The sequence below is a fragment of the Pandoraea nosoerga genome (genome assembly GCF_902459585.1).
GTDB classification, from domain to species: Bacteria; Pseudomonadota; Gammaproteobacteria; order Burkholderiales; family Burkholderiaceae; genus Pandoraea; species Pandoraea nosoerga.
In genome coordinates, this window is record NZ_CABPSC010000009.1 from 1 (window position 1) to 56,058 (window position 56,058).

The 56,058-nt window shown below is 63.8% G+C and carries 58 protein-coding genes and 1 pseudogene (1 of these 59 only partly in view); 20 read left to right on the forward strand and 39 right to left on the reverse strand.

Annotation, left to right across the window (positions count from 1 at the left end):
- Positions 1-169: 169 nt before the first annotated feature.
- The 10 genes from uraD to PNO31109_RS12545 all read right to left on the reverse strand — a co-directional run bounded on the left by uraD (position 170) and on the right by PNO31109_RS12545 (position 9,654).
- On the reverse strand, positions 170-703 hold the full coding sequence (uraD, locus tag PNO31109_RS12500; protein ID WP_370750191.1) for a 2-oxo-4-hydroxy-4-carboxy-5-ureidoimidazoline decarboxylase: 534 nt from the start codon (positions 701-703) through the stop codon (positions 170-172).
- Between the two features lie 128 nt (positions 704-831).
- Positions 832-1,776 (reverse strand): allantoinase PuuE, encoded by a 945-nt coding sequence (puuE, locus tag PNO31109_RS12505; protein WP_150555843.1) that lies wholly within the window; start codon positions 1,774-1,776, stop codon positions 832-834.
- Between the two features lie 460 nt (positions 1,777-2,236).
- Positions 2,237-3,169 (reverse strand): muramoyltetrapeptide carboxypeptidase, encoded by a 933-nt coding sequence (gene ldcA, locus PNO31109_RS12510; protein WP_150555844.1) that lies wholly within the window; start codon positions 3,167-3,169, stop codon positions 2,237-2,239.
- Complete coding sequence (tadA, locus tag PNO31109_RS12515; RefSeq protein WP_150556006.1) at positions 3,166-3,711, reverse strand: tRNA adenosine(34) deaminase TadA; 546 nt, start codon at positions 3,709-3,711, stop codon at positions 3,166-3,168. The genes ldcA and tadA overlap by 4 nt, the downstream gene beginning before the upstream one ends.
- Before the next feature lie 116 nt (positions 3,712-3,827).
- A complete protein-coding gene (locus PNO31109_RS12520) occupies positions 3,828-5,147 on the reverse strand; it encodes an MFS transporter (RefSeq protein ID WP_150555845.1) in 1,320 nt (439 codons plus the stop codon).
- A gap of 102 nt (positions 5,148-5,249) precedes the next feature.
- The gene (gene dkgB / locus PNO31109_RS12525) at positions 5,250-6,053 is read right to left on the reverse strand and encodes a 2,5-didehydrogluconate reductase DkgB (RefSeq protein WP_150555846.1); all 804 of its coding nucleotides are present in this window, start codon (positions 6,051-6,053) and stop codon (positions 5,250-5,252) included.
- Between the two features lie 192 nt (positions 6,054-6,245).
- Positions 6,246-6,917: a GntR family transcriptional regulator gene (locus PNO31109_RS12530; RefSeq protein WP_174966374.1), complete on the reverse strand. Its 672-nt coding sequence runs from the start codon at positions 6,915-6,917 to the stop codon at positions 6,246-6,248.
- A gap of 36 nt (positions 6,918-6,953) precedes the next feature.
- Entirely contained in the window at positions 6,954-7,826 is an 873-nt protein-coding gene (locus PNO31109_RS12535) for a ParB N-terminal domain-containing protein (protein WP_150555847.1), read from the reverse strand.
- 255 nt (positions 7,827-8,081) lie between these two features.
- Positions 8,082-8,696 carry an LON peptidase substrate-binding domain-containing protein gene (locus tag PNO31109_RS12540; protein WP_150555848.1) on the reverse strand — a complete coding sequence of 205 codons (615 nt, stop codon included), beginning with the start codon at positions 8,694-8,696 and terminating at the stop codon, positions 8,082-8,084.
- Positions 8,697-8,715: 19 nt separating this feature from the next.
- Positions 8,716-9,654: a LysR family transcriptional regulator gene (locus PNO31109_RS12545; protein WP_150555849.1), complete on the reverse strand. Its 939-nt coding sequence runs from the start codon at positions 9,652-9,654 to the stop codon at positions 8,716-8,718.
- A 216-nt stretch (positions 9,655-9,870) separates the two neighbouring features.
- Between PNO31109_RS12545 and PNO31109_RS12550 the strand changes: the two genes are divergently transcribed.
- Positions 9,871-11,022, forward strand: coding sequence for an MFS transporter (locus tag PNO31109_RS12550; RefSeq protein WP_150555850.1), 1,152 nt, complete (start codon positions 9,871-9,873; stop codon positions 11,020-11,022).
- Between the two features lie 7 nt (positions 11,023-11,029).
- Here the strand turns inward: PNO31109_RS12550 and gcvA are convergent, their stop codons facing one another.
- Positions 11,030-11,959: a transcriptional regulator GcvA gene (gene gcvA / locus PNO31109_RS12555; protein WP_174966375.1), complete on the reverse strand. Its 930-nt coding sequence runs from the start codon at positions 11,957-11,959 to the stop codon at positions 11,030-11,032.
- Between the two features lie 157 nt (positions 11,960-12,116).
- Between gcvA and PNO31109_RS12560 the strand changes: the two genes are divergently transcribed.
- Both PNO31109_RS12560 and PNO31109_RS12565 read left to right on the forward strand, forming a co-directional pair.
- Positions 12,117-12,821: an SDR family oxidoreductase gene (locus tag PNO31109_RS12560; protein WP_150555851.1), complete on the forward strand. Its 705-nt coding sequence runs from the start codon at positions 12,117-12,119 to the stop codon at positions 12,819-12,821.
- A gap of 269 nt (positions 12,822-13,090) precedes the next feature.
- Positions 13,091-13,705, forward strand: a complete 615-nt coding sequence (locus tag PNO31109_RS12565) for a 3'-5' exonuclease (RefSeq protein ID WP_150555852.1) — start codon at positions 13,091-13,093, stop codon at positions 13,703-13,705.
- 106 nt (positions 13,706-13,811) lie between these two features.
- On the opposite strand, the gene PNO31109_RS12570 is transcribed toward PNO31109_RS12565, so the two are convergent.
- Complete coding sequence (locus tag PNO31109_RS12570) at positions 13,812-14,687, reverse strand: SDR family oxidoreductase (protein ID WP_150555853.1); 876 nt, start codon at positions 14,685-14,687, stop codon at positions 13,812-13,814.
- Between the two features lie 99 nt (positions 14,688-14,786).
- Here PNO31109_RS12570 and PNO31109_RS12575 point away from each other — a divergent pair, with 99 nt between their 5' ends.
- The 4 genes from PNO31109_RS12575 to PNO31109_RS12590 all read left to right on the forward strand — a co-directional run bounded on the left by PNO31109_RS12575 (position 14,787) and on the right by PNO31109_RS12590 (position 18,277).
- Positions 14,787-15,674 (forward strand): helix-turn-helix transcriptional regulator, encoded by an 888-nt coding sequence (locus tag PNO31109_RS12575; RefSeq protein ID WP_150555854.1) that lies wholly within the window; start codon positions 14,787-14,789, stop codon positions 15,672-15,674.
- A gap of 429 nt (positions 15,675-16,103) precedes the next feature.
- Positions 16,104-16,571: a helix-turn-helix domain-containing protein gene (locus PNO31109_RS12580; protein WP_150555855.1), complete on the forward strand. Its 468-nt coding sequence runs from the start codon at positions 16,104-16,106 to the stop codon at positions 16,569-16,571.
- On the forward strand, positions 16,568-17,143 hold the full coding sequence (locus PNO31109_RS12585; protein WP_150555856.1) for a PIN domain-containing protein: 576 nt from the start codon (positions 16,568-16,570) through the stop codon (positions 17,141-17,143). The genes PNO31109_RS12580 and PNO31109_RS12585 overlap by 4 nt, the downstream gene beginning before the upstream one ends.
- A 78-nt stretch (positions 17,144-17,221) precedes the next feature.
- The gene (locus PNO31109_RS12590; RefSeq protein WP_150555857.1) at positions 17,222-18,277 is read left to right on the forward strand and encodes an FRG domain-containing protein; all 1,056 of its coding nucleotides are present in this window, start codon (positions 17,222-17,224) and stop codon (positions 18,275-18,277) included.
- Positions 18,278-18,811: 534 nt separating this feature from the next.
- Here the strand turns inward: PNO31109_RS12590 and PNO31109_RS12595 are convergent.
- Positions 18,812-19,720, reverse strand: a complete 909-nt coding sequence (locus tag PNO31109_RS12595) for a LysR family transcriptional regulator (RefSeq protein WP_142098515.1) — start codon at positions 19,718-19,720, stop codon at positions 18,812-18,814.
- Between the two features lie 424 nt (positions 19,721-20,144).
- On the opposite strand from PNO31109_RS12595, the gene PNO31109_RS12600 reads away from it, so the two are divergent.
- From PNO31109_RS12600 to PNO31109_RS12630, 8 genes are all read left to right on the forward strand, one after another.
- Positions 20,145-21,131, forward strand: coding sequence for an aldo/keto reductase (locus PNO31109_RS12600; RefSeq protein ID WP_150555858.1), 987 nt, complete (start codon positions 20,145-20,147; stop codon positions 21,129-21,131).
- A gap of 253 nt (positions 21,132-21,384) precedes the next feature.
- Complete coding sequence (locus PNO31109_RS22040; protein WP_206111302.1) at positions 21,385-21,726, forward strand: twin-arginine translocation signal domain-containing protein; 342 nt, start codon at positions 21,385-21,387, stop codon at positions 21,724-21,726.
- Complete coding sequence (locus PNO31109_RS22045) at positions 21,687-21,995, forward strand: NAD(P)H-dependent oxidoreductase (RefSeq protein ID WP_241013948.1); 309 nt, start codon at positions 21,687-21,689, stop codon at positions 21,993-21,995. Before PNO31109_RS22040 ends, PNO31109_RS22045 begins: the two co-directional genes overlap by 40 nt.
- Before the next feature lie 248 nt (positions 21,996-22,243).
- On the forward strand, positions 22,244-23,233 hold the full coding sequence (locus tag PNO31109_RS12610) for an aldo/keto reductase (protein WP_206111308.1): 990 nt from the start codon (positions 22,244-22,246) through the stop codon (positions 23,231-23,233).
- Positions 23,234-23,322: 89 nt separating this feature from the next.
- Positions 23,323-24,099 (forward strand): carboxymuconolactone decarboxylase family protein, encoded by a 777-nt coding sequence (locus PNO31109_RS12615; protein ID WP_150555860.1) that lies wholly within the window; start codon positions 23,323-23,325, stop codon positions 24,097-24,099.
- 290 nt (positions 24,100-24,389) lie between these two features.
- The gene (locus PNO31109_RS12620; protein WP_142098529.1) at positions 24,390-24,746 is read left to right on the forward strand and encodes a cyclophilin-like fold protein; all 357 of its coding nucleotides are present in this window, start codon (positions 24,390-24,392) and stop codon (positions 24,744-24,746) included.
- A gap of 32 nt (positions 24,747-24,778) precedes the next feature.
- The gene (locus PNO31109_RS12625) at positions 24,779-25,153 is read left to right on the forward strand and encodes a DUF2255 family protein (RefSeq protein ID WP_142098532.1); all 375 of its coding nucleotides are present in this window, start codon (positions 24,779-24,781) and stop codon (positions 25,151-25,153) included.
- Positions 25,154-25,164: 11 nt separating this feature from the next.
- The gene (locus tag PNO31109_RS12630; RefSeq protein ID WP_150555861.1) at positions 25,165-26,154 is read left to right on the forward strand and encodes an aldo/keto reductase; all 990 of its coding nucleotides are present in this window, start codon (positions 25,165-25,167) and stop codon (positions 26,152-26,154) included.
- Between the two features lie 266 nt (positions 26,155-26,420).
- On the opposite strand, the gene PNO31109_RS12635 is transcribed toward PNO31109_RS12630, so the two are convergent.
- From PNO31109_RS12635 to guaB, 4 genes are all read right to left on the reverse strand, one after another.
- A complete protein-coding gene (locus PNO31109_RS12635; protein ID WP_206111307.1) occupies positions 26,421-26,741 on the reverse strand; it encodes a helix-turn-helix domain-containing protein in 321 nt (106 codons plus the stop codon).
- 214 nt (positions 26,742-26,955) lie between these two features.
- Complete coding sequence (guaA, locus tag PNO31109_RS12640) at positions 26,956-28,539, reverse strand: glutamine-hydrolyzing GMP synthase (protein ID WP_150555862.1); 1,584 nt, start codon at positions 28,537-28,539, stop codon at positions 26,956-26,958.
- Entirely contained in the window at positions 28,514-29,230 is a 717-nt protein-coding gene (locus PNO31109_RS12645; RefSeq protein WP_150555863.1) for a hypothetical protein, read from the reverse strand. Before PNO31109_RS12645 ends, guaA begins: the two co-directional genes overlap by 26 nt.
- 6 nt (positions 29,231-29,236) lie before the next feature.
- The gene (guaB, locus tag PNO31109_RS12650; RefSeq protein WP_150555864.1) at positions 29,237-30,697 is read right to left on the reverse strand and encodes an IMP dehydrogenase; all 1,461 of its coding nucleotides are present in this window, start codon (positions 30,695-30,697) and stop codon (positions 29,237-29,239) included.
- 344 nt (positions 30,698-31,041) lie between these two features.
- Between guaB and PNO31109_RS12655 the strand changes: the two genes are divergently transcribed.
- Positions 31,042-31,968 carry a DMT family transporter gene (locus tag PNO31109_RS12655; protein ID WP_150555865.1) on the forward strand — a complete coding sequence of 309 codons (927 nt, stop codon included), beginning with the start codon at positions 31,042-31,044 and terminating at the stop codon, positions 31,966-31,968.
- Between the two features lie 132 nt (positions 31,969-32,100).
- Here PNO31109_RS12655 and PNO31109_RS12660 read toward each other — a convergent pair whose 3' ends face one another.
- Positions 32,101-32,436, reverse strand: coding sequence for an RnfH family protein (locus tag PNO31109_RS12660; RefSeq protein ID WP_150555866.1), 336 nt, complete (start codon positions 32,434-32,436; stop codon positions 32,101-32,103).
- Complete coding sequence (locus PNO31109_RS12665; protein WP_150555867.1) at positions 32,426-32,860, reverse strand: type II toxin-antitoxin system RatA family toxin; 435 nt, start codon at positions 32,858-32,860, stop codon at positions 32,426-32,428. The genes PNO31109_RS12660 and PNO31109_RS12665 overlap by 11 nt, the downstream gene beginning before the upstream one ends.
- Positions 32,861-33,028: 168 nt before the next feature.
- Between PNO31109_RS12665 and smpB the strand changes: the two are divergent.
- Positions 33,029-33,478: pseudogene (gene smpB / locus PNO31109_RS12670) on the forward strand (SsrA-binding protein SmpB); the annotation flags it as partial.
- Between the two features lie 214 nt (positions 33,479-33,692).
- On the opposite strand, the gene PNO31109_RS12675 reads toward smpB, so the two are convergent.
- The 3 genes from PNO31109_RS12675 to ppsA form a co-directional block, all read right to left on the reverse strand.
- Positions 33,693-34,673, reverse strand: a complete 981-nt coding sequence (locus tag PNO31109_RS12675) for an SPFH domain-containing protein (protein ID WP_150555869.1) — start codon at positions 34,671-34,673, stop codon at positions 33,693-33,695.
- A 133-nt stretch (positions 34,674-34,806) separates the two neighbouring features.
- Positions 34,807-35,241, reverse strand: a complete 435-nt coding sequence (locus tag PNO31109_RS12680) for an NfeD family protein (protein ID WP_150555870.1) — start codon at positions 35,239-35,241, stop codon at positions 34,807-34,809.
- Positions 35,242-35,455: 214 nt separating this feature from the next.
- Entirely contained in the window at positions 35,456-37,846 is a 2,391-nt protein-coding gene (ppsA, locus tag PNO31109_RS12685; RefSeq protein ID WP_150555871.1) for a phosphoenolpyruvate synthase, read from the reverse strand.
- Positions 37,847-38,117: 271 nt separating this feature from the next.
- On the opposite strand from ppsA, the gene ppsR reads away from it, so the two are divergent.
- A complete protein-coding gene (gene ppsR / locus PNO31109_RS12690; RefSeq protein ID WP_150555872.1) occupies positions 38,118-39,008 on the forward strand; it encodes a posphoenolpyruvate synthetase regulatory kinase/phosphorylase PpsR in 891 nt (296 codons plus the stop codon).
- 30 nt (positions 39,009-39,038) lie between these two features.
- On the opposite strand, the gene PNO31109_RS12695 is transcribed toward ppsR, so the two are convergent.
- From PNO31109_RS12695 to PNO31109_RS12775, 17 genes are all read right to left on the reverse strand, one after another.
- A complete protein-coding gene (locus PNO31109_RS12695; RefSeq protein WP_150555873.1) occupies positions 39,039-39,818 on the reverse strand; it encodes a TrmH family RNA methyltransferase in 780 nt (259 codons plus the stop codon).
- Complete coding sequence (gene rnhB / locus PNO31109_RS12700) at positions 39,815-40,543, reverse strand: ribonuclease HII (protein WP_370750241.1); 729 nt, start codon at positions 40,541-40,543, stop codon at positions 39,815-39,817. The genes PNO31109_RS12695 and rnhB overlap by 4 nt, the downstream gene beginning before the upstream one ends.
- Positions 40,544-40,557: 14 nt before the next feature.
- Positions 40,558-41,733: a lipid-A-disaccharide synthase gene (gene lpxB, locus PNO31109_RS12705; protein ID WP_174966376.1), complete on the reverse strand. Its 1,176-nt coding sequence runs from the start codon at positions 41,731-41,733 to the stop codon at positions 40,558-40,560.
- Positions 41,734-41,736: 3 nt separating this feature from the next.
- A complete protein-coding gene (gene lpxA, locus PNO31109_RS12710; RefSeq protein WP_150555875.1) occupies positions 41,737-42,528 on the reverse strand; it encodes an acyl-ACP--UDP-N-acetylglucosamine O-acyltransferase in 792 nt (263 codons plus the stop codon).
- A 17-nt stretch (positions 42,529-42,545) separates the two neighbouring features.
- A complete protein-coding gene (gene fabZ / locus PNO31109_RS12715; protein WP_150555876.1) occupies positions 42,546-43,004 on the reverse strand; it encodes a 3-hydroxyacyl-ACP dehydratase FabZ in 459 nt (152 codons plus the stop codon).
- Positions 43,001-44,071: a UDP-3-O-(3-hydroxymyristoyl)glucosamine N-acyltransferase gene (lpxD, locus tag PNO31109_RS12720; protein WP_150555877.1), complete on the reverse strand. Its 1,071-nt coding sequence runs from the start codon at positions 44,069-44,071 to the stop codon at positions 43,001-43,003. The genes fabZ and lpxD overlap by 4 nt, the downstream gene beginning before the upstream one ends.
- Positions 44,072-44,085: 14 nt before the next feature.
- Positions 44,086-44,604, reverse strand: a complete 519-nt coding sequence (locus tag PNO31109_RS12725) for an OmpH/Skp family outer membrane protein (protein WP_244958170.1) — start codon at positions 44,602-44,604, stop codon at positions 44,086-44,088.
- 61 nt (positions 44,605-44,665) lie between these two features.
- Positions 44,666-46,969 (reverse strand): outer membrane protein assembly factor BamA, encoded by a 2,304-nt coding sequence (gene bamA / locus PNO31109_RS12730; RefSeq protein WP_174966377.1) that lies wholly within the window; start codon positions 46,967-46,969, stop codon positions 44,666-44,668.
- A 72-nt stretch (positions 46,970-47,041) separates the two neighbouring features.
- Positions 47,042-48,451, reverse strand: coding sequence for an RIP metalloprotease RseP (rseP, locus tag PNO31109_RS12735; RefSeq protein ID WP_150555880.1), 1,410 nt, complete (start codon positions 48,449-48,451; stop codon positions 47,042-47,044).
- Between the two features lie 44 nt (positions 48,452-48,495).
- A complete protein-coding gene (gene ispC, locus PNO31109_RS12740; protein ID WP_150555881.1) occupies positions 48,496-49,695 on the reverse strand; it encodes a 1-deoxy-D-xylulose-5-phosphate reductoisomerase in 1,200 nt (399 codons plus the stop codon).
- A 2-nt stretch (positions 49,696-49,697) separates the two neighbouring features.
- On the reverse strand, positions 49,698-50,507 hold the full coding sequence (locus PNO31109_RS12745) for a phosphatidate cytidylyltransferase (RefSeq protein WP_150555882.1): 810 nt from the start codon (positions 50,505-50,507) through the stop codon (positions 49,698-49,700).
- Positions 50,507-51,289, reverse strand: a complete 783-nt coding sequence (uppS, locus tag PNO31109_RS12750; RefSeq protein WP_150555883.1) for a polyprenyl diphosphate synthase — start codon at positions 51,287-51,289, stop codon at positions 50,507-50,509. Before uppS ends, PNO31109_RS12745 begins: the two co-directional genes overlap by 1 nt.
- Before the next feature lie 62 nt (positions 51,290-51,351).
- The gene (gene frr / locus PNO31109_RS12755) at positions 51,352-51,912 is read right to left on the reverse strand and encodes a ribosome recycling factor (RefSeq protein ID WP_150555884.1); all 561 of its coding nucleotides are present in this window, start codon (positions 51,910-51,912) and stop codon (positions 51,352-51,354) included.
- Between the two features lie 85 nt (positions 51,913-51,997).
- Positions 51,998-52,711, reverse strand: coding sequence for a UMP kinase (gene pyrH, locus PNO31109_RS12760; RefSeq protein WP_150555885.1), 714 nt, complete (start codon positions 52,709-52,711; stop codon positions 51,998-52,000).
- A 97-nt stretch (positions 52,712-52,808) separates the two neighbouring features.
- Positions 52,809-53,690, reverse strand: coding sequence for a translation elongation factor Ts (gene tsf / locus PNO31109_RS12765; protein ID WP_150555886.1), 882 nt, complete (start codon positions 53,688-53,690; stop codon positions 52,809-52,811).
- A 153-nt stretch (positions 53,691-53,843) separates the two neighbouring features.
- Positions 53,844-54,593 carry a 30S ribosomal protein S2 gene (rpsB, locus tag PNO31109_RS12770; protein ID WP_023596248.1) on the reverse strand — a complete coding sequence of 250 codons (750 nt, stop codon included), beginning with the start codon at positions 54,591-54,593 and terminating at the stop codon, positions 53,844-53,846.
- A 24-nt stretch (positions 54,594-54,617) separates the two neighbouring features.
- On the reverse strand, positions 54,618-55,109 hold the full coding sequence (locus PNO31109_RS12775) for a hypothetical protein (RefSeq protein ID WP_150555887.1): 492 nt from the start codon (positions 55,107-55,109) through the stop codon (positions 54,618-54,620).
- Between PNO31109_RS12775 and map the strand changes: the two genes are divergently transcribed.
- Positions 55,109-55,936, forward strand: coding sequence for a type I methionyl aminopeptidase (gene map / locus PNO31109_RS12780; protein WP_150555888.1), 828 nt, complete (start codon positions 55,109-55,111; stop codon positions 55,934-55,936). The genes PNO31109_RS12775 and map overlap by 1 nt on opposite strands.
- Before the next feature lie 91 nt (positions 55,937-56,027).
- Positions 56,028-56,058 carry the 5' portion of a [protein-PII] uridylyltransferase gene (locus PNO31109_RS12785; RefSeq protein ID WP_150555889.1) on the forward strand. Its footprint extends 2,534 nt past the window's final position, so 31 of the gene's 2,565 nt are visible here — the first part of the coding sequence; it begins with the start codon at positions 56,028-56,030; the stop codon falls past the right edge of the window.

Sequence of the window (56,058 nt, forward strand, 5' to 3'; positions counted from 1 at the left end):
CCAGACGCGGATCGGCCAGATTGACGTAACGGCGCACGAATTCCGGTGCGTTCGGATCTTGCGGGGCGAGGGCCATGCCAACTCCTTGATGCTCGGTAATGTCCTGAAACTGAACTTCGATTCTCTTGAAAACAATCCGGGCGACGTCTCGCCGCCCGATGGCAAGCGCTCAGTCGCTCACCAGGTCCTGCAACCGGAAACTCGCGATCCGGAAAATCTGGCGCAGGCACTCCTCGATTTCGTCGGCCCGGCTGTTCTCTAGCCGCTTCGCGAAGTTCTCGATGATGCTGCTGCGCGTATGCCCACGCACTGCCAGAATGTACGGAAAACCGAACTTGGCCTTGTACGCGTCGTTGAGCTCGGTGAGCCGCGCAAATTCCTCCGTGCTGCACTGGTCGAGACCCGCCCCCGCCTGCTCGCGCGTCGATTCGGCCGTCAGCTCGCCGCGCACCGCGGCCTTGCCGGCCAACTCGGGGTGCGCGCGAATGAGGTCGAGCTGCGGCCCCTCGCCCACGTTGATGACGGCCTGGCACATGGCGTCGTGCAATGCCGCCACCGTGGCGAACGGTCGGTCCTCCCAAGCCGCTTCGGCCACCCACGGGGAGTGCTCGAAAATGCCGTCGAGCGCGGCCACGAACTCGGCACGCGGCAACGCCGAAAGCTCGGCAACGGTACGTCGGGTCATAGGCAACGGGGCGTTCATTGACTGCTCTCCTGCAGAACATGGTGGCGCCCCGCCGCACGTACTCGCGCAGCCCGATGACGCCTGTCGGATTCAATCTGCTTTGACCGCCCGCCGTTTTCCCGGACGCGGCAGTCGCTCTCAACATCTCAGGCCGCCACGAACGGGTGGCGCTCCTGCCAGTGGCGCGCCACGTCGATCCGACGGCACACCCACACACGATCGTGCTTCTCGATGTGATCGAGAAAGCGCTGCAACGCCGCGAATCGGCCCGGACGGCCCAGCAGCCGGCAATGCATTCCGATCGACAACATCTTCGGCGCCTCGTCGCCCTCGGCATACAAGACGTCAAACGCATCACGCAGATAGTGGAAAAAGTGATCCGCCGTGTTGAAACCCTGCGGCGCGGCAAAGCGCATGTCGTTGGAATCGAGCGTATAGGGCACGACCAGATGCGGCTTCACTTCGCCTCGGCTCGTCTGCACCTGCGTCCAGAACGGCAGGTCGTCGCCATAGTTGTCGGAGTCGTACACGAAGCCGCCGTGCTCGACCACCAGCCGGCGCGTATTGGGACTGTCCCGGCCCGTGTACCAGCCCAGCGGCGCGCTGCCCGTCATCTCCTTGAAGATGTCGATGGCAATGCGCATGTGCTCGCGCTCGGTCGCCTCGTCGATGTTCTGGTAGTGAATCCAGCGCCAGCCATGACACGCGATCTCATGTCCGAGCTCCTGGAACGCGGCCGTCACCTCGGGATGACGCTGCATCGCCATCGCCACGCCGAACACGGTCAGCGGCAGACCACGACGCTCGAACTCGCGCAGGATTCGCCACACGCCGGCACGCGACCCATACTCGTAGATCGACTCCATGCTCATGTGACGCGCCTCATACGCTGCCGCGCCAATGATCTCGGACAGGAACTGCTCGGACGCCCGGTCGCCATGCAACACGCAGTTCTCGCCGCCCTCTTCGTAGTTCAATACGAACTGCACAGCAATGCGCGCACGCCCCGGCCAGTCGGCAAACGGTACGTGGCGGCCATAACCGACGAGGTCACGGGGATAGTCCTTGGCACTTCCGATGTTGCTGGCCATGATGTCCTGGCATCCTTCTGGTAGCGAAACGATCGATGAAGTTTAGCCAAATCCCCGAGCGCTAAACATAGCCATAATCAGATAGTCAGGCTGCGGCCAGACGTATAGTCACTTGCGCAATGCACCATTTTTCGTCGCATTCGCTGCATTCCGCTGCATTCCGTCCGCATGTCGCCCGCCCGGCCGCCCCTCACCGCGCCTTCACCGCCCCTCACCGCCCCTCACCGCCCCCCACCGCTCTGTCGCCAGCCCCTCGCCCGTGGTGTTCAGCGACGGCATTGCGCACCGCCACGTCCGCCACATGGACGCGTTCGAGCGCTCAAACCCGGGCAAAGGCCGCCCCCCGACGGCAAATTTCGACGAAAACCGCGCCCCGTAAAAAAGCACGCCGGGCCGTCGACTCGGCCCGGCGTGCCCCGGCATGGCAATGCGCTCGGTTTCCCGGCCTTCGGCCGGCCGCTCAGCTCGCGATATAGGGATATCCCGTGAGCGTGAGCGTGACCTGGGCTCCCGCCGTCTGCAGCCTCGCCTGTCCGCCGACCGGCAAGGTCAGCTTGTCGCGACAGTGGCCGAACGGCATATCGGTCACGATCGGGATGCCAACGACTCGCCGGACGTTCTCGATCATGGCCGCCATGTCGTAACCGTTGTCGTAGTCGCTCACGCGGTATTCGGAGAAGTCTCCCAGCACCAGGGCGCGCTGGCGCGCCAGAATTCCCGTCTGGTGCAACTGGTAAATCATCCGCTCCACCCGGTAAGGCGGCTCGTTGACGTCTTCGACGAACAGCACGCCGCCCTCGACCCTCGGCAAGTACCGCGTGCCGATGAGGCTGCACACCATTGCCAGGTTGCCGCCCCACAAGGGGCCCGCCACGTCGATGTCGCCGCTCGCCCCGTCGCCCGTCCATCCGACACTATGGCTGGGCGCGCTCAACACCGACCGGAACTGGCCGAGCGTAAAGTCGCTCGGCGTCTCGGCACCGAAGTCGGCCAGCAACATGGGCCCGGCGAACGTGGTGAGGTGCGCCTGCGACAGCAACGCGAGTTGCAGGGCCGTGAAGTCGCTATGGCCCACGATCGCTACCGGCGTTCCCGATAGCCGACGATGCAACCCCTCGTAGTCGAGGTGATCGAGCAGATGCACCGCCCCATAGCCGCCGCGCACGGCCAGCACGATGTCGGGCAACGGACGGTCGCCCCGCGCCAGTTGATTGATCTCGGCCACGCGCTCCGCGTCGGTGCCGGCAAAGCGCAAATAGCGACGCGCGAGCGCCTCGCGATTGCTGACGTTGTAGCCGAGCCGCTCGAGCATCTGCACGCCCCGCTCGGCCACTTCGGCGTTGGGCGCGTAGCCCGAAGGGGCAATCAGTTCGACAAGCCTGTTTTGCATCAGTTGGGGGATTCCGGAGTTGGGATTGCACCGGCGCCACCCGACTCGGACGCCGCCGGCGAGCGGCGCGCCTTCGCCGCCGCGCGCCGCTCACTGAAGAATTGTTGAAGCACGCCAACGCACTCATCGCGCATGAGGCCGCCGACGACTTCGGCATGATGGTTCAGACGGGGTTCCGCAAACAGGTCGACCACGCTGCCGCACGCGCCCGTCTTGGGATCGGCCGCCCCATAGACGACCCGCCTGATACGCGCGTGCATGATCGCGCCCGCGCACATGACGCACGGCTCGAGCGTCACGTACAACTCGCATTCGGGAAGCCGGTAGTTGCCCAAGGCCTGTGCCGCCGCGCGAAGTGCCTGCATCTCGGCGTGCGCAGACGGGTCATGGCCGCCCACCGGACAGTTGTGGCCCACGGCCACCACCCGCCCGTCGCACACCACCACGGCGCCGACCGGCACCTCGCCCTTTGCCATCGCGGCGCGCGCCTGCGCCAGCGCTAAGCCCATGTAGGTCTCGTCGGTCGGAGGTAAATCTCGATTCATGAAACGTTGACGAAAAGCCGCCGTCCGCAGCCATCCCCGCAGGGCCGGCAACGCACGGCGCAATTGGCCGCTGTCGGCAATGCGTTATTCTCGCACGGCAGCCGTTACCGTTCACTTCATGACGCCATGGCCGCATCCGCGTCCGGCATGCCGCGCTTGCGGTACAGCACGAGCGTGGCAATCAGCCCGCACACGGCCGCGAAGGTCATCCACCAGCCGGGCGCCGCCTTGTTGCCCGTGAGCCCGATCAGGCCTGTCGCCACCGCCGGCGTGAAGCCACCGAACAATGCCGTCGCCAGGCTGTACGCCAGCGAAAAGCCCGCGGTGCGCACGTCGACCGGCATAATCTCGGTCAGCGCCACGACCATCGCGCCGTTGTAGCTGGCGTAGAGGAACGACAGCCACAACTCGACCAGCAGCATCTTGCCGAAGTTCGGCTGCACCACGAGCCATGCCATCGCGGGGTAAGCCGTCAGGATGGTCAGCACGGTAAACGCGATCAGCAATGGCCGGCGGCCGACTCGGTCGGACAACGCTCCCATCACCGGCAGCCAGAAGAAGTTCGACACGCCGACGCAAAAGGTAACGACGAGCGCATCGGTCGTGGAGAGCTTCAGCACGGACTTGCCGAAGGTCGGCGTATATACGGTGATGAGGTAGAACGACACGGTGGTCATGGCCACGAGCATCATGCCCGCAATGACGAGCCCCCAGTTTTGCACCATCGACCGGAATATCTCGCCCGTTCCCGGACGGTGCTTGCGCGCCAGAAACGCCTCTGTCTCCTGCAACGAACGCCGGATCATGAACAGCACCGGCACGATCATGCAGCCGATGAAGAACGGCACGCGCCAGCCCCAATCGGCCACCTGCGCCGGCGTGAGCCACTTGTTGAGCCAGTACCCGAGCAGCGCTGCCACGATGATCGCCACCTGCTGGCTGCCCGACTGCCAGCTCACGTAAAAGCCCTTGCGGCCCGGCGTCGCCATCTCGGATAGGTAGACCGACACCCCGCCCAGCTCCACGCCCGCCGAGAACCCCTGCAACAGCCGGCCGACAAGCACGAGAAACGGCGCCGCGTATCCGATAGTCGCGAAGCCTGGCACGAAGGCGATCAGGATGGTGCCCATCGCCATGATCGACAGCGTGACGATGAGCCCCTTGCGCCGGCCGATCCGGTCCACATACGCGCCAAGGATGATCGCGCCCAAGGGCCGCATCAGGAAGCCCGCGCCGAACGTCATGAAGGTGAGCATGAGCGACGCGAACTCGTCGCCCGACGGGAAGAACGTGGCGGAAATGTAGGTGGCGTAAAAGCCGAACAGGAAGAAGTCGAACATCTCCATGAAGTTGCCGCTGGTGACGCGAATCACCGTGGCAATCTTGGAGGGAGACGAATGCGGTACCGACGCGGGATTTGCGGGGCTGGCAGCCATGGTGCGTTCACCTCACCGGACGTGATGCCGCCCACGATAGCACCTGAGGTAAGGCGCGCGCATCAACTTTTCGCCAACGCCCGCCCGCCGCCGCTGGCTCGCTCAGTCCCAGGCCGGGGCGAGCGACGCCGGATTGGCCTGCCGGTCGTTGCGATCGAGCGTGGCGATCCGCGCCATCTCGTCGTCGCTCAGGCGCAACTCGCGCGCCTTCATGTTGCTCGCCAGATGCTCGCGCTTGGTCGACGACGGAATCACGGCATAGCCCTGCTGCATCGCCCACGCCAGCGCGACCTGCGCCGTGGTCGCACCATGCGCCTGGGCAATTCCGGCGAGCACCGGATCGCCCAGCACCTTGCCATAGGCGAGCGTCATGTAGGACGTCAGCGCAATATCCTGCGCGCGGGCAAACTCGGCAAGCTTGCGGTTCTGCAAATACGGGCTCAACTCGACCTGGTTGGTGGCGAGCTCGCCCGGCCCGACGATGCCCATAGCCTGCTGCAACAACGCAATCGTGAAGTTGGACACGCCGATGGCACGCGTCAGGCCCTGCTCGCGCGCCTCGCGCAATGCACCCAGATATTCGGCCATCGGCACGGCGTTGCCCGGCGACGGCCAGTGAATGAGCGTCAGGTCGACATGATCGGTGCCCAGCCTGGACAGGCTCTCCTTGAGGCTCGGAATCAGCTTGTCCTGCGCGAAATTGTCCACCCAGATCTTGGTCGTGAGGAACAGCTCGTCACGCTTGACGTTCGATACGGCCAGCGCTCGGCCGATGTCGGCTTCATTTTCATAGATCTGCGCCGTGTCGATGGCGCGGTACCCAAGCGCCAATGCGTTGGTGACGGCGTCGAAAACGGTCTGGCCCTTCAGGCGAAACGTGCCCAGGCCGAAGGCGGGAAGATTCATGGCTACCACTCCTGTCGAAAACGTCGCACAAGCCGCTCAACGTCGGTTGAACGGTGCGACCCAAAACCACAGTGTGTCGAATTCCCACGAGCGGCAGAAGTCCCCACAAACGCACAATATTCGTGCCGTGAATTCACAAATGGAATGAACTTGATACACCCACGGAGCCAATCCGCGGTGAGGCGAACGCGCTCAGAGCGTGGCGCGGGAAAGGAAGCTGCTGTCCAGTCGTGCCAGCGCCTTGATTTCGTTGCGCGTGGCGAGGATGTGGGCTTCGAGCAGCGAAACGACCGCGCCGACGTCGCGACGCCGGCATGCCGCCAGGATCTCGTAGTGGTCGTGCTGCGGCTTCTCCTTGCCGGTGGCCTGCGACATCGCGAGGTGCGAGTACCGATCGGTGTTCAGGCAATACTCCTCGATGAGCATGCGCAAACGCCGGTTGTTCGCGGGCGCCGAGAGCGCCAGGTGGAAGCGCCGGTTGTATTCGGCCCACGCCGACACGACTTCCGAGGCCGAGTAGTCGGCCAGGATCTGTTCCATTAGCTGGAAGTCGCGTTCGGCCATGTTCGGCACCGCCAGCTTTGCCGCGTGGCATTCGAGCGCCACGCGGATGTCGAGCAATTCGCACAACTGCTCGAGGTTCATGCTCGCCACGGTTGCGCCGCGGTTCAGGTGATGCGTGACCAGCCCCTCGGCTTCGAGCTGCCGCAAGGCTTCGCGCACGGGAACGCGGCTGGCCTGGAAACGCTCGGCCAGCGCTTCCTGACGCAGTTGATACCCACCCGGGAGCACGCCGCTCAAGATCTCGTCTCGGAGCGTGTCGCGGATGGCCTGATGGCGGGCTTGGGGTCCGGGAGTTCGCATGGCGCGATTAGAGCACACTTCGCGGCGGCACGCGCCTTACCTGCCGGCCCGCGCCTCGGCCAGCGCAATGCTCAGGTGCGCGACCTTTTTCTTGAGCGCGTCGCGCTCCGCGCTCACCGCCTTGAGCTCGCGAGCCAGACGGGCAAGCTCCTGCGCGGGATCGGCGCTCGTGTCCCACGGCGGCATGCCGTCGTCCTCTTCCGGCTCGACCGCTTCCTTTGCCTTGCGCGGCTTGGCGGGACGCGCCTCGCGGACCTGGCGCGCCAGCTCGCGCAGTTCCTGCTTGCCGGCCGCGACGGCCGCGACCTGCGCCGCTTGCGGCAACGTCGACACGGCAGCCGCTGCGTTGATCGACACGTCGCCGCGCTTGACCGCCTCCACCAGTTCGGGCGCGGCGGCGTTATGGATCCGCTCGATCTGTCCGAGCGTGTTGCTCGACAGGCGGGCCGCACGGGCAAGCGCCGCCCGCGTGAGCGCCATGGTGTGCGCCGTGGCAGCCTTCGCGCTGTCCTTCGGGGCGTGCGCGTCGGTCGATGCGACCTCCCCGGCGGCCGGCGGCGCCGTGGCAATCGCGGCCGTGCGCGCTTCCAGGATGGTCTTCTTGCGCAGCGCCAGGACCCCGCGCTGGTAATCCGACACGCTGCGACGCCCGAGGTGATTGTCGATCATCCACAGATGGACGTCCTCCATCGAGCGGAATGTCGTGTTCTGCACCGTCCGGAATTCGATGCCGTGCTTGCGGCAGATTTCGTAACGGTTGTGCCCGTCGACGAGTACGTCGCCCCAGAGGACCAGGGCGTCACGGCACCCTTCGGCCAACAGACTTTGCTCGAGTGCGGCGTATTCGTCAGGCGTGAGCGGGTCGATGTACGCCTTGAGTTCTTCGTTGATCTGGACTTGGACTGTCATGGTGTTCTGTGACGATGCTGCCGTGCGGCGACGCTGCACGCAGCGTGCCCGGTGAGGGCAGCAGAGAAACCGTTGCAGGCGGCATTATCGCCTGAGTTGTTGTCGCCGCGTTTTCGCCTGAGCCGTTGTCGCCCGAGTTGGCGAACCGGGGCGCCGAAGCGCCCATGCAAGACGCGATGTCGCGCGGGCGGGAATGCGTTCGGGCCTTGCGCGAGGGCCGCGAGCGGTTGCCGACGCGTGCGGCGGCGCAAGCCCTCACGACAACACGCCGTGATCGGTGAGGAACGCCTGAATGCGTGCGAGGCGCGCGACGGGATCGGCCATGCCGAGCAACGTTTCCTTCTCGTGCGCGGGCAGCGGCAGCAGTTCGGCCCACCGGTCGGCGACCCAGCCGCACTCGTCGAGGCGGTAAGGCGGCGCCAGCGGCAACTTCGCAGCGCGTGCGGGATCGCGCTGCAGCCCCGCGATCAACTTGCCGAGCGTGTCGGCACTAATCTGCAGGCCGTCCGGGATCTCGACGGGCGCGTCGTCGGGCAGCATCTCGGCCTCGCCCATCCATAGCCCGTATTTACCCGGCTGCGCGCATGAAAGCCGGAACTTGGTCGTGCCGCGGCACACCAGTTCGAGCAGCGCGGGCATCGGCGCGCGCCAGTCGTCGATGCGCGCCATCGTGCCGACCATCGCCGGCTCCTCGACGCTATCGGGCAGCCTCACCTCGCTGCCCTGGCGCAAGACGACGACACCGAATTCGGTGCCGTCGGCAAGGCATCGCTTGATCATGTCGAGATAGCGCACCTCGAAGATGCGCAGATGCAACACCCCGGCGGGAAACAGGGCGTTGCCAAGCGGGAAGAGCGGGATCTGGGCCATGCCGTATCATGACACGAAGTCAAACCCCACACGCGCCGATATCGGGCCACCCGGCCGATTCCCGGGCGAACCGTTCGATCAGGAAGTCGAGCAGCGCCCGCACCCGCGGCACCATGTAGCGCGTGCGATGGCGCACGGCATACACTCCCGGCTCCTTCGCGATGTAGTCCGAGAGCAGTATCTTCAGCCGGCCGGCACGGACGTCGTGCGCCGCATCCCAGAGCGTCTTGCGCACGATGCCGCGTCCGTCGAGCGCCCATCGGCGCGCAAGCGTCCCGTCATTCGTCTCCCAGGCCTGCGCCATCGGCACGGTAAACGCCCACGTCGCCTCGCCCTTGCGGAAGTGAAATTCATTGAGCGGCCCCGCCGACGTCACCAGCACGATGAACTGATGCGCCGACAAGGCCTCCGGCGTGTGCGGCTCGCCATGCCGCGCGAGATAGTCCGGCGACGCGCACAGCACCCGGCACATCGGCGCGAGGCGCCGCGCCACGAGCGTGCCGTCGTCCGGCTCGCTGAAGCGGATGGCGAGATCGACGTCGTCCTGCACCAGATTGGACAGCGAATCGGTCAGCGTGAGCGACAGGCGCACGTCCGGATGACGCGCGATGAACTCGTCGAGCCACGGTGACAGCGTGTGCAGCCCGAAGTCGGTCGACGCCGATAGCCGGATCTTGCCGCGAATCGCCGCACAGCCCGCCTGCAGCGCCGCCTCGCCATCATCGATGGCCTGCAGGGCCACCAGGCAATGCGCGAGGTAGACCCGCCCCTCGTCGGTGAGACGCAATGCGCGCGTCGTTCGCACGAAAAGACGCGTCTGCAGCGACGCTTCGAGCTTGGCCAGACGCGCGCTCGCCGCCGCCGGCGAAAGGCCAAGCCTGCGCCCGGCGGCCGACAGGCTGCCCAGTGTTGCCGCACTCGTGAAAAGCCGCATGTCGCCCAGTCTGTCAGTGGCCATTTTCTATCTGGATTTGAAAGTCATTCAATCTCACGACGGATTATCAAATATAGCGCGCGTTGGCAGACTACGTCACGTCGCCCCGGCCCGGGGCTTTCATTGGCAATCATGACCATGTCTTCTCCCTGCTCTCGCGCTACCTGCGTCGCGTCATCACAACGCGCCAACGCTGCCCGGACTGTCCCGGCTGCCGGCCCGGACGCGGGCAGCGAGGCCATGCCATGGGCTTCGCTCGTCGCGCTCATGCTCGCCACCTTCTGCGCCGCTGCCAACGAGACCGTGCCCGCCGGCTTGCTCCCGCAACTGGCCGACGGCTTTGCCGTCTCCGAATCGTGGGCGGGCCAACTCGTCACGCTGTGCGCGCTGGGCGCCGGCCTCGGCGCCGTGCCGCTCACCGCGCTGCTGCAACGCTGGTCGCGGCGCACGGTGCTCATCGCCGCCCTGCTCGGCTTCACCGCGTGCAATCTCGTCACCGCGTTCTCGACGCATTTCGCGATCACGCTCGCCGCGCGCTTCGTCGTCGGTCTCGCGACGGGCCTCGCCTGGAGCGAGATCGCGACGTATGCGCGTCGCCTCGTGAGTCCGGCGCGGCAAGGACGTGCGCTGGCTGTCGCGATGCTCGGCGTGCCGCTCGCGTTGGCGCTGGGTGTACCGATGGCCGCCCTGCTGGGCCACATGATCGGTTGGCGTTGGGTGTTCGGCGGGCTCGGCGCCTTTGCGCTCGTCCTCGCTGGCTGGATGCGATGGATCGTGCCCGACGTGCCGGGCGCCGCGCCAGGCACACGCGCCCCGGTTGGCGACGTGCTGCGGCTGCCGGGCGTGCGTGCGGTCCTCGCGGTCGTGATGCTGTGGGTGGTCGCGCATTACACCCTCTACACGTACATCGCACCGTTTCTCGCGTCGGCCGGCATGGGCGAGCGGCTTGCCACGGTGCTCTCGACGTTTGGCGTGTTCACGCTCGTCGGCTTGTGGGGAATCGGGCTGTGGGTGGACCGTTGGCTGCGGCGGCTCGTGCTGCTGGCGCTCGCGGCGTTCGTTGCCGTGATCGTCGCCTTCGGGGCGTGGCCCACGTGCCGGGTCGTGCTTGTCGCCGGGGCCGTGCTGTGGGGGCTGAGCTTCAGCGGCGCGCCAACGTTACTCCAGACGGCGCTCGGCAACGCGGCCGGCGCGCACGAGAACGTCGCGCAATCGATGCTCGTCACCGTGTTCAACCTGTCGTTCGCCGGCAGCGGCGTTCTCGGCGGCGCCGTGCTCTCGACCCTGGGGGCGGCTGCGCTGCCGCACGTACTGCTGCTCCTCGCGATCGCCGCATGGGGCGTCGCCTACCTTGCGCGCCGGCACGGGTTTGTACAGCGCGCCGGGCATTGACCGGTTCTCACCGCGCGCGCCCGCTTGCGCCCGCTTGCGTCCGCCGGTTCGCGGCGCGCGCCTGCCGCAGGAGCCAGCCCTGGATGTTCGCAATCTGTGCCGCATGGCGCGTGCGGCGCGGATACACGAGGTAGAAGCCAGCACCGGTGCGCAACGCCGTGTCGAAGAGTCGGATGAGGTGCCCCGCCGCGATGTCGGCAGCCACGAAATCCTGGTGCGCAAGCGCGAGCCCCTGGCCGGCAAGCGCTGCGTCGATCGCCAGCGCCGTCTGGTTGAAGCGGATGTTCTTGGCCGCATGCAGCGGGGCGTCGGGCATGGCGCGCTGGAGAAATTGCGGCCAGGCGTTGTGCGCATCGTGCAGCAACGCGTGCCCGTGCAGGCCGGCCTGTCCGGGATGTCCCGACGCGGCAATGACCTGCGGCGACGCCACGGCGATCTGCACCTCGTCGAACAGCGGCTCGACGACCAGACCGGCACCGAACGGCGGCCGCCCATAACGCACGGCGAGGTCCACGGCATCGGCCTGGAAATGCGAGAGCCGGTCGGTGGCGAGAATGCGCAGATCGATATCCGGATGCGTGTCGAGAAACGCCGGCAAACGCGGGACCAACCACTTGGCGGCAAACGTGGGCGTCACGCTGATCGTCAGCCGCAGCGGCTCGGGACGCAGCGCCTGCGTCGCCTCCGTGAGCAGTTCGAAGGCGCGTCGCACGCCCCCGGCATAACGGCGCCCGTTCTCGGTCAGGGACAGCGCACGCGGATGCCGCTCGAACAGTTTCATGCCGAGCTCGGCTTCGAGCGCGCGGATTTGCTGCGCGACCGCGCCTTGCGTCACGCCAAGCGCCTCGGCGGCAAGCCGGAAGTTCAGATGTCGGCTCGCCGCCTCGAAGGCGCGCAGTGCGTTGAGCGAGGGCAGTCGGCCGATGGTTTCCGTCATGGTGCGATCACGGTGTAGTTTTTCTACTGGATGATGTGTCGAAATCTGGTGCCCGTGGGGTGCGCTGCGATGTTACGCTGCTGCCCATGGATTTCTCATTGACGACAAGCGCCGGCGCGCCTGTGAGCGGATGCCGGCTTTCCCGGAGGATAGCAGCATGACAGTAGAAAAAGTCGCGTTGATTACGGCAGGCGGCAGCGGAATGGGCGCGGCAGCGGCACGGCGTCTGGCCGCCGACGGCTTCAAGGTCGGCATTCTGTCGTCGTCAGGCAAGGGCGAAGCCCTGGCCAACGCATTGGGCGGCGTGGGCGTGACGGGCTCGAACCAGTCCGGCGAGGCGCTGGCCAGGCTCGTCGACGCCGCTATGGCCCGCTGGGGACGCATCGACGTGCTGGTCAACAGCGCCGGGCACGGTCCGCGCGCACCGATCCTCGACATCACCGACGAGGACTGGCACCGCGGCATGGACACGTATCTGATGAACGTGATTCGTCCGACGCGGCTCGTCACGCCGATCATGCAGAAGCAGCGCGCGGGCGTGATCGTCAACATCTCGACGGCGTGGGCGTTCGAGCCGAGCGAGATGTTCCCGACGTCGGCGGTGTTCCGCGCCGGATTGGCCTCGTTCACGAAGCTGTTCGCGGACAAGTATGCGCCCGAGAACGTTCGCATGAACAACATCCTGCCGGGCTGGATCGACAGCCTGCCGCAGCAGGAAGCGCGCCGCGAGCGCGTGCCGATGCAGCGCTACGGCAAGGCCGAGGAGATCGCGGCGACAGTGGCGTTTCTCGCTTCGGACGGCGCTGGTTACATCACCGGCCAGAACATTCGGGTCGACGGCGGACTGACGCGCTCGGTTTGAGCGACAGCACGGGGCCGAGCGTGACAGGTCCTGGCTGGCGCGGCGTGCGTCTCGAGTCCGATGGCGCCCGGGCCGGGCGTGTGGCGGCCCTGACCCGCGCGGCGCCTCGAAACGAGGCGGATATGGGCGCACCACAGGCCGGGATGTCACGGAATATCGGACCGGGCTCAGAGGGTCTGTAGAATCATGCATCGATTCGCATTGACCCATGTCGCGATCGCGTGGCGCGAATGCTTGCACACCGATCGCCGACGAACCCCGACCCCTGCATGCAGACCGTAGCAATCCTCGACTTCGAAACCACGGGCCTGTCGCCCGCCCAAGGCGAGCGCGCAACCGAGATTGCCGTCATCCTTTGGCGCGACGGCGAGATCGTCGATCGCTATCAAAGCCTGATGAATGCCGGCCGGCGGATTCCGTCGGACGTCGCGGCGCTGACGGGCATCACGAATGACATGATCGCAGCGGCGCCGCCCGCATCGAAAGTGATGCGAGAAGCCGCGGCGTTTGTCGGCGCGTGCCCGGTCGTCGCGCACAACGCCGGCTTCGACAAACGGTTCTGGCAAGCTGAATTGGCTTTACTCGGCATGAGGGCCGATCACGCGTTTGCATGCACCATGCTCACGTCGCGCCGCATCTACCCGCACGCGCGCAATCACCGGCTCTCCAGCCTTGCGCAGATGCTGTGCCTGCCGCAAACCGGACGCGCCCACCGGGCAATGGTCGACGCGGAAATGACGACACACCTCTGGCACCGTTTGCAGAACGACATCGGGCGCACGTATGGGCTCGCATACGTGGACCATGCGCTGATCTCGCGCGTGCAGATAACGAGCAAGGACAAGGTGCCCGCCATGCTGCGGGCGTTGGCGCAGTGCTGCTAACGTCTCTCTCGTCTGTCACGCCTGTCACGTCGGTTACGTCTGTCGGCCGGTTGACAACGGGGACAGCGCGGCGTCCATGCAAAGCGGCGCACGGGCTTTGCGCGCCTTACGCGTCAACCCGTTCGAGATCGGCAATCAGACCCGGCCCCGTGGGGTTCCAACCCAGCGTTTTCCGCGTCTTCTCGCTCGAGGCCACGAGATCGAGGCCGGCGAATGTCGCCAACCAGCCGAAATGCGCCGGCGCCTCCTGCGCGGATATGGATCTGACGGGTACGTTTAACGCGCGGCCGATGGCATCGGCAATATCGAACATCCGCACCCCTTCTTCGGCCACCGCGTGATATTTCGCGCCCGCTTCGTTCTTCTCCAGCGCGAGCCGGTAAAGACGAGCGACGTCGGAGATGTGCGCCGCTGCCCAGCGGTTGCGTCCTTCTCCGACATAGGCGGACACGCCCTTCTCCCGCGCCACGGCAACGGCATAGGTCAGAAGCCCTTGCCGCGCCGTATCGTGAACTTGAGGAAGACGCACGATCGCGGCACGCACGCCCTCGAGCGAGAGCGCCGTCTGTTCAGAGACGCGGGGAAGCGGGTAATCAGGCGGCACGTCGTCGTCCTCGGTAGCCACCCGGCCCTGCCCGGTCAATCCGGCCGTACCCGCCGTGACGATGAGAAGCTTGTCCGACCCCGCGAGGACGGAGCCCAATGCTTCGATGGCGTGGCGATCGATCTCGCAGGACCGGGCGAAGTTCGACCAGTCGTGAACGAAACCCAGATGGATGACGGCGTCGGCCGCCGCTGCGCCGGCGCGCAGGCTGTCGACATCTTCGAGCGAGCCGCGATGAACCTCCGCGCCGATGGCCGCGAGGGATTTCTCGCCTTGCTCCGAACGCGCCATGCCAAGCACCTCATGGCCGGCAGCGATCAGGGCCTTTACGGTGGGAATGCCAACAAATCCGGTCGCACCGGTAACGAAAACACGCATGATCCGATCTCCAAGTTTTGCCTGGAGACAAATCTAGGTGCTACAGCTATCCTGGTAAAGTAGTGACGTTATCATATTAAGGTGATTAACAGGCTCCAAATGCAGCAGGCGAACGAAAACCTTCTCGGGGCATATTTGCGGGACAGGCGCATGAGGCTCGATCCCGCGGCACTCGGCTTTCCCGCGGGGCGTCGGCGCACGCCGGGACTGCGCCGTGAGGAAGTGGCACAGCGCGCCCATATCAGCCCCACCTGGTACACCTGGCTGGAGCAGGGTCGCGGCGGCGCCCCCTCGGCCGATGTACTGGACCGGATCGCGCAGGCGCTGATGCTGACGGACGTCGAGCGCGAACACCTCTTTCTGCTCGGCCTTGGGCGACCGCCCGTGGCACGCTATCAGGAGAAGAATGGCGTCACGCCTCGTCTGCAGCGCGTCCTCGACGCCCTCGAGCCGAGCCCGGCTCTCATTCGCACGGCCACCTGGAACGTCCTGGCCTGGAATCGGGCAGCCACTGTCATGTTGGGCGACTATGGTTCGCTGCCACCGCATCAGCGCAATGTGCTGCGCACCATCTTCCTCGATCCGCGCGCCCGCGCCTTGCAGTACGACTGGGAGAGCGTGGCGCGCCACGTCATCGGTGCATTCCGCGTGGACGCCGCGCGTGCCGGCGCGGCAACGGAGGTGGAGCCTCTCGTCGACGAACTCTCGCGGCTCAGTCCCGAGTTCAGAGCGATGTGGCGAGACAACGACGTTCGCGAAATCCAGGGAGAAGCGATCAAACGGATTCGGCATCCGGTGCTCGGCCCGCTAGCGTTCGAATATTCCACCTTCTCGGTCGACGGCCGGACCGACCTCAGCATGTGCGTCTACAATCCCGCAACGCCCGCGGACGTGGAGAAGATCGCATCGCAGATCGGTTTGATGCCACATGGAAGTACTCAGCCACTGCCGCATCCTGCGACCGGCGCGCCGCTCACCTCGCCATAGAAACGGGCGTGGCCGGGGGGTGCACAGCTTGCCCGACAATGCCAGTCAGCGAATAAAAAAGCCCGCAGTGGCGCGGGCTTCGAGGGTGATTCGGCGTTTGGCATCCGATTCAGGCCGGATGCGGGATCACTCCCACTCAGTTATCAATAGGAAGAAAAAGCTGTTTTAAATCAGAGTATTGAAACAGACAGATCCGCCAATACACGAAAAATACCATGGCGAACCACCGGCTCGCTCATCAGTGACGCAGACGCGCAGCGGTGTCGATTTATCTTCTTCAGACGCCATTGAGTCAAAAGAACTTGCTCCGCACAGCAGGACAACAGAGATCCGGCCCCGTCATCTCCCACCCATCTTTCGTTTATTGCGTTTTTCGTTTATTTCGAATATGCTAGACTCTGAGATTGCTTCACAGCCCAGGAACTAGCCATGACCACCACTGCCCCAACCAAGATGACGCTGCCCGCCGAACGGGAGGTCCAGGCAGCCGTGCAAGGTCAACGCGCCTTGGCGGCCTACTTGGCAACGCGCTTCGAAACACAACACATCCAGATCTTCGATGACCGGAACCAGGCCCATCAGGTGGAGTTGCCTACCTCCGCGCTGCGTTTGCTGGTCGATATCCTGGCCGAGTTGGCTGGTGGCAATGCCGTAAGAGTCGTACCCGTCCATGCGGAGCTGACGACCCAGGAAGCTGCGGACATGCTCAACGTCTCCCGCCCTCATCTGGTCAAGCTGCTGGAGGATGGCGTGCTGCCGTTCCATCGAACGGGGAAGCATCGCCGAGTGCGGTTCGCGGACCTGATGCAGTACAAGGATGCACGCGATCGTGCTAGCGAAGAAGCCATGGCCGAACTCGCCCGCCAAGCTCAGGAATCAGGCATGGGGTACGAATGAGGCACTCCCCCTTCACTGTCATCTTCGATGCCTGTGTTCTCTATCCCGCGCCGCTGCGCGACTTTCTGATGTGGCTAGGGTTGTCGGGACGGTTCCGTGCTCGCTGGAGTCGCGACATTCATGAGGAGTGGAAACGCAATTTGCTACTCAACAGGCCTGATCTGACACGTGCACAGGTGGATCGCACTTCAGACCTGATGGATCGCGCAATCCCCGATGGTTTGGTAGATGGGTATGAAGATCTCATTGCAGGGTTGACTCTGCCCGACCCCGACGATCGCCATGTTCTCGCTACGGCCATCCGCTGCGGTGCCAGCGTGATCGTGACCTTCAATCAACGGGATTTTCCAGCGGACGTGCTCGCTTCCTACGGAGTTGAATCTCAACATCCCGACGAGTTTGTGGAGAATCTCTTTGACCTTGATGCAGCAGCGGTGGTAGCCGCCGCGCAGCGACAGCGGGCGCAACTCAAGAATCCGCCTATCGACGTCGATCGCTATCTGGAGATCCTATTTCGGCAAGGACTGGTTCAGACGACCAAAGCCTTAGCGACCTATTGTTCCATTCTCTAACATCGCAGCTCAACGCGGCCCATCAGGCGCCTGCCGTAGCCGAAGAATGGGAAACCTGTCAAATTGGAGAGAATTGAGTTGGCTATTGATTGGACAAATGCCTCTGAAGGCATCGAAGTAGCGGTGGCAGCAACGGCTCAGGAATTTATTGACGCTCTTCGTCCATCCAATTCCCATTGGTGGGAAGGTGCATCTTGCCCGTGGGTTTTTCGGGGCCACGCATACGAGGAATGGCAGTTATTACCTTCTGCTTGGCGCCCGTCGAATACCATCTTGAACAACAGTATTACTGAAGCGACGCGCCGCTTTGACGCTGTGCAGCCGACGCAAAATCTCAACTGGTTTTGGCATCCCAACTACTGGTCCGGTTCCGCTGCATTTGGCCCACGCGATGCCGAGCTTAGTAGGCTCCTAACAATCCAAACCACTGCCGAATATTTGCCAGTGTGGGACTTCATCAGCAGGTGTGATGAACTGGGAATGCCGGTACCGATGACAAATCTCGGACCGGATCCAACTACCAATCCAGATTGGTTGGCGGATCCTCGCAATCCGATATTTGGCGACGAATTCCTGCGCTTCTCAGATTTGCCGGCTGCCTTGGCTCTCGCACAGCATCATGGGATACCTACACGTCTTCTTGACTGGACACGAGATCCGATGGCCGCCGCATTCTTTGCCGTTGAGCCATTGCGGGTTGCAAACGCTGGAGCACATCTGGTCGTTTGGGCATTGCACAAGAGCCATGCACAGAGAGTTTCTATCGAAGGAGTCAGATTCCCCAATGCACCAAATGGCGCCCCACGATTTGATCCCACCATCGCAGTCGTCAGGCCATCTACTCGCGACAACCCGTTCTTAGCTGCTCAGGCTGGGCTGTTCACGACCATTAGCAGGTCTGGCATTTATTTTATGAAATCAGGTGGTAAACGGCCTGGCATTGAGGAGTTTGTTTCTGAGGCCAACCCGGCCATCACGGTACTTAGGAAGCTTAGATTGGCACATGAGCATTTAGCCGACTTAATAGAGATTCTTCGCCGTGAGAATATATCCCGATCTGCACTCATGCCCACCATGGATAACGTGGCGCAAGACGTTCGAACGAAATGGACACAGCAAGAAGTGATGGATTGAACCATCGCGCGCCGCGAAAAACGAAGTCAATGCTAAGGCGGGTCTCGATACCATGTTGGGATTGTGCTCCAATGCATGGTATCGGCGTTTTTCCCTTGGTACACCCTCCACGCACCATGAAAAAGACCATTGATGATGTGGAAGACATAGTTATTGAAATTAAATTTCAACATTTAAATCAATAAATTATAAAACCCCCTCACTCCCATTCGATCATAAACAGCCATACATATTTCTTACGGATCAGTACGTTAGAAAACCACCTGGCGCCAACGCCATGAACAATACCATGCTCAACTTCATGGCGCTTGAGGGACGCCAAGGCTTCATGGCAACCTCGCAGCGCTCTGACGCTGCCGAACGCCGTCCGCCCAAGCCGCCAATGCATCGATCTCTGTCGTCAGTGCGATTTCCACCAATTTGGGCCTTTGAAGGCCGAACGGCTAAGTGCCTGCAATCAAACTCAGACCAATCGCACGATCACATTTTGACCGCCCCCCGGCTGCCATGGCTCAAGTACGCTCGATTCTGCGCTCAGAGCCCCATCGGCCGCAGCTCTCGAACCAGTTCGATCAAAAGACGTAGACCTGTCGGCACCTGACGCCGGCTCGAATAGTAAATGTGCAATCCATCGCCCATTGGCGCCCATTCCGGTAACACCAGCCGCAGCCGGCCCTCCGCGACGTAGGGTGCTACGAGCGGTTCCGGGAAGTACATGAGACCGACGCCGCCGAGGACGGCGATCAATCCCGTTTCGGCCAGATCGACGGTGATCGACGTCGGGACGGCAACCTGCAGCTCCTCGCCATCGCGCTCGAATTCCCATCGGTAGATCCGGTCGTCGCCGAGCCGGTTGCTGATACACCGATGCTGAAGCAAATCGTTGGGATGCTCGGGAACACCGAACCGACCAAGATATTCCGGAGACGCCGCCACCACCCAACGAATATTGGCCGACAGCCTTTGGGCGATCATGTCCTCCGGGACCGTGCCGCCGTAGCGAATGCCGGCGTCGAAGCCCGCGTCCGTAACGTCGACCATGCGATTGCTGGCGACGATATCCAGCTCAACGTCCGGGTAGCGCTCCACAAAGGCAGGCAGCACCGGAGCCAGCAGCAGATTGGCCGCCTCTACGGCGACGTTGAGGCGGATCCGTCCGGTCGGCGCGTCGCGAAATCGGTTCAGCGTCTCCATAGCCGTGTCGATGACCTCGAACGGCTGGCCAATCGCCGAGGCGAGGGATTCGCCGGCGGCCGTGAGCGTGACGCTCTTGGTCGTGCGGTTCAGAAGTCGCACGCCGAGCCGGCTCTCCAGAGCCTTCAAGGCATGACTGAGGGCAGACGCGCTTACGCCGATCTCGATCGCGGCACGGCTGAAGCTGCGGTGCCTGGCGATGGCCAGAAAGTATGTCAGGTCTGCAATATCGGCGCGATTTGTCTGCATATTACCCTCTGTCGTCGGTGCCATTCATTCTACGTCCCCGTGTTTGAATTCCTGCATGTCGCTCGATTGGAAGGACACAGGCTCCTTGCCTCGTGCGCCGGCCATGCCATGAGAACCAACTTGCTCTCTATGCCGGCTCGCGATCGGGCGGGCCCCGCAGCCACAGCCCTCCGGATGCGAAGACCGAGTCGGCACACCCGGTTGCTTCGCCCATCTCAGCACGAAACACTGCTGAATTGCCCTCACAGGTCCATGCAACAGACCCTGGTAACGAAAGCGTCGATTCCGCGTTAGGGTTCGTTACCGAGACTGTCTCCAGTCAGCTCATAGAACTTTGTGCCGGCCGGATGTGTTGAGCGATTAATTCCTCACTCGACACTTCACCGTGAAACGTCTTTTTAAGAATGGCGAAAGGAAAAATGTTATGCAATACGCTCATCTCGGCCGTTCGGGCCTGAAGGTCAGTCGTCTGTGCCTCGGCACCATGAATTTCGGCGAGATGACCGACGAGCCAACCAGCTTCCAGATTTTGGACGCGGCCATGGAGGCCGGCATAAACTTCGTCGATACCGCCGACGTCTATGGCGGTCCCCAGTCTCCTGACATGGAGAAGGGTTTCGGTCTGTCCGAGGAGATCATCGGGCGCTGGATGGCCAAGCGCGGCAGCCGCAACGATATCGTGCTGGCGACCAAGGTCTATCAGCCGATGGGCCTCGGCCCGAACGACCGTCACCTGTCGGCGCTGCATATCCGGCGCGCCTGCGAAGACAGCCTGCGGCGTCTGAAGACCGATCACATCGACCTCTATCAGATGCACCACATAGACCGCTCCACGCCCTGGGAAGAAATCTGGCAGGCGATGGAGCTTCTGGTCCGGCAGGGCAAGGTCATCTATGTCGGCAGCAGCAATTTCGCGGGCTGGGACATTGCGACGGCGCAGGGCGCGGCAGACCGGCGCAATTTCATGGGGCTCGTGGCGGAACAGAGCCTCTACAACCTCTCAGCCCGTACCGTCGAACTGGAGGTGATTCCGGCCTGCCGCCACTATGGCCTCGGCCTCATCCCCTGGAGCCCGCTCGGCGGCGGCCTGCTCGGTGGTGTGTTGAAGAAGGCGGCATCAGGACGCAGAGCGCGTCCGGCGATGAAGGAAGAGATCGAGCGCTATCGCCCACAACTGGAGGCGTATGAGGCGCTTTGCGACGATCTTGGCGAACGGCCGGCCGACGTCGCCTTGGCGTGGCTGCTTCACAATCCCGTCGTGACGGCTCCGCTTGTCGGGCCTCGCACGGTCGACCAGCTCACCGAGACGCTGCGCGCGACGGAAATCTCGCTCTCTGAAGACACGATGAAGTGCATCGACGAGATCTGGACCGGCCCCGGCGGTGAAGCCCCGCAAGCCTACGCCTGGTAATCGTCGTCAGCGATCAAGCCGCGCAGTTCACGACATTGGAAACAAATGAAGTCGGAAGGTTTCGGCTCTCCGATCTGATGAACAGTGCGGGCTTTTGCCTTCCGATCACCGAAAGAGACGATGATACTCGCCAGACGCTCTCTCGGTTTTATGAGCGCTCCTCAAAGGTCCATGCAGCATTCCAAGGGTAACCGTGACCCCGGCACCGCAGTAAATTTCACAATGATGGCGTGAACAGTAAAGACGGTGCCAGATGAATCGACGCGATTTTTTGAAAGCCGAGTTGGCGCTCGCCGCCACAGTCGGCAGTGGATTGCTCACTGTCAGCACAGCGCAGGCAGCCGATAAGCCGCATAGAACCGCGATCAAGACGCTGCTGATCGCTTCCCACCCCTATCCTGAGCGATCGGTCACGATCAAGGGATTGCAGCAGGCGGCCGAGAGCGTCGACGGCGTAACCGTGCGGAATCTGGAAACCATCTACGGTTTCGACACCCGTGCCATCAAGGCCGGGACGAGCGCGAACTCACCCGGCGGCATGACCGGATCGGGTCCCTGTTCCCGACCCACTGGTTCAACATCACGCCGATGCTGAAAGCCTACCTGAACGACGTGTGGGGCAGCGTCGGTCCGGGCTTGTGGGAGGGCAAGGAAATGCTCGTGGTCACGACCGCGGGCGGCGGCGCTTCGACTTACGGCCGGTCGGGCAGGATCGGCACGGATCTGGCGGACGTCTTTTGGCCGATGAAAGCCAGCGCCTTGCATTGCGGCATGACCTATCTGCCGCCGCTGGCGTTCCAGGCGGTCACGGCGACGGAACTGCCCCAATACCAGCAGCGGTTGGTCGAACGGCTTCAAAGCTGAAGCCACGCCATTACCGCAAGCGCGAAAATTCGCTCAAACCTGTCAAAGGAAGGAGAACCGCAATGACGCATATCCCCGCGCAGGACGAACCAATGTCCGTTCGCGGCGTCACGAGCCGCCGCACCGTCCTCGGGGCTGGCCTCGGGCTTGCCGCAGCATCGTTCATGAACGTCGGGAGTATTTTCGCTCAAGGCACGGGCTCCGGCGGTGAGAGCCAGAACGCCGCAATTCCAAAAAGGGAGAAGTCCATGGACAGCCGCAAACTTGGCAATCTGGAGGTGTCCGCCGTCGGCATGGGGTGCCTGCCGCTAGTCGGCTACTATGGCAACGGACCGCGCGACCGCAAGTCGAGCATTGCTCTGATCCGGGCAGCGTTCGAACACGGCGTGACGTTCTTCGACACCGCTGAAGTCTATGGGCCGCATCTGAGTGAAGAGTTTGTCGGTGAAGCGCTGGCACCGGTCCGCGACCAAGTCGTCATCGCCACCAAGTTCGGCTTCGGTGTCGAGGAGGGCCAGCCGACGGCGCTGAACAGCCAACCAGATCATCTGCGGCGCGCGGTTGACGGGTCGCTCAAGCGCCTGAAGACAGACCATATCGATCTGCTCTACCAGCACCGCCCCGATCCAAACGTGCCAATCGAGGACGTTGCCGGTGCGGTCAAGGATCTGATCCAGGCCGGCAAGGTGAAGCATTGGGGACTGTCGGAAGCCAGTGCCGCCACCATCCGCCGCGCCCACACTGTCCAGCCGGTCAGCGCAGTGCAAAGCGAATACGCGATCTGGTGGCGCGAGCCGGAGACCCGGATCTTCCCGACGCTGGAAGAACTTGGCATCGGCTTCGTGCCCTATTGCCCGGTCGGCCGCAGCTTCTTCGCCGGTGCGGTCAATGCCGCCAGCCGCTTCGATCCGACGGATCGCCGCCACAATCTCCCGCGCTTCGCGCCGGAGGCACTGGCGAAGAATCTCGCCCTATACGAATACGTCCGCGGATGGGCGGAGCGGAAGAGCGCCACGCCGGCGCAATTCGCCCTGGCCTGGGTTCTGGCACAGCGGCCCTGGATCGTCCCGATCCCGAGTACGACGCAGTACATGCACCTGGCCGAGAACGTCGGCGCGCCGGCCGTCCGCCTGAGCGCTGACGAGCTGCGCGAATTCGACGCCGGCGCAACCAGGATCACCCTGATCGGTGGCCGCGCCGATCCGTTCACCGAAAGCCAGTTCGACCACGCCACTTAAGGGACGCCCGCCGTCGACGGCGGGCTTTTCCCTCGTTGCACACGGCCTCTCAAGCTGGAATTCACAACCCCAAACACCGGGAGACCGACATGAAACGCATTACCGCAACCGTCTTAGGAGTTATCATCATGACAACGACCGCACATGCACAGCAGCCCAATACCGAAGGTCGCCGCTTCTCACCGGATCAGGTTCGCTCCGTCGCGCCGGCGCTCGAGCACTACACGCAGGACCGCCTTTACGGCGACGTCTGGAAGCGGCCGGGCCTGAACCCGCGCGATCGCAGCCTCGTCACGATCGCGGCGCTCATCGCGCGCGGCGAGGCCGGTGCGCTCACCTACTATGCCGATCAGGCGCTTGAGAGCGGCGTGAAGCCCGCCGAGATCTCGGAGACCATCACGCATCTCGCCTATTATTCCGGCTGGGGCAAGGCGATGGCCGCCATCGGCCCGGTTAGCGACGTCTTCGCCGGGCGCAATATCGGCGCGGACCAGCTCCCGAAGGTCGACCCCAAGCCCCTGCCGCTCGACGAGAAGGCCGAGGCCGACCGCGCGACGCGCGTCGGAGACCAGTTCGGCAGGGTCGCGCCGGGTCTCGTCCAATACACCACGGACTATCTGTTCCGCGACCTGTGGCTGCGCCCGGACCTTGCGCCGCGCGATCGCAGCCTGATCACGGTTGCTGCGCTGATCTCCAGCGGCCAGGTCGAGCAGATCACCTACCATCTCAATCGCGCGATGGATAACGGGCTCACCGAAGAGCAGGCCGCCGAAGCCATCACCCATCTGGCCTTCTACGCCGGCTGGCCCAATGCTATGTCAGCGCTGCCGGTGGCGAAGACCATCTTCGAGAAGCGACGCGGCTGATGCGATAGGGGTGGCGCTGCCAGAAGCTTCGCCACCCCGCACCCAATCGGTTGGGTTTGTGAGCGGCGCTCAAAACAGCATGAACGTCGCGGCCGCTAATCAGCAAAGGTTTTGATTGTTAGACTTCCGCCAATGTTTCCGATCATGCGTCAAACGGAGCATTCGCCAGAGAAAAACAAATGGAAGGCGCGCGCACAGGTGACGCCATGTCGATGACCCGGAGAACAATTCTATTCGCGGCCGCCTTCTCTCTCGCCAGCGCCGCCTATAGCCAATCCGCACAGAAGACCATGAAGATCAAATTCACGCTCAGCGGCACGCCTGTCGTCGCCGTGCTGGAAGACAACGCCACCACGCGCGATTTCCTCGCCCTGTTGCCGCTCAAGGTGAAGCTCGAAGACTTCGCCGCGACCGAGAAGATCGCCTATCTGTCATCGAAGCTCAGCACGAAGGACGCGCCTTCGGCGATCGTTCCCAAGGCTGGCGACGTTACCTATTACGCACCGTGGGGCAATCTCGCCCTGTTTCACAAGGATTTCCGCCGTTCGCCCGAACTCGTGAAGCTCGGCCGCATCGTCGAAGGCTTCGACGCCCTCAAGGTCGCTGGCACCGCGGAAATCACAATCGAGCGCGCTGACGCGCAATGAGCGAGCAACCCCGCCAATAAAGGAAAACCGTCATGACGACATGGCCCAGGGACGAACTCGAGCGCATCACCACTTCCGACGATCTGCACATTGCCCCGTTTCGGGAGGACGGCAAGACCTATGGCACGCTGACCTGGATCTGGTCGGTGGTGGTCGACGGCGAGCTTTATGTGCGCGGCTACAACGGGCAGAAATCGCGCTGGTATCAGGCCGCGATCCGGCAGCAGGCCGGGCGCATCACCGTCGCCGGCATGACGAAGGAGGTTGCGTTCGCGCCCGTTGGCGGCACGATCAACGACCGGATCGATGAAGCCTATCGCCAGAAATACAGCACCAGCCCCTACCTCGCGCCGATGATCAGCGCCCGCGCCCGCGCGGCGACGGTCCGCGTGACGCCGAAAGAGTGAGGAGATTCACCATGCAAAAGCGCAAACTCGGGCAGGGGCTTGAAGTCTCGGCACTCTCGCTCGGCTGCATGGGTTATGGCAAGGCCCGCGACATACCGGACCGGCCGCAGATGATCGCGCTGCTGCGCGAGGCGGTCGATCTCGGCATGGACTTCTTCGACACCGCCGAGGTCTACGGCCCGTGGACGAATGAAGAAATGGTCGGCGAAGCCTTTGCCGGCCTGCGCGACAAGGTGAAGATCGCCACCAAGTTCGGCTGGGACATCGATCAGGTCACAGGCGAGCATCGCGGCGGCGTCAACAGCAAACCGGCTCAGATTCGCAGCGCCGTCGAAGGTAGCCTGAAACGGCTCGGGACCGATTATATCGATCTTCTCTATCAGCATCGCGTCGATCCGGACGTGCCGATGGAAGACGTTGCCGGCACGGTGAAGGACCTGATCGCGGCCGGCAAGGTGCGCTATTTTGGCCTGTCCGAAGCGAGCGCGCAGTCGATCCGCCGCGCCCATGCCGTGCAGCCGGTAGCGGCCCTCCAGAGCGAATATTCGCTGTGGACGCGCGAGCCCGAAGCTGAGGTCATTCCGACGCTGGAAGAGCTTGGCATCGGCTTCGTGCCGTTCAGCCCGCTCGGTAAGGGTTTCCTGACCGGCAAAATCGATGTGAACACGACCTTCAGCGACAACGACTTCCGCGGCCAGATTCCGCGGTTCGCGCCAGCGGCGCGCGAGGCCAATCAGGCGCTCGTGGCACTGATCCGCTCCGTCGGCGAGCGTAACGGCGCGACGCCGGCGCAAGTGGCGCTGGCGTGGATCATGGCGCAGAAGCCCTGGATCGTGCCCCTGTTCGGAACGCGCAGCAGCGAACGGCTGCGGGAGAACGTCGGCGCTTTGTCGGTGACGTTTTCGCCGGACGACCTGCACCAGGTCACCATAGGTTCGGCGGCTATCAAGATCGAAGGCGAGCGTTATCCGGAAGCGATGCTGCGGCGCTCCGGATTGTAAGAAGCGAAGACGCCCGGGGAAGAACAATGCATGGCCATGTCCCAGCGGTCGGGGTCGCCGACCGATCGCTCTCCTGAAGGCCGATGCAGTGGCAAAAGGTCATGTCTGAGCCGAATCCAAGCCGTATTGCACATGCGCTTGACGCGGTCGGACGCGTCTCTGCGCCAACTCGGTTTTTGCCCATTGGATAGACTCCCTCATCTCCTGGCGTAGAACCTCAATCTCCGCTGGCGACAGCTCTCGCACGCGCGGTTCACGGTCGTTCGTCATGGTCGTGTTCCTCTTTGGCCGGCCGTAGCCAAGGCATCGGCTTCGCTCAAGGCGTCCTCCTGGAAGGCTACCATGTGTTCCGCTTCGCCCTCGCTGATTTCGGCCCATATCCGCTTGACTTGGGCAGGACTGTAGCCGGATAGCTCGGCCGTCCTGGTGATGCTGTGGCCAGATCGGCGCAAGGCGATCACTTGGGCGCGGCGCTTCGGATCAGCACGTCGGCCCCGGTACTTGCCCGCGTCCTTCGCTAGCTTGATACCCTGGCGCTGCCGCTCGCGGCGGTCGCGGGCCATCTGCAGGGCTAGCTTCAACAGCATGTCCTGCACGGATTCCAGCACGATCCTGGCGACGCCCCGCGTCTCGGCCGCCAGCTCGGACAGATAGTACCACCTACCATGCCATACAAACGCCGTGCTTGGCGATGCGAAAATTTGCCAGACAGTGCCGGACCCAGAATAGAAAAAGCCCGCATTTCTGCGGGCTTACGTGTGTTTTGGTGCTTAACCGTGCCAGTCCATGCCGGACGTGGGATCACTCCCACTCGATCGTCGCAGGCGGCTTGCCCGAGATGTCGTACACCACTCGATTCAAGCCACGCACTTCGTTGATGATACGGTTCGAGACCTTGCCAAGCAGTTCGTGAGGCAGATGGGCCCAATGCGCCGTCATGAAGTCTTGCGTCTGCACCGCGCGCAGCGCCACTACCCACTCGTAAGTCCGGCCATCGCCCATCACGCCCACGCTCTTGACGGGCAGGAACACCGCGAACGCCTGGCTCGTCAGCTCGTACCACGTCTTGCCGCTGTTCGGCTCGATCGTGTTGCGCAGCTCTTCGATAAAGATCGCATCCGCGCGACGCAGCAAATCGGCGTACTCGCGCTTCACTTCGCCCAGAATTCGCACGCCCAGGCCCGGGCCGGGGAACGGGTGACGGTACACCATGTCGTGCGGCAGGCCCAACGCCACGCCCAGCTCACGCACTTCGTCCTTGAACAGATCTCGCAGCGGCTCGAGCAGCTTCAGACCCAGCGTCTGCGGCAAGCCGCCCACGTTGTGGTGGCTCTTGATCGTCGTCGCCTTCTTCGTCTTCGCGCCGCCCGACTCGATCACGTCCGGATAGATCGTGCCCTGCGCCAGCCACTTCGCATTCTTCAGCTTCTTCGCTTCGGCCTGGAACACTTCCACGAACTCGCGGCCAATGATCTTGCGCTTCTGCTCCGGATCCGTCACGCCCTTGAGGTGCCCCATGAACTGCTCGGACGCATCCACGTGCACCACCTTCGCGTGCAGACGGCCCTGGAACATGTCCATCACCATCTGGCCTTCGTTCAGGCGCAGCAGACCATGGTCGACGAACACGCACGTCAGCTGGTCGCCGATCGCGCGATGAATCAGCGCCGCGGCCACGCTCGAATCCACGCCGCCCGACAAGCCCAGAATCACTTCTTCGTCACCCACCTGCTCGCGGATCGCCTGCACGGCCTCCTCGATATGGTCGCGCATGATCCAGTCCGGCTTCGCACCCGCGATTTCCAGCACGAAGCGCTCGAGCAGCTCGCGTCCCTTCACGGTATGCGTGACTTCCGGGTGGAACTGCACCGCGTAGTAATGACGCTTCACGTCCGCCATGCCCGCGATCGGGCAACTCGGCGTGGACGCCATCAAGGCAAAGCCCTCCGGCAGCCGCGTCACCTTGTCGCCATGGCTCATCCATACCTTGAGCATGCCGTGGCCCTCGGGGGTGCGGAAATCCTCGAGACCATCGAGCAGCGGCGTATGGCCATGCGCACGGACTTCCGCATAACCGAACTCGCGATGGTTGCTGGCTTCGACCTGACCGCCCAGTTGCACCGTCATCGCGAACATGCCGTAGCAAATGCCCAGCACCGGCACGCCCAGATCCCAGACAGCCTGCGGCGCGCGCAGGTCCTGATCTTCGTAGGTACTCGCGTGGCTGCCCGACAGAATGATCGCCTTCGGATTGAACTCGCGGATGAATTCGTCCGTAACGTCGTTCGGATGGATCTCGCAGTAGACGTGCGCCTCGCGAACGCGGCGTCCAATGAGCTGGGTGACTTGCGAGCCGAAGTCAAGAATGAGGATTTTGTCGTGCATCGTGAGGTACGGATGAAGTGGATTCGTTGGACGTCGGCGCCGTGGCCGAAGGCACGGGCGTGACAATGCCGGTGGCGCCCACGGGCGCGACCGGCGTGGTGTGGGCGGACGCCCCCACCGGCGTTTCCATGCGCGGCTCGGCGCGCCGGCCCTGGGGGTCGCCGTCGACGCCCCGGGCATCGGAGTATTCGTTGCCCGTATTGCGTAGGTCGCGTGGATCGCGCGGGTCGCGGCGGCCGTCGCTCACGACCCCGCCGCGCACGCGCTCGCCCGCCTGCTGCGCCGCCAGCACGCGCTCTTTCGTGCGCACGCTCGAGGCGAGCTTGACGAGGATGGCACCCGTCACCAGCAACACGGCGCCGAGCGCGGGCATCAGCAACTTGCCCCCGCCCGTGACCGCCAGTTGGCCGGAGATCAGCCAGCCCAGCACGAACGCACCGATCACCCAGTTGATATGCCCCGTCACTTTCGCGACGGTGGCCGTCAACTGGCCGTTCACGGTGGCGTGCCATTGCAGCCAGGCCACGCCGATGAAGGCCACGCCGAGCGCCTGCGCATACAGCACGGGCGACGGCGCGGGCACTTCGATGGCCGCGTACAGCGATGACCAGAACGAGGCGATCAATAACACACCGAGTGCCAGATTGAGCGCTGCATCGAGGAACAGGACCGTACGCAACATGGCCTTCATGGGCGATTACTCCACGTGGTAGTTGGGGGCTTCCTTCATGATCTGGACGTCATGCACGTGCGATTCGCGCATGCCGGCGGCCGTGATTTCGACAAACTCTGCCTTCTCGTGCAGATCCTTGATCGTCGGGCAGCCGAGATAACCCATCGACGAACGGATGCCGCCGGTCAACTGGTGCAGGATCGCGTTCACGCTACCCTTGTAAGCCACGCGGCCTTCAATGCCTTCGGGCACGAGCTTGTCCGCGTTGTTGGCCGGGTCCTGGAAGTAACGGTCGGCCGCGCCATCCTTCATCGCCCCCACCGAGCCCATGCCGCGGTAGCTCTTGTACGAGCGGCCCTGGTACAGGAACACTTCGCCCGGCGCCTCTTCCGTGCCGGAGAACATGCTGCCCATCATCACGGTGTGCGCGCCGGCGGCCAGCGCCTTGGCAACGTCGCCCGAGTAACGAATACCACCGTCGGCGATCAACGGCACGCCCGAATCCTTCAGGGCTTCCGCCACGTTTGCGATGGCCGTGATCTGCGGCACACCCACGCCGGCGACGATACGCGTCGTGCAGATCGAGCCCGGGCCGATACCGACCTTGACGGCGTCGGCGCCGTGCTCAACGAGCGCCAGCGCAGCGCTTGCCGTGGCAATGTTGCCGCCGACCACTTCGATCTGCGGGAAATGCTTCTTGACCCACTGCACGCGATCGAGCACGCCCTGGCTGTGGCCGTGAGCCGTGTCGACCACGATCACGTCGACGCCCGCGGCGACGAGCAGTTCGACGCGCTCCTCGTTCTCCGGGCCCACGCCCACGGCCGCGCCGACGCGCAGCTTGCCGTGTTCGTCCTTGCTTGCGAGGGGGTACTCGGTCGCCTTCGTAATGTCCTTGACGGTCATCAGGCCGCGCAACTCGAAGGCATCGTTGACCACCAGCACGCGCTCGAGGCGGTGGTCGTGCATCAGACGCTCGGCGTCGGCCGGCGATGCGCCTTCGCGCACCGTGATGAGCTTGTCCTTCGGCGTCATGATCACGCGCACCGGCTCGTCGAGGCGAGTCTCGAAACGCAGATCGCGGTTGGTGACGATACCGATGAGCTGAGCGCCCTCCACGACCGGGAAACCGGAAATGCCATGCTGGCGCGACAGCGCAATGACATCGCGCACTTTCATGTGCGGCGGGATCGTGATCGGGTCACGCAAAACGCCCGATTCAAAGCGCTTCACTTTCGAGACTTCCCGCGCCTGCTCGGCCGGCTTCAAGTTCTTGTGAATAATGCCGATACCGCCCTGTTGCGCCATGGCGATGGCCAGACGCGCCTCGGTCACCGTATCCATGGCGGCCGACAACAAAGGCATGTTCAGGGTGATGTTGCGCGTGAGCTTGGTTTTCAGGCTGGTGTCGCGCGGGAGAACGGCGGAGTACGCCGGGACGAGGAGCACGTCATCGAAAGTGAGTGCTTTTTGGATCAGACGCATGGCAAATCCTATAGGCGCAAAACCGAATTATACAGAAATCGCGCGCGGCATGGAGCGTCTGCCCCACATGTCAAGGGGCTTTTTCCCCGACGCCCGAATCGACCGGTCGGCGGCGCGCCGGGTGCCGGATTTCACAATAGGGCGCGACGGCCCCATGCTATTCTTGCGCCCTTCCTGCACCGGCCTCACCCGCCTCACCGGCGGCACCTGCAGCAATCCCGGCGCCGCCGCTGGCCGACGTGCCCGTCGTTCGGCCAGCCCTACGCTTTCGCCGGCGGGCCCAGGCGGATGCGGAATATCGACCTCTCGACACTCTCAACATCACGAACCACGGACGCGACTTCATGGGGCAAGGCATTTCGTATGGACTGGCGGCGGGCGCGTTATGGGGGCTGGTCTTCCTCGCCCCGCGCCTGCTGCCCGGCTTCTCGCCGCTCGAACTGTCGGCCGCTCGTTACGTACTCTACGGCGTAGTATCGGCGATGCTGCTCGCGCCGCTCTGGACGCGCCTGCGCCGGTCCGTCACCACAAACGACTGGCAGGCGTTATTCCGACTGAGCCTCGTCGGCAACCTCGTCTACTACCTGTTCGTTGCCGGCTCGGTACAGATGGCCGGCGTGGCGCCGGCCTCGCTCATCGTTGGCGTACTGCCGGTGACGGTGACGCTCGTCGGCAGCCGTGACCAAGGCGCCCTGCCCCTGTCTCGGCTGGCCGGGCCGCTCCTGCTCGTGGCCGCCGGCATCGTCTGCATCAACGTCGACGTGTTTGCCCACGCCACGCAAACCGGCGGGGACTGGCGGCTGACGCTCGTCGGCATCGTCTGCGCCGTGGGGGCGCTTGCCAGCTGGACCTGGTACGCGGTGGCCAACGCCCGCTATCTGTCCCGTTTCGGACACTTCACCAGTCAGGAATGGTCGCTACTGACCGGCGTCGCGACCGGGGTGCTGGCATTGGGACTCGCCATCGTGGCCGCGCTCGTGCCGCATCCGGCGACCGCCGGCGCGCCGCGCGACTGGCCGATGTTTCTGGGGGTGAATATTGCTGTGGCGGTGGGCGCGTCGACCATCGGCAACGCATTCTGGAATGCCGCCAGCCGGCGCCTGCCGCTCACGCTCTCGGGCCAGTTGATCGTATTCGAAACGCTCTTCGCGCTGCTGTACGGCTTTCTCTATGAACACCGGCTGCCGCGTCCGCTGGAAGTCGCCGCCATGGTGCTGTTGCTCGCGGGGGTGAGCGCGTCGGTGCGCCTGCATGCACGAGGGGCGCACTAGGCAACGGTCAGCGGGCGAACGAGTGACGACCGGGTGGAGAGCGGGTGGAGAGCGGGCAATGACCGAGTGGCGATCGGGTGGCGGCCGCGTAGCGCCCCGGGGTACGCTCCTCGAACGGTGCCCGCGGGGCGTTCAACCGCTGCGGCGGCTACCGAGCCACTTCTGGCCCTCGCGACTGCCCTCGTTGCGCACTTTCTCGACGCGCCGTTGTCGCGCCACCTTCGGATCGGCTTTGAGCGGACGATAGATTTCGACACGGTCGCCGGCTTCGACGAGCGCGTCCAGCGCCCGTACCTTGCCGAACACGCCAGTCTTCATCCGCGCCAGATCGAGTTCGGGATACCGCAGCAGCAAGCCGCTGCGCTCGATGGCATCGCCGACGGTGGCACCTTCGGGCAGTTCCAGCACCACGATGGTCTGCTCGGCTGGCAACGCGTAACAGACTTCCACCTTCATCTCACCTGGCATAGACGGTCTCCGCGCGTTTGACGAACGCGTCCACGAACGTATTGGCGATGTGGCTGAAGACCGGCCCGATGACCTTTTCGAGCAGGAAATTCGCAAATTCGTAGTGCAGGGAAAACTCGATCTTGCAAGCGTTCTCGCGCAGCGGCGTGAATTTCCACGTGCCATGAAAGCGCTTGAACGGCCCTTCGACAAAGGTCATCTGAATGGAGTGCGGACGCTCCTGGACATTGCGCGTCGCGAACGAATGCTTCAGGCCCTTGAAGTCGATAATCAGCGACGCCTCCATGCTGTGCTCGTCCTGGTGCCGAATGTCGACACCGCCACACCACGGCAGGAACTTGGGATAGTCGGCGACATTGGTCACCAGATCGTACATCTGCGCAGCAGAGAAATGCACGAGAACGGTTTTACTGACTTCGGCCATCGTCTGTCGGGCGAGGTCAGCGTGGACGCGTCGCGTATCGGTGCCTGGTCAATCCACCGATCCTCAATGACTACGCGTCGCTGGCCGCCTCTTGCCGAGACTCTTTGTTAAAATCACCATTTTACCCGAGCCCGCCTCACCGGGTCCGACCAAGTTACCCGCCAAGGATCCATGAGTATCATCGACAACAAGAAAGCCTTCTTCGACTACTTCATTGAGGAGCGATACGAAGCCGGGATCGCGCTCGAAGGCTGGGAAGTCAAGGCCATTCGCGCCGGGCGGGCGCAGATCAAGGAAGGTTACGTCGTCATCAAGGAAGGCGAGATCTTTCTTATCGGCACGCACATCAGTCCGTTGCCCACGGCGTCGACGCACATCAAGCCCGACCCGGTGCGCACGCGCAAGTTGCTGCTCAAGGCCGACGAGATCAAGAAGCTCATTGGCAAAGTCGAGCAGCGCGGCTATACGCTCGTGCCGCTGAACCTGCATTACAGCAAGGGGCTCGTCAAGGCGGAAATTGGCCTTGCCAAGGGCAAGAAGCTGCACGACAAGCGCGAGACCGAGAAAAAGCGCGACTGGGAACGCGAAAAGGCGCGCCTTATGCGCACGCCGACCTGAACAGCCGGGCGGCGGCGCGAGGCACGGCACCGGCGCCGGTATGCGTCACTATCAAAGGAAAACGGCCCGAATGGGCCGTTTTTTTTGAGCGGAGATGGCGCCGCCGCGGAAGCCGTACACCGGAAACCGGCGTCGCCGTCGCACGCCCGGCGCTTATCGATTGCGGGCAGTCATCGGCAGCCCGCAGCTCGTTGCCCGCTATGCGCCATCGGGCTCAGCGGCGCACGCTCGAATTACCGAAGCCGCCGACACCGCTGTCGGCAGCGACGCTCGAACCGCCTTCCGTCCCACGAACGATCTTGAGCGCCGCGGCGATCATGCCGCTCATGTCGGTCAGATTCCCCGGCACGATCAGCGTGTTGTTCGTCTTCGCGATCTTGCTGAATGCGTCGACATACTGCTCGGCCACCTTCAGGTTGACGGCTTCCATACCGCCCTGCGTCTGAATCGCCGTCGCAATCTTGTGAATGGCCTCGGCGTTGGCCTCCGCCACCGCCAGAATCGCCGCCGCTTCACCCTGCGCCTGGTTGATCGCCGCCTGACGCTCGCCTTCCGACTTCTGAATGGCCGCTTCGCGCGCCCCCGACGCCAGGTTGATCTGCTCCTGCTTCTTGCCCTCGGACGCCGCAATCAGCGCCCGCTTTTCGCGCTCGGCCGTGATCTGCGCCTGCATGGCGTGCAGGATTTCCTTCGGCGGTGTCAGGTCCTTGATCTCGTAACGCAGAACCTTTACGCCCCAGTTCGACGCCGCTTCGTCCAGCGCATTGACCACGCTGTGGTTGATGAACTCGCGCTCCTCGAATGTCTTGTCGAGTTCGAGCTTGCCGATCACGCTACGCAGCGTCGTCTGCGCGAGTTGCGTGATCGCGACGATGAAGTTGCTCGACCCATACGACGCCTTCATCGGGTCCGTCACCTGGAAGTACAGAATGCCGTCGACCTGCAACTGCGTGTTGTCCTTGGTGATGCAGATCTGGCTCGGCACGTCGAGCGGCACTTCCTTGAGCAAGTGCTTGTACGCCACACGGTCCACGAACGGCACGACGATTGAGAGCCCCGGCGTGAGCGTCGCGTGGTACTTGCCCAGACGCTCCACCACCCAGGCGTGCTGCTGCGGCACGATCTTGATCGAGCGCGCCGCGATGACCACCGCGATGATGAAGATGATGAACGCGACGTTGGATAGATCGAACATAGTTTCCCCTGATGCGCCCGCCTCGCCGGCAGGCTGTTACCCCGATTTCCTGCGACCGTCCGCCGTTGCCTGCCGCACGGCGGGGCGCGCGCCTCGTCCGACACGTGCGCGCCGCATAAGTTGCCGGGCCGCGTTACGCCGCGACATTCGCCACATACAGGCGACTGCCGCGAACTTCCCGAATCACGAACCAGCCGGCATTGGGCAACTCGCCCGGCAACAGTTCGACGTCCCACTCCGCCCCGCGATACATCGCCCGTGCGCGGCCATCCCGCTGCCACGCTTCGATGCGCAATTGCTGACCGATATCGAGGTTCGTATTCGGGTCCGCCGCGGCGTCGGCCTTGATACCGCGACGCCCGAACCGGCTGCGCCGCAGCAGCCAGACCGCCACGCCCGCCACCACGGCCGCAACCACCCACTGCAGCGGCCACTCCACGCGAAACACCGCAGCAACGCCACCGGCGACCATGCCGAGCGCCACCATCAGGAGATAGAACGTTCCGCTTGCCAGCTCCAGTACCACCGTCAATCCGGCAACGCCGAACCAAAGCCAAGCCTGTTCCATCGCAACTCCCCGACATAAAAAAAAACCCCGGCGTGATACCGGGGTTTATAGCATGAAACCCACCGATCGGCGCGAGCTTCCCCTGGGGGAGCCACTGCCTTTCGGTGGCGTCCGAGTGCCGCTCGGACGCTTCCCAACCGGACCTCAGACGAGCCTCAATACGAGGCCCGGGACGAGGCCCAATACCAGCACAATACGGGGGGCTTCGTAGGTCTTACCTCGCCAGCTTGGCGAGTTGCTGCCACGTATCGATGACCGTATCCGGGTTGAGCGACATGGAAGCGATACCCTCCTTCGCCAGCCATTCGGCCAGGTCCGGATGGTCCGAGGGGCCTTGACCGCAGATGCCGACGTACTTGCCCTTGGACAGGCACGCCTTGATGGCGCGGCTCAGCATGAACTGCACGGCCGGATCGCGTTCGTCGAAGTCCTTGGCGAGCAGTTCCATACCGGAATCGCGGTCCAGGCCCAGCGTGAGCTGCGTCAGGTCGTTCGAACCGATCGAGAAACCGTCGAAGTACTCGAGGAACTCGTCGGCCAGAATGGCGTTCGACGGCACCTCGCACATCATGACGAGCTTCAGGCCGTTTTCGCCACGCTTCAGACCATAGCCGGCCAGCATGTCGACCACGCGCGCCGCCTGACCCAGCGTGCGCACGAACGGCACCATGATCTCGACGTTGGTCAGGCCCATTTCGTCGCGAACACGCTTGAGCGCACGGCATTCCATCTCGAACGCCTCGGCGAAGTCTTCCGAGATGTAGCGCGACGCGCCGCGGAAGCCCAGCATCGGGTTCTCTTCGTCGGGCTCGTAACGCGAGCCACCGATCAGCTTCTTGTACTCGTTGGACTTGAAGTCCGACAGACGCACGATGACGCTCTTCGGATAGAACGCCGCGGCAATCGTGGCGATGCCTTCCGCGAGCTTGTCGACGTAGAACGCGCGCGGCGACGCATGACCGCGAGCCACCGACTCCACCGCCTTCTTCAGGTCCGCATCGATGTTCGGGTACTCGAGAATCGCGCGCGGGTGCACGCCGATATTGTTGTTGATGATGAATTCCAGGCGGGCCAGCCCCACGCCTTCGTTCGGCAACTGCGCGAAATCGAAAGCCAGTTGCGGGTTGCCCACGTTCATCATGATCTTCACCGGGATCTTCGGCATTTCGCCGCGCTGGATCTCGGTCACTTCGGTCTCGAGCAGGCCGTCGTAGATCTTGCCTTCGTCGCCTTCGGCGCACGACACGGTCACGAGCGCGCCGTCCTTGAGCACGTCGGTCGCGTCACCGCAGCCCACGACTGCCGGCACACCCAGCTCACGCGCGATGATGGCGGCGTGACAGGTCCGCCCGCCGCGGTTCGTCACGATGGCCGAGGCGCGCTTCATCACCGGCTCCCAGTTCGGGTCGGTCATGTCGGCCACGAGCACGTCGCCCGGCTGCACGCGTTCCATCTCGCTCGGATCCATGATCACACGCACGGGACCGGCGCCGATCTTCTGTCCGATGGCGCGGCCCGTGGCCAGCACCGGCGCGTCGCCCTTGAGCTTGAAGCGCTGTTCGACCTTGCCGGCCGCCTGGCTCTTCACCGTCTCCGGGCGGGCCTGCAGAATGTAGATCTTGCCGTCCTTGCCGTCCTTGCCCCACTCGATGTCCATCGGACGACCGTAGTGTTTCTCGATGATCAGCGCGAACCTGGCGAGCTCGGCGCAATCGTCGTCGGTGATGGAGTAGCGGTTGCGCAGTTCCATCGGCACGTCGACGGTCTTCACGCGGCCCGGCTCGCCCGGCTGCGTGAACTCCATCTTCACGAGCTTCGAGCCCAACGTTCGGCGGATGATCGGATACTTGCCGGCTTGCAGCGTCGGCTTGAAGACGTAGAACTCGTCCGGATTCACGGCGCCCTGCACCACCGTCTCGCCCAGACCGTAGCTCGACGTGATGAACACCACGTCCTGGAAGCCCGACTCGGTGTCGATCGTAAACATCACGCCCGAGGCGCCGCAGTCCGAGCGCACCATGCGCTGCACCCCGGCCGACAACGCCACTTCGGCATGCGTGAAGCCCTTGTGGACGCGGTACGAGATCGCGCGGTCGTTATAGAGCGACGCGAACACGTGCTTCATGCGATCGAGCACGTCGTCGATGCCCACGACATTCAGATAGCTTTCCTGCTGACCGGCGAACGAGGCGTCCGGCAGGTCCTCGGCCGTGGCCGACGAGCGCACGGCGAACGACGCCTCGGGCTGATCGGCCGTCAGGCGTGCAAACTGCTCGCGGATGTCCTTCTCGAGCTGCGGCTGCAGCGGCGCGTCGACGATCCATTGACGGATTTCCGCACCGGCCTGCGCAAGCGCCTTGACGTCGTCGACGTCGAGACCCTCGAGGCGCTGGGCAATGCGCTCGGTCAGATTGTTGTGATGGAGGAACTCGCGAAACGCGTGAGAGGTCGTGGCGAAACCACCCGGCACGCGCACGCCTGCGCCCGCCAGCTGGCTGATCATCTCGCCAAGCGATGCATTCTTGCCGCCGACCGACTCGACGTCGGTCATGCGCAGATGCTCAAACGGCACCACGTAGGCGCCGTTGTGTGCTGCGTTAGTCATAAAAGCCCCTAAGGTAAGAAAAAAAATTCTCGGTGAACCGGCTGGGACTGACATGGGCCGATCGACCTGTTGGATAAGAAATCGCGCTTCGGCGGCGTCGAGCACCAGGGGCTAGCGCCCGACGACCTGCGTCCGGTTTCCGCGCCCCGGACTTCCCGCGGTGCCCCGCCGCACGGGGCTGGCGCCCGATCGCACGCGAGGGCCGCGCAATTGCTTATCCAACAAGTTGCCGCTATTCTACCGTGCAACGCACCATTTTGCGATTCTGCGCATGACCGACGCCCCCCATACCGGAAATTCCCCGACACCCGCCTCCGACAACGCTGCCGCCCCGGTCAGGCCGGTGTCCGCGCGCCCGGTATTCATCGTGTCCGACGGCACGGGGATCACGGCGGAAACGTTCGCGCACTCGATCCTCGCGCAGTTCGAAATGCGCTTCCGTCAGATCCGCGTTCCGTTCGTGGATTCCGTCGATAAAGCCTATGAAACGGCACAACGGATCAACGAAATGTATCGGACCGAGAATGTACGGCCGATCATCTTCAGCACCCTGGTCGACGCTCGCGCCAACGAGATCCTGCGCAACAGCTCGGGCGTGATCCTCGACATGTTCCAGACGTTCATCGAACCGCTGGAGCAGGAACTCGGCCTCAAATCGATGCACGCCATCGGGCGGGTTCACCAGAACGCCGACAGCGAGGCGTACAAGAACCGGATCGAGGCCGTGAACTTCTCGCTCGCCCACGACGACGGCCAGTCGAACAAGAACCTGGAGAGCGCCGACGTGATCCTCGTGGGCGTGTCGCGCAGCGGCAAGACGCCGACGACGCTCTACCTCGCCATGCAATACGGCGTGAAGGCGGCCAATTACCCGCTGATCCCGGAGGACTTCGAGCGCGAGAAGCTGCCCTCCACGCTCGACCAGTACAAGGACAAGATCTTCGGCCTGTCCATCGATCCGCAACGGCTCTCGGAGATTCGCAACGAGCGTCGGCCGGGCAGCAAGTATGCGTCGCTGGAGAATTGCCGCTACGAGGTCAACGAGGCCGAGGCGATGATGCGGCGCGAAGGCATCAAGTGGCTGTCCTCGACCCACAAGTCGATCGAGGAAATCGCCACGACCATCCTTCAGGAAATCAAGCTCGAGCGCGACGTCTACTGAGGGCACCGAGCCCGGGCGCCGGCTCGCCCGTCACGTGAGCCGCTGGCGCACCGCCTCGAACAGACAGATGGCCGCGCACGCGGCGACGTTGAGCGACTCCATCCCTCCGGGCTGCGGGATGCGAATCGGCGTTTGCACACGATCGAGCCAGTGCGGCGACACGCCTGCCCCTTCGTTGCCGAAAATCCACGCGACCGGCGCGCGCAGATCCAGCGCATAGAGCGAGGTCTTCGCCTGCAGGCTGGTGGCGATCAGCGGCACCGCCAGCCGTGGCCCGAGCGAATCCGGCGTGCAATGCTCCACGATGTTCAGCGAGAAATGCGCGCCCATGCCCGCACGCAGCACCTTGCTCGACCAGGCGAGCGCGGTGCCCGACATGCAGTAGACGTCGCGCACCCCGGCGGCCGCCGCGCTGCGCAGGATGGAGCCGACGTTGCCGGCGTCCTGCACGGCGTCGAGGATCACGCAGTCGGCCGTTTGCGAGACGGGCAAATGCCCCGCCGGCATCTCGACGACGAACAGCAGGGGCACGCCGTTGACGAGCGTCGAGAGCGGCTCGAACAACGCATGCGGCAGGCACACGCGGCGCTCCGCCTCCACGCGCGCCCAGATCCGGGCAACCTCATCGTTGCCGAGCGCCGATTCCGCCGCGACGCACACGAGCGGCTGACCCAGGGCATCGAGATACGCGTCGGCCAAGTGCACACCTTCGAGCAGCGTTTGCCCGAGCTTGCGACGCTGCTGGTTCGACTGCGCCAGTTGCTTGAGCCGCTTGTAGAACGGGTTGTCCTTGGAACTGATGAGCTTCATGAGGTGCTGACCACGCGCGACACGGTCAGCGTGCCGAAGATTTCGAACGCCTCGCGCACCGGCGCGAACGACTGGCGATGATGGGGGCACGGCCCGTGCAAACGCAATGCCTCGAGATGGCGGGGCGTACCGTAACCGACGTGCTCGTCGAAGCCGTACTGCGGAAACGCGTCGTGCAGCGCGATCAGTTGACGATCGCGCGTGACCTTCGCGAGGATCGACGCCGCCGAGATCGCGGGCACCTTGTCGTCGCCCTTGACGATGGCCTGCGCACGCATCGGCAACACGGGGCAACGATTGCCGTCGATCAGCGCGAGGCTCGGCACGCGTGACAGGCCGTTGACGGCGCGCTGCATGGCCAGCATCGTCGCGTGCAGGATGTTGAGCGAATCGATCTCGGCCACACTGGCTTCGGCGACGCAGAAGGCCAGCGCGCGCTCGACGATCTCCTCGTACAACGCTTCGCGCCGCTGTGGCGTCAGCTTCTTCGAATCGGCCAGCCCCTTGATCGGGCGCGCCGGGTCGAGAATGACGGCTGCCGTGACCACGGGGCCCGCCAGCGGCCCACGCCCGACTTCGTCAACCCCACAGGTGAGGTCGGCCGCCACGTCGGCGAACAAATCGAGCGCCATCTGCGACCGCGTCGCGTTGGCGCCACGGGCGCGCGGCTTCGCGGCCGCGGGCGGCGCGCCCTCGCCCGCCGCTTTGCGAGCCGTTCGGCCCATCCTGATGTCGTCGCTCATATCCGCCCCTTCTCGCGCAGCACGCGTTCGATGACCTCGGCCGAACGCGCCGCGGTGTTCTGGCGCAGTTGCTCGTGGATCTTCGTGAAGCGCGCCTGCAGAGATTCGCGCAATGCGGGGTCCGTCAGTTGTCGCCAGACGGCGTCGGCCAACGCTTCGGGCGTCGCGAAATGCTGCAGCAGTTCCGGTACGACAAATTCGCCGGACAGGATGTTGGGCAAGCCGACGTAAGGCAGATACCCCTGACGCTTCATGATCTGCGCGGTGAGCCAGGGCACCTTGTACGAAATCACCATCGGCTTCTTGTACAGCGCCGCTTCGAGCGTTGCCGTACCGCTCGCGAGCAGCACGCTGTCGGACGCTTCGAGCGCGAGCGGCGCCTGCGCGTCGATCACCTTGAGATTGAGGTCGCCGTGCGCGTCGACGATCGGCTGCATCATCGCGCGCAGGCGCGGCGTAGCGGCCGGCAGCACGAAACGGATGGACGGCTCGCGCTTGGCGAGCCGTCGCATCGCGGCAAAGAACACCGGCGTGAGACGCTGCACTTCCGAGGTGCGGCTACCCGGCAGGATGGCGACGACCGGGCCGCTGCCCGACAGCGCCAGCCGCGCGCGCGCACCGGCCACGTCGGGCACCATCGGAATCTTGTCGGCCATCGGATGGCCCACGAACGTGGCGTCGATCCCGGCCCGATGATAAATCTCCGGCTCGAACGGGAACAGGCAGAGCATGTGATCGACGGCCCGCTTGATCTTCTTGATGCGCCCGCCGCGCCACGCCCAGATCGATGGGCTCACGAAGTGAATCGTCGGCACGCCCGCTTCGCGCAGCTTGATCTCGAGGTCGAAGTTGAAGTCGGGCGCGTCGAAGCCGACGAACGCCAGCGGTCTGTCGGCCAGCCAGCGCTCGCGAAGTTGCTTGCGGATGGAGAGAATCTCGCGCAGGTGCTTGATGACTTCGACGTAACCCATGACCGAGAGCTTGTCGATCGGGAAATAGGCGTCGAAGCCGGCTTCGGCCATGTGCGGGCCGCCAACGCCCGCATAGGCGATGTCGGCCGGCAGGCTCTGCTTGAGACCGGCAAGTACGTTGCCGGCAATGAGATCGCCGGACAGTTCCCCGGCCACCATCGCCAGGGTTCGCTGGCCGGCGCCGGGAAAGTTCGGCGACATGGGTCAGCGCACGATACCGCGCGTGCTGGTGTTGAGGAAATCGAGCAGCGTGCGCACGGCGTCGAAAACGTCGGAAGCGCCGGTGTTGCCGAACGCCTCGATCTGCACCTTCGCTTCGTCGAGTGTCAGCCCACTCTTGTACAGCAGCTTGTAGGCGTGACGCAGGGCAGTGATCGTCTCCGCCGAGAAGTTGCGGCGGCGCAGCCCCTCGACGTTGATGCCATATGGCACTGCGCGATCGCCCGAGGCGATGACGTAAGGCGGCACGTCCTGCACCAGCACCGAAGCGCCCCCGACCATCGAGTGCGCACCGATGCGCACGAACTGGTGCACCCCCGTCATGCCGCCGATGATCGCCCAGTCGTCGACGTTGACGTGACCGGCGAGCTGCGCGTTGCTCGAAAACACCGTGTGGCTGCCCACGTGGCAATCGTGCGCGATATGCACATACGCCATGATCCAGTTGTCGTTGCCGACGCTGGTCAGCCCGCCGTCCTGCACCGTGCCGGTGTGGATCGTCGTGAATTCGCGAATGGTGTTGCGATCGCCGATGACAAGCCGGGTCGGCTCGCCTGCGTACTTCATGTCCTGCGGGCTGCCGCCGATCGACGCGAACGGACCGATCTTGTTGCCCTCGCCGAGCGTCGTGTGACCGTCGACGACAGAGTGCGAAAGGATCTGCGTTCCCGCGCCGAGCGTGACGTTCGGCCCGATGATCGCATAGGGGCCGACGACGACGCCCTCGGCCAGTTGCGCCTTCGGATCGACGACTGCGGTGGGATGAATGTTCGTCATGAGCGTCTCAATTCCGGTTATTCGCCGTTCTTCTTGACCATGCACATGAACTCGGCTTCCGCCGCGATCTTGCCATCGACCAGGGCCTTGCCCTTGAACTTGAAGAAGCCGCGCCGCTCGCTCAGGAAGTCGATGTCGAGCACGATCTGGTCGCCCGGTTCGACAGGACGCTTGAAGCGAACGTTCTCGATACCCACGAAATAGTAGAGCGTGTTTTCGTCATGCACCGGCTCCTCGGAGAACGTGAGCAATGCGGCGGCCTGCGCCATTGCCTCGACGATCAGCACGCCCGGCATGACCGGACGCTGCGGATAATGCCCCGTGAAGTACGGCTCATTGATCGTGACGTTCTTGATGACCTTGATGTTCTTGTGCGGCTCCAACTCGATCACACGGTCCACCATCAGCATCGGATACCGATGCGGCAGCAGCTTCATGATCTTGTGGATATCGATATTGATAGTGGTCTCGCTCATTTGTCTTGCAGGTCTTTGACCTTCGCTTCAAGTTGACGCACGCGGTCGCGCATCTTGTCCAGATTGCGCATGATGGCCGCGTTTTTGTTCCATTCGGCGTTCGGAATCGCCGGGAATGCGCTCGTATATGTGCCCGGGCCGGGAATCGATTTCGAGACGCCGGACTTGGCCGTCACGATAACCCGGTCGCCGATGGTGACGTGTCCGGCCACGCCGACAGCCCCGCCCAGCATGCAGAACTTTCCGATCGTACTGCTGCCGGCAATGCCCGTACACGCGGCAATCACGGTGTAGGCGCCAACGCGCACGTTATGCGCGATCTGCACCTGGTTGTCGATCTTGCAACCGCGCTCGATCACCGTATCGGCCATCGCGCCGCGGTCGATGGAGGTCGACGCGCCGATCTCCACGTCGTCCTCGATCACGGCACGGCCGACCTGCGGAATCTTCACCCATTCGCCGCCCGTGGCCGAGAAGTCGGGGGCAAAGCCGAAACCATCGGAGCCGATCACCGCCCCCGCGTGAATCACGCAACGCGCGCCGATCACGCTCGTGTGGTAAATCGTGACGTTCGGGTAGACGAGCACGTCGTCTCCGAGCGTGGTGCCGCGGCCGATGAAGACATTGGCCATCAGACGCACACGCTCGCCCAGACGCACGCCCGCTTCGATCACCACGTTCGGGCCGATCACGCACGAGGCCGGAACTAGCGCCGCCGGGTCGACCACGGCGCTCGGGTGAACGCCGGGCGCCACGGCCGGGGCCGCGGCCTGTGCGAACATCTGCGCCACACGGGCGAAATACGCGTAAGGATTCGGCGCGATGATCCAGGTGCGACCGTCGTGCGACGGCAGCTTGTCGAAATCGGCCTTGGAGAGAATGATTGCCGCCGCGCCCGACTTGGGCACTTCGGCGAGATACAGCGGATTGGACAGGAACGCGAGTTGACGCGCGCCGGCGCGATCGAGCGGCGCGAGGCCCTCGACCGTCACGTCGCCGTCACCGACGAGATCGCCGCCGAAGCGGGCGACCAGTTGAGCAATCGAAACCGACGGCGCTCCCGACATGGAAGACGCCCCCGTCACTTGCCGCTGCCCGAACTGGCGTTCAGGGTCTTGAGCACCTTGTCGGTAATGTCGATACGCGGGCTCACGTAGACAGCCTCCTGCACGATCAGATCGTACTTGTCGGCCTCGGCAATTTGCTTGATGACGCGGTTGGCGCGGTCGAGCACGGCGGCGAGTTCTTCGTTGCGACGCTGGTTCAGGTCTTCACGAAACTCTCGCTGCTTGCGCTGGAACTCGGTGTCGGCCGCGGCCAGATCGCGCTGGCGCTTGGCGCGCTCGGCGTCGGACAGCGTGGGATTGTCCTTGTCGAGCTTGTCCGACATCGCCTTGAGACGTTGGGCCATGCTTTGCAGATCCGCGTCCCGCTTGGAGAACTCGGCTTCGAGCTTGGCTTGCGCCGCCTTGGCCGGTGCCGAATCGCGCAGAATGCGATCCGAATTGACAGCGGCGATGCGCGCATCCTGGGCCGTGGCGGCAAACGCCGCGCCGGCCAGCAACGCCGCGGCCACGCCGCGCAGGCAATGCTTACGGATACCGTTCAATGTATTACCCCTTACAACGATGATTCATTCGTAACCGGTCGACGCGCCGTCGTCAGAACGACGTACCGACCTGGAACTGGAATTTCTGATACTGGTCGCCCGTCTTCTTGACCAGCGGGAAGCCCATCGAGAGTTTGAGCGGGCCGATCGGCGAAATCCACGACAGGCCGAAGCCGTAAGAATAGCGCAGGTTATTGAAGGTGATCGCCTGGCCGTTATCGAACACGTTACCGCCATCGAAGAACGTGAAGATGCGCAGCGTGCGATCGTAACCCGTGCCCGGCAGCGGGAACGTCAGTTCGACGTTGCCGATGAGCTTCGAGGCGCCACCCAGCGGCTCCCCGTTCGTATCCTTCGGCCCCAGCGAGCTCGGCTCGTAACCGCGTACCGAACCGATACCGCCCGCGAAGTAGTTCTTGAAGATCGGGAACGGCTGGCCGCCCAGCCCGTGACCGTAGCCCACCTCGCCGTTCAACGCCAGCGTGAAGCCGCGGCTTACCGGATAGTAGTACTGGTGCTGGTAATACGCGCGGAAGTACTTGGTCGTACCAATCGGCGTGCCGACTTCCAGGTTGGCCTGCTGATAGTGACCGCGGTTCGGGATCAGCGCGCTGTCACGCGAATCGCGCGACCAGCCGATCGTCAGCGGATAGTTGTTGCTGACGTAACCGAACTGGTTCGCGTAGTCGATGTAGCGCTGCGGCGTGGTGCCGTCGCTCGTCAGGTGCAGGCGCGTCTGTTCGAAACCCAGACCGAAGAACACCGTATCGACTTCCGAGAACGGCACACCGAACTTGAGGTTGCCGCCCAGCGTGTTGATACGGAAGTCCGAATCGCTCGTGAGCAGCAGCGGCTGATACGTGCGGTAATAGACGTCGGTAATGCGGCTCACGCCGTCGACGGTGAAGTACGGATCGACCTGCGTGACCGCCAGCGTGCGGTAGGTCTTGCCGGTGTTTACGTTCACCGAGAGCGACGTGCCCGAGCCGAACACGTTGTCCTGGCTGATACCGGCCTGCAGCACGACCTTGTCGGTCGACGAGAAGCCGGCACCGACGTTGATCGTCCCCGTCGGCTTTTCCTCCACCTTCACCTGCAGGTCGACCTGATCGTTCGAGCCGGGCACCGGCTCGGTCGTCACGTTCACGTCGGTGAAGTAGCCCAGACGGTTGATACGGTCCTGCGAGAGTTTCAGGCGGTCCGCGTCGTACCACGAGCTCTCGAGCTGGCGCAGCTCGCGGCGAATGACTTCGTCGCGCGTGCGCGAGTTGCCCACGATGTTGATCTTGCGCACGTACACGCGGCGGCCCGGATCGATCGTCATCGTCAACGCCACCGTGTGGTTGTTGCGATCGATCGTCGGCTGCGCGTTCACGTTGGCGAAGGCGAAGCCGTAGTTGCCGAGCAGATCGGAGATGGCCTTGGTGCTCGCCTGCAGCTTCGCCGCGGAGAACGTGTCGCCGGCCTTGAGTTGCACGAGCTTCTGGATGTCGTCCTGCTTGCCGAGCATCTCGCCGGTGAGCTTCACGTCTGAGACCTTGTACGGCTCGCCTTCGTGCAGATTGATCGTCAGGAACATCTGGTCCTTGTCCGGCGTAATCGAGACGTCGGTGGAGTCGATGTTAAATTCCAAATAACCGCGATTCAGGTAGAACGAACGCAGCTTTTCCAGATCGCCGGTGAGCTTGTCCTTGGAATACAGATCGTTCTTCGAGTACCACGACAGCCAGTTCGGCGTGCCCAGCTCCATCTCGGACATCAGGTCCGAGGAGGAGAACGCCTTGTTACCCACGAAGTTGATCTGCTGGATCGTTGCCTTCGGGCCTTCGGTCACGGCGAACTGAATGCCCACCCGGTTGCGCTCGAGCGGCGTGACCGTCGTCTTCACCTCGGCAGCGTAATAACCGCGCGTAAGGTATTGACGCTTGAGTTCCTGCTCCGACTTGTCGAGCAGGTTGCGATCGAACGTGCGACCTTCGGTCAGGCCGACCGAGCGCAGCGCCTTCTTCAGACCGTCCTTGTCGAATTCCTTGATGCCGAGAAAGTCGATGCTGGCAATTGCGGGACGCTCGTTGACGTGCACCACCAGCACGCTGCCTTGCGCTTCGACGCTCACGTCCGAGAACAGGCCCGTTGCATAAAGGGCACGAATTGCTTCGGTGCCCTTATCGTCGTTGAACTTGTCACCCGGTTTGACCGGCAGGTAGGAGAACACCGTGCCGGGTTCGATGCGCTGCAAGCCCTCCACTCGGATATCCTTGACCACGAACGGCTCGACGGCGCGCGCCAGGAAACTGTGTGCCGCCAGAACCGCAATCACCAGGGTCTTCGGAACAAGGTGGTATTTATTCGACAACTTGCTTCCCCAAGAAACAATTGAATCGTAAAAACTCGGATTTGCCTGCGACCGGCAGGCGCGTGACGCTGTCTAGTGCAGCAACTTCGACAGGTCGTTGAAAAGTGCTACGGCAGAGAGCGCAAGGATGCAGACGATGCCCACTCGTTGCAGCGCGCCCTGCCACCGTTCGGAAACCGCCCGCCCGGTAATCGCTTCGACCGCATAATATAACAGATAGCCACCGTCCAGAACCGGAATCGGCAACAGATTCAATACGCCGAGACTAATGCTGACAAGGGCCAGAAAGGCGACGAAATAATCGAGTCCCAGACGTGCGGAACGCCCCGCATAATCGGCAATCGTGACCGGCCCGCTCAGGTTTTTGAGCGACGCCTGCCCGACGATCATCTTGCCGAACATGCGCACGCTGAACGCCGTCACATCCCATGTGCGCTGCGCACCGCGGCCGATTGCCTCGAAGAGGCCGTAACGCACGCTCACCGAATCGACCTGGCTTGCGAGCGCGGCGCCGATCTTGCCCACGGGGGCGCCCGCCGGCCTGGCTGCACTGCCCTCGCCCGCCGGCTCGACTTCGGCGCTTGGTGTAAGCGTTACGCTGCGCACACCGCCGTCGCGGCGCACGGTCAGCGTCATGGGCTTGCCGGGGTGTGCGCGCACGGCATCCACCAGCGCCTTGGCCGACGCCAACGGGCTGCCATCGACGGCCGTGATCTCGTCGCCTACGCGCAAGCCCGCCTTCTGCGCGGCGCTTCCCGGCACCAATTGCCCGACCTTGACGCGCGCCGACGGCACCAGCCCCAGGCGCTGCATGAAATCCTGCTCGCCGTCGCCTTCGAAATGCTGACCCGCGGCGTCCAGCGTGTACTCGGCCCGGCCGTCGCGCGTACGCGCCACCAGCGTGACGCGCTGCCCTTCGATGATCGGATCGACGAGCCGCCAGCGCAGGTCTTCCCAAGAGCGCACCGGCACTTCGTCGCCTACGGCGGCATCGGGATCGTTACCGTTTTCGCGAACGCCGGTGATCAGTTCGCCCCCCGAGAGGCCCGCGCGCGCGGCCAGCGTTCCGGCCGCCGGCGGCGCAATGCGCGCGACCGGCTCGGTCACGCCGGTGAGATTCAGACCGGTGTAAAGCGCGACGGCAAGGAGGAAGTTGGCGACCGGCCCGGCCGCCACGATGGCGAATCGCTTGTAGACGGATTGACGGTTGAAGGCGCGATCCCGGTCTTCCGGCGCAACGATCTGCGTCTCGTCACGCTCGTCGAGCATGCGAACGTAGCCCCCCAGCGGCAAGGCGCACACCGTCCATTCGGTACGGTCACGCCCCATCGTCCACTTGAAGAGCGGCGCGCCGAACCCCACCGAGAAACGCAGCACCTTCACGCCGCAAAGCCGCGCCACCGTGTAATGCCCCAACTCGTGGAACACCACCAGCACGCCAATGGCGACGGCGAAAGCGAGCAGCGTGGTGAGCAGATTCATGAGCGGGACGGGGCCTCGGGGGACGTTACGACATCGACGTGGCGTCAGGAAAACGCCGGGGCGGGCAATGCGGCGACGATGCCCGTCGCCAGTTCGCGGGCGCGGCGGTCGGCCTCGAGCACCACCTCGAGCGACGTCGCTTCGCCGACCGGCACGGCATCGAGCACCTGTTCGACCACCTGTGCGATTGCCGTGAAGCGGATGCGCCCTTCGAGGAAGGCGGCGACGGCGACTTCGTTGGACGCATTGAGCAGCGCGCCGGCCGTGCCGCCGCGATGCAGCGTCTCGAACGCCAGGCGCAGGCACGGGAAGCGGCGCAGGTCCGGCGCCTCGAACGTCAGACGGGCAATGTCCGCCAGATTCAGGCTCGGCACGCCCGACGCCACCCGATCGGGAAACGCCAGCGCGTGCGCGATCGGCGTGCGCATGTCAGGGTTGCCGAGCTGGGCGAGCGTGGAACCGTCCGTGTACGTGACCATCGAGTGGATCACGCTTTGCGGATGAATCAGCACCTCGATCTTCTCGGGCGGCATATTGAAGAGCCAGTGCGCCTCGATGACTTCCAGCCCCTTGTTCATCATGCTGGCCGAGTCGACGGAAATCTTGCGGCCCATGACCCAGTTCGGGTGCGCGCACGCTTGATCCGGCGTCACGTTTTCCAGCGAGGCCAGTTCGCGCTCGCGAAACGGTCCGCCCGAGGCCGTCAGCACCAGTTTCTCCACGCCGCGCGTGGAAATCCGGCTCTCGCCCGCCACTTGCGGCAGGCACTGGAAAATGGCGTTGTGCTCACTGTCGAGCGGCAGCAGCGTGGCGCCGGCGCGCTCGGCCGTCGCCATGAACAGCGCCCCGGAGAGCACGAGCGACTCCTTGTTGGCAAGCAGAATGCGCTTGCCAGCACGAGCCGCAGCGAGCGTCGACTGAAGACCCGCGGCGCCAACGATGGCGGCCACGACCGTCGTCGCTTGCGGCGCTTGAGCGATGTCCACGAGCGCCTGCGGCCCGTAAGCGACTTCGGTCTTCAGCCCGGCGTCGGCCAGACGCGCCGCGAGCGAGCGAGCCCCGTCGGCGTCGGCGACCACGGCCACCTGCGGACGATGCGCGACGCACTGCTCGAACAGGCGATCGAGGTTGCGATGCGCCGAGAGCGCGTAGACGGCAAAGCGGTCGGGATGACGGCCCACGACATCGAGCGTGCTGACGCCGATGGAGCCGGTGGAGCCGAGAATGGAGAGACGTTGCGACATGATCAGACGAGGAGCAGAGCCAACGGGAGGACCGGGAGCAATGCGTCGATTCGGTCGAGCACGCCTCCGTGGCCGGGCAGCAGCGCGCTGGAATCCTTCACGCCGGCCTGCCGTTTGAGTTGAGATTCGAACAGGTCGCCCACGACCGAGAACGCCACCAGCAGCGTCAGCGCCAGCGCGCCGAGCGCCAGTCCGAGCGTGCCGGCGAGGTGCGAGACGAGGGTCGGCGCCTGCATGCCGCTCGCGAGCACGCCAGCCGCGACCACCAGTACCAGCAGCCATCCGCCGACCGCCCCTTCCCAAGACTTGCCGGGGCTGATGGACGGCGCCAGCTTGCGGCGGCCGAATGCGCGCCCCGCGAAGTAGGCGCCGGTATCGGCCAGCCATACGATCACCAGCACCGACAGCAGGAACGCCACGCCGCGCTCACGCGCCAGACACAGCGCCTGCCACGCCGCGATCAGCAGCACCGGGCCGGCCACGAGCAGCAGCGCGCGCCAGGCGCCCTTCGTGGCGGGCTTGCGCATCAGCGTGTAGGGGCCCGCGAGCAGCCAGAAAATGGCCGCGGGCTTGAGCCAGAGGCCCGAAGAGGTCCAGCCGCCGCCCCACGTGAGGCCCACGCCCAGCAGCGAGAGCGCCCCGTAGAAAACCGCGCCGGTACTGTTGAGTCCGACCAGCCTTGCCCATTCCCAGCCGGCCGCGGCGACGATGACGGCCGCGAGCAATGCGAACTGCGCCGGCGTACCGACGAAGATCACGGGCAACAGAATGGCGAGAAGTACGACAGCGGTAATGACGCGTGTCTTGAGCATCAGGCGGATTGTCCCGAGGAGTTCTGGACTTGCGCGCTGGTACGGCCAAAACGGCGTTCGCGCTGCTGAAACTCGGCGATCGCCCGCCTGAGCGTGTTGGCGTTGAAGTCCGGCCAGTATTCTTCGGTGAAATACAGTTCAGTGTACGCCAGTTGCCAAAGCAGAAAATTACTGACCCGCTGGTCGCCGCCGGTGCGGATGAACAGGTCCGGCTCCGGGGCGTAGGCCATGCTCAGATACGGCGCGAGATCTTCCTCGCTGAACGAGGTCTCGAGCGCAGCGGCCCCACCCTGCGCGACGCGCGCCGCCGCAAGCTTCTGCGCCGCTTGCAGAATGTCCCAGCGCCCGCCGTAGTTGGCGGCAATGGTGAGCGTGAGGCCCTTGTTGTCCTGCGTGCGCTCTTCGGCACGCCGGACCAGTTCCTGAATGCGCGGCTCGAACGCTTCGAGCGCGCCGATGACGCGCAAACGAATGCCGTTGCTGTGCAGTTTGCCGACTTCTCGCTCCAGCGCGAGGATGAAGAGCTGCATCAGCGTCGAGACCTCGTCCTGCGGGCGACGCCAGTTCTCGGAGCTGAACGCGAACAGGGTCAGGTACTCGACGCCGAGTTCGGCGCACGCCGTCACCGCTTCACGCACGGCATCGACACCGCGCTTGTGGCCCGCCACGCGTGGCAATTTACGACTGGTGGCCCAACGCCCGTTGCCATCCATCACGATGGCGACGTGGCGCGGGATGCTCGCTGTCTCGGGAACGGTGAGCGTGGAGCTGAGAAAACCCATTGAGATACGGCGCGGAAGTCGCAAAAAGTCGGCGAGAGTCTTACGGTGAAGGCCGGCGGCCCTCAGACCGTCATGATCTCGGCGTCCTTCTGCTGCACGAGCTTGTCGATTTCGGCGACAAACTTGTCGGTGAGCTTCTGCACGTCTTCGCTGCCGCGGCGCTCGTCGTCTTCCGAAGCCTCCTTGTCCTTGACCAGCTTCTTCAACTGCTCGTTGGCATCGCGACGCAGGTTGCGCACGGCGACCTTCGCACTTTCGCCTTCGGACTTGACCAGCTTGGTCAGCTCGCGTCGACGCTCTTCGGTCAGCATGGGCATCGGCACGCGGATCAGATCGCCTTGCGTGGCGGGATTCAGGCCGAGATCCGACTCGCGGATGGCCTTCTCGACGGCGGCGACCATCTTCTTTTCCCACGGCTGCACGCCGATCGTGCGACCGTCGATGAGGTTGACGTTGGCCACTTGCGAGATCGGCACCATCGAGCCGTAGTAATCGACCTGCACATGATCGAGCAGGCCGGTATGCGCGCGACCGGTACGAATCTTCGCCAGGTTGTTCTTGAACGATTCGATCGAGCTTTGCATTTTTTGCTCGACATTCTTCTTGATGTCAGCAACGGTCATGACAACCTCCAAACCTTGAATTGATACGCAAACGTAAATGATACGGCGTCGGCGCGCCAATGCCCGCCGACGCCGCAATTTGAACTCAAACGTGGACGAGCGTTCCCTCGTCCTCGCCGAGGATGACGTGCTTGAGCGCGCCCGGCTTGACGATCGAGAACACGCGCACCGGCATCTTCTGATCGCGGCACAGCGCGAAAGCGGTCGCGTCCATGACCTGCAGGTTCTTCGAGATGGCCTCGTCGAAGCTGATGGTCGAATACTTTACTGCGTTGGGGTCCTTCTTGGGGTCGGCCGAGTATACGCCATCGACCTTGGTTGCCTTGAGCACCACTTCCGCACCGACTTCGGAGCCGCGCAGCGCGGCGGCGGTGTCGGTGGTGAAGAACGGGTTGCCCGTACCGGCGGCGAAGATCACGACCTTGCCCTCTTCGAGCTGACGGATCGCACGCGGACGAATGTAGGGCTCGACCACCTGGTCCATGCGCAGCGCGGATTGCACACGCGCTTCGATGCCGGCGTGACGCATGGCGTCCTGCAAGGCCAGCGCGTTCATCATCGTCGCGAGCATGCCCATGTAGTCGGCCGTTGCGCGGTCCATGCCGGCGGCCCCGCCTGCCACACCCCGGAAAATGTTGCCGCCGCCGATCACGACGGCCAGTTGCGTGCCCAAGCGCACGACCTCGGCAATGTCGGCCACCATCCGCTCGATGGTCGCGCGATTGATGCCGAACGCATCGTCACCCATGAGGGCTTCACCAGAGAGCTTGAGAAGTACGCGTTTGTAAGGAGTAGACATGGCGGTCCTTAAGAAGTCTGGTCGGGCACTGTGAGGGTATTCTGGATGAAACAACGGGGACGGCATGGCCGCCCCCGGGTACTGCGTGCTGCGCGAATTACGACTGCTTGGCAGCGGCCACCTGGGCAGCCACTTCGGCAGCGAAGTCGTCCTGCTTCTTCTCGATGCCTTCGCCGACCACGAACATGGTGAAGCCCTTGACCGTGGTGTTGTTGGCCTTGAGCATCTGCTCGACGGTCGACTTGTCGTCCTTCACGTAAGCCTGGTTGAACAGCGAGACTTCCTTCAGGAATTTCTGCACGCTGCCTTCCACCATCTTGGCGACGATCTCGGCCGGCTTGCCCGACTCGGCGGCCTTCTCGGCGGCGACCTTGCGCTCCTTCTCGATCAGTTCCGGCGAAACCTGGTCGCCCGACACGGCCACCGGCTTCATGGCGGCGATGTGCATGGCCACGTTCTTGCCGACTTCCGGATCTGCGCCGTCGTACTCGACCATCACGCCGATGCGCGTGCCGTGCAGGTAGGCCGCGAGCTTGGCCGACGTTTCATAGCGCTGGAAGCGGCGAATCGTCATGTTCTCGCCGATCTTGCCGATCAGGTCGGCGCGCACTTGTTCGACCGTCTTGCCGTCGAGCGGCAGGGCCGAGAGCGCCGCCACGTCGGCCGGGTTCTGCTCGGCGACCAGCTTGGCCAGGTCGTTGGCGAACTTCAGGAAGTCGTCGTTCTTCGAGACGAAGTCGGTCTCGCAGTTGATTTCGACCACGGCGCCCTTGCCGCCGTCGATGTAGGCGGCGATCACGCCCTCGGCCGTGATACGGCTTGCGGCCTTGCTCGCCTTGCTGCCCAGCTTGACGCGCAGGATTTCCTCGGCGCGGACCATGTCGCCGTCGGCTTCGGTCAGCGCCTTCTTGCATTCCATCATCGGCGCATCGGTCTTGGCGCGCAGTTCGCCCACCATTGCTGCAGTAATTGCCGGCATCTCTTACTCCTGTATATCGAATCAGTCGGGTGGAGACGGCGCCGTGACGGCCTCGCTGCCCGCCCCTGGCGCCCCGCGCACCCGACGCGGGGAAATCAGACTAAAAAAAAGGGGCGCCACCAGCAGCCCCTTTTGTTACGCAGCGGTGGCCGCTTACGCCTCTTCGTTCACTTCGACGAACTCGTCGCCATCGCCGCGCACGGCTTCGACGACTTCCTTGACGGCGTTTGCACGGCCTTCGAGGATGGCGTCGGCAACGCCTTGCACGTACAGCTCGACAGCCTTGCTCGAGTCGTCGTTACCCGGGATGACGTAGTCCACGCCATCCGGCGAGTGGTTCGTGTCGACCACGGCGATCACCGGAATGCCCAGCTTGTTGGCTTCGGTGATGGCGATCTTGTGGTAGCCGACGTCGACCACGAAGATGGCGTCGGGCATGCCGCCCATTTCCTTCACGCCACCGATGGACTTCTGCAGCTTGGCCATTTCGCGATCGAACAGCAGCGCTTCCTTCTTGCTCATGCGCTCTTGTTCGCCGGCTTCCAGAGCCTGCTCCATGTCCTTGAGCTTCTTGATCGACGACTTCAGGGTCTTGAAGTTCGTCAGCATGCCGCCCAGCCAACGGTTGTTGACGTAAGGCATACCCGCGCGCGTTGCGGCTTCCGCCACGATTTCACGCGCCTGGCGCTTCGTGCCCACGAACAGGATCGTGCCACGGTTGGCGGCCAGTTGACGCACGTACTTCAGTGCGTCCTGGTACATCGGCAACGTCTTTTCGAGGTTGATGATGTGAATCTTGTTGCGATGGCCGAAGATATAGGGGGCCATCTTGGGGTTCCAGAAACGGGTTTGGTGACCGAAATGGACGCCCGCTTCCAGCATCTGACGCATCGTGACAGACATGTGATTCTCCGTGAGGGTTGGGTCTTAGACCGGCTGCCGTACCCGTTTCGCCAGACTGCCACACAGCTTTGCATGACCCGCCTGCGAAAATCGGGCACCCTGGGTGCGCCGGCCCGCGATTTCAAAAGTTTCCAAGCCGAGGCGAATATCGCCCGCCTCACCGGACGCGACGCCTTTATTTGGCACCACACTGGGGCAAAACACCCCAAAAATCCGGCCAGGACCCTTGAAAGCCAAGGGAAAACCCTTGGCTTTATCGACAACTCGTCCTCGACTTAGCCCGAGATTATAGCATCGCGGGGCGCCTTCGCTCAAGTGACGCACAAGCCTGTCATGCGACCCGCCAAACGCCCGGTCCATGCGGCATTGCGCCCGGTCCGGGGCGCCGTCCGAGGCCGGGTCCGGAAGTTCGGAAAATTCGCCTCGGAATCGGCCGAAATCCGCGCCGCGCGGGCCGAAACCGGCCCATTGATGCGATAATGCGGCATTGTTTCCGCAATCTGTCAGATCCAGCAATGGCCATCACCCTCAAGAATGCCCACGACATCGAAATGATGCGCGTCGCCTGCCGCCTGGCCAGCGAAGTGCTCGATTTCATTACGCCGCACGTCCGCGCGGGCGTGACGACCGGGGAGCTCGACCGGCTGTGCCACGAGTACATGGTCAAGGAGCAAGGGACCGTGCCCGCGCCGCTGAACTATCAGCCGCCCGGCTATCCGCCCTACCCGAAGGCCACCTGCATTTCCGTGAACGACGTGATCTGCCACGGCATTCCGGGCGACAAGGTCCTCAAGAACGGCGACGCGCTGAACATCGACATCACCGTCATCAAGGACGGCTACTTCGGCGATACGAGCCGCATGTTCATCGTCGGCGAAGGCTCGATCCTGGCCAGACGCTTGGCGCAGGTCACTTACGAGTGCATGTGGCTCGGCATCAACCAGGTCCGGCCAGGCGCGCATCTGGGCGACATCGGGCACGCGATCCAGACGCATGCCGAAGCGCAGGGTTACAGCGTCGTGCGCGAATACTGCGGCCACGGCATTGGCCAGGTGTTTCACGAAGATCCCCAGATCCTGCACTACGGACGCCCGGGCACCGGCATCGAGCTGCAGGCCGGCATGATCTTCACCATCGAGCCGATGATCAACGCCGGCAAGCGTGAAATCCGCACGATGCCGGACCAGTGGACGGTGAAGACGCGCGACCGCAGTCTGTCGGCGCAGTGGGAACACACCGTGCTCGTGACGGAAACGGGGCACGAGGTGCTCACGCACTCGGCCCTCACGCCGCCGCCGCCGCCGGGGTCCGCCTATGTGGCGTCTTTTCCCGCGGCCGCCTGACGTTCGCCAACTTCGAAGCCCCCATGCCCGGCCGCCGATGAGGGCGGCCGCCCCGGCCTGACCCGTCACATACACTCAGGAAGAAGCCGCCATGCACGCGCGTGCTCATGCCCCGTCCCCGC

Bases quoted from the DNA above. Each gene is read 5' to 3' on its own strand.
- uraD (WP_370750191.1), bottom strand. From the start codon at position 703: ATGAACGCCCCGTTGCCTATGACCCGACGTACCGTTGCCGAGCTTTCG.
- puuE (WP_150555843.1), bottom strand. From the start codon at position 1,776: ATGGCCAGCAACATCGGAAGTGCCAAGGACTATCCCCGTGACCTCGTC.
- tadA (WP_150556006.1), bottom strand. From the start codon at position 3,711: ATGAATCGAGATTTACCTCCGACCGACGAGACCTACATGGGCTTAGCG.
- PNO31109_RS12520 (WP_150555845.1), bottom strand. From the start codon at position 5,147: ATGGCTGCCAGCCCCGCAAATCCCGCGTCGGTACCGCATTCGTCTCCC.
- dkgB (WP_150555846.1), bottom strand. From the start codon at position 6,053: ATGAATCTTCCCGCCTTCGGCCTGGGCACGTTTCGCCTGAAGGGCCAG.
- PNO31109_RS12530 (WP_174966374.1), bottom strand. From the start codon at position 6,917: ATGCGAACTCCCGGACCCCAAGCCCGCCATCAGGCCATCCGCGACACG.
- PNO31109_RS12535 (WP_150555847.1), bottom strand. From the start codon at position 7,826: ATGACAGTCCAAGTCCAGATCAACGAAGAACTCAAGGCGTACATCGAC.
- PNO31109_RS12540 (WP_150555848.1), bottom strand. From the start codon at position 8,696: ATGGCCCAGATCCCGCTCTTCCCGCTTGGCAACGCCCTGTTTCCCGCC.
- PNO31109_RS12545 (WP_150555849.1), bottom strand. From the start codon at position 9,654: ATGGCCACTGACAGACTGGGCGACATGCGGCTTTTCACGAGTGCGGCA.
- PNO31109_RS12550 (WP_150555850.1), top strand. From the start codon at position 9,871: ATGCCATGGGCTTCGCTCGTCGCGCTCATGCTCGCCACCTTCTGCGCC.
- gcvA (WP_174966375.1), bottom strand. From the start codon at position 11,959: ATGACGGAAACCATCGGCCGACTGCCCTCGCTCAACGCACTGCGCGCC.
- PNO31109_RS12560 (WP_150555851.1), top strand. From the start codon at position 12,117: ATGACAGTAGAAAAAGTCGCGTTGATTACGGCAGGCGGCAGCGGAATG.
- PNO31109_RS12565 (WP_150555852.1), top strand. From the start codon at position 13,091: ATGCAGACCGTAGCAATCCTCGACTTCGAAACCACGGGCCTGTCGCCC.
- PNO31109_RS12570 (WP_150555853.1), bottom strand. From the start codon at position 14,687: ATGCGTGTTTTCGTTACCGGTGCGACCGGATTTGTTGGCATTCCCACC.
- PNO31109_RS12575 (WP_150555854.1), top strand. From the start codon at position 14,787: ATGCAGCAGGCGAACGAAAACCTTCTCGGGGCATATTTGCGGGACAGG.
- PNO31109_RS12580 (WP_150555855.1), top strand. From the start codon at position 16,104: ATGACCACCACTGCCCCAACCAAGATGACGCTGCCCGCCGAACGGGAG.
- PNO31109_RS12585 (WP_150555856.1), top strand. From the start codon at position 16,568: ATGAGGCACTCCCCCTTCACTGTCATCTTCGATGCCTGTGTTCTCTAT.
- PNO31109_RS12595 (WP_142098515.1), bottom strand. From the start codon at position 19,720: ATGCAGACAAATCGCGCCGATATTGCAGACCTGACATACTTTCTGGCC.
- PNO31109_RS12600 (WP_150555858.1), top strand. From the start codon at position 20,145: ATGCAATACGCTCATCTCGGCCGTTCGGGCCTGAAGGTCAGTCGTCTG.
- PNO31109_RS22040 (WP_206111302.1), top strand. From the start codon at position 21,385: ATGAATCGACGCGATTTTTTGAAAGCCGAGTTGGCGCTCGCCGCCACA.
- PNO31109_RS12610 (WP_206111308.1), top strand. From the start codon at position 22,244: ATGGACAGCCGCAAACTTGGCAATCTGGAGGTGTCCGCCGTCGGCATG.
- PNO31109_RS12615 (WP_150555860.1), top strand. From the start codon at position 23,323: ATGAAACGCATTACCGCAACCGTCTTAGGAGTTATCATCATGACAACG.
- PNO31109_RS12620 (WP_142098529.1), top strand. From the start codon at position 24,390: ATGAAGATCAAATTCACGCTCAGCGGCACGCCTGTCGTCGCCGTGCTG.
- PNO31109_RS12625 (WP_142098532.1), top strand. From the start codon at position 24,779: ATGACGACATGGCCCAGGGACGAACTCGAGCGCATCACCACTTCCGAC.
- PNO31109_RS12630 (WP_150555861.1), top strand. From the start codon at position 25,165: ATGCAAAAGCGCAAACTCGGGCAGGGGCTTGAAGTCTCGGCACTCTCG.
- PNO31109_RS12635 (WP_206111307.1), bottom strand. From the start codon at position 26,741: ATGCTGTTGAAGCTAGCCCTGCAGATGGCCCGCGACCGCCGCGAGCGG.
- guaA (WP_150555862.1), bottom strand. From the start codon at position 28,539: ATGCACGACAAAATCCTCATTCTTGACTTCGGCTCGCAAGTCACCCAG.
- PNO31109_RS12645 (WP_150555863.1), bottom strand. From the start codon at position 29,230: ATGAAGGCCATGTTGCGTACGGTCCTGTTCCTCGATGCAGCGCTCAAT.
- guaB (WP_150555864.1), bottom strand. From the start codon at position 30,697: ATGCGTCTGATCCAAAAAGCACTCACTTTCGATGACGTGCTCCTCGTC.
- PNO31109_RS12655 (WP_150555865.1), top strand. From the start codon at position 31,042: ATGGGGCAAGGCATTTCGTATGGACTGGCGGCGGGCGCGTTATGGGGG.
- PNO31109_RS12660 (WP_150555866.1), bottom strand. From the start codon at position 32,436: ATGCCAGGTGAGATGAAGGTGGAAGTCTGTTACGCGTTGCCAGCCGAG.
- PNO31109_RS12665 (WP_150555867.1), bottom strand. From the start codon at position 32,860: ATGGCCGAAGTCAGTAAAACCGTTCTCGTGCATTTCTCTGCTGCGCAG.
- PNO31109_RS12675 (WP_150555869.1), bottom strand. From the start codon at position 34,673: ATGTTCGATCTATCCAACGTCGCGTTCATCATCTTCATCATCGCGGTG.
- PNO31109_RS12680 (WP_150555870.1), bottom strand. From the start codon at position 35,241: ATGGAACAGGCTTGGCTTTGGTTCGGCGTTGCCGGATTGACGGTGGTA.
- ppsA (WP_150555871.1), bottom strand. From the start codon at position 37,846: ATGACTAACGCAGCACACAACGGCGCCTACGTGGTGCCGTTTGAGCAT.
- ppsR (WP_150555872.1), top strand. From the start codon at position 38,118: ATGACCGACGCCCCCCATACCGGAAATTCCCCGACACCCGCCTCCGAC.
- PNO31109_RS12695 (WP_150555873.1), bottom strand. From the start codon at position 39,818: ATGAAGCTCATCAGTTCCAAGGACAACCCGTTCTACAAGCGGCTCAAG.
- rnhB (WP_370750241.1), bottom strand. From the start codon at position 40,543: ATGGGCCGAACGGCTCGCAAAGCGGCGGGCGAGGGCGCGCCGCCCGCG.
- lpxB (WP_174966376.1), bottom strand. From the start codon at position 41,733: ATGTCGCCGAACTTTCCCGGCGCCGGCCAGCGAACCCTGGCGATGGTG.
- lpxA (WP_150555875.1), bottom strand. From the start codon at position 42,528: ATGACGAACATTCATCCCACCGCAGTCGTCGATCCGAAGGCGCAACTG.
- fabZ (WP_150555876.1), bottom strand. From the start codon at position 43,004: ATGAGCGAGACCACTATCAATATCGATATCCACAAGATCATGAAGCTG.
- lpxD (WP_150555877.1), bottom strand. From the start codon at position 44,071: ATGTCGGGAGCGCCGTCGGTTTCGATTGCTCAACTGGTCGCCCGCTTC.
- rseP (WP_150555880.1), bottom strand. From the start codon at position 48,451: ATGAATCTGCTCACCACGCTGCTCGCTTTCGCCGTCGCCATTGGCGTG.
- ispC (WP_150555881.1), bottom strand. From the start codon at position 49,695: ATGTCGCAACGTCTCTCCATTCTCGGCTCCACCGGCTCCATCGGCGTC.
- PNO31109_RS12745 (WP_150555882.1), bottom strand. From the start codon at position 50,507: ATGCTCAAGACACGCGTCATTACCGCTGTCGTACTTCTCGCCATTCTG.
- uppS (WP_150555883.1), bottom strand. From the start codon at position 51,289: ATGGGTTTTCTCAGCTCCACGCTCACCGTTCCCGAGACAGCGAGCATC.
- frr (WP_150555884.1), bottom strand. From the start codon at position 51,912: ATGACCGTTGCTGACATCAAGAAGAATGTCGAGCAAAAAATGCAAAGC.
- pyrH (WP_150555885.1), bottom strand. From the start codon at position 52,711: ATGTCTACTCCTTACAAACGCGTACTTCTCAAGCTCTCTGGTGAAGCC.
- tsf (WP_150555886.1), bottom strand. From the start codon at position 53,690: ATGCCGGCAATTACTGCAGCAATGGTGGGCGAACTGCGCGCCAAGACC.
- rpsB (WP_023596248.1), bottom strand. From the start codon at position 54,593: ATGTCTGTCACGATGCGTCAGATGCTGGAAGCGGGCGTCCATTTCGGT.
- map (WP_150555888.1), top strand. From the start codon at position 55,109: ATGGCCATCACCCTCAAGAATGCCCACGACATCGAAATGATGCGCGTC.